This window comes from Nocardioides sp., from assembly GCF_041600255.1.
In the GTDB taxonomy this organism is placed as follows: Bacteria; Actinomycetota; Actinomycetes; order Propionibacteriales; family Nocardioidaceae; genus Nocardioides.
This window is the reverse complement of sequence record NZ_JBFIKK010000006.1, coordinates 1-47,274: the sequence shown is the minus strand read 5'-3', so window position 1 is coordinate 47,274 and position 47,274 is coordinate 1. Positions and strand designations below refer to the sequence as shown.

Genomic DNA, 47,274 nt, shown 5'->3' with positions numbered 1-47,274 from the left:
CCTGGTACTCCTACGGCGCCTCGTCCACCGAGAAGCGCGAGGTGCGCGGCTCCAACGGCGTCCAGTGGGCGATGATCCGCGCGGCCCTGGCGGCCGGTGCGGACGTCTACGACTTGCGCGGCATCACCGACACCCTGGCCACGGACGACCCGCACCTGGGCCTCATCCAGTTCAAGGTCGGCACCGGCGGCGAGGCCGTGGAGTACGTCGGCGAGTGGGACCTCCCGCTGAACCGGCCGCTCTACAAGGCGTTCGAGCTCTACCTCCGGCGCCGGGGCTGAGGGGCCCGCGATGAGCCTGACCCTCGCCGTCGACGGCGCCCGCTGGCGCAGCCACCTACGCGCGGTCGCCGACGAGACCCCCGGGCTGACCCCCGTGATCAAGGGCAACGGCTACGGCTTCGGCGTGGGCCGGTTGGCCCGCCGGGCCGCGTGGCTCGGCGTCGACACGATCGCCGTGGGCACCTACGACGAGCTGCCGGAGGTCGCCCAGCGGTTCTCCGGCGACCTGCTGGTCCTGACGCCGTGGCGCCCGTTCGGCCCGGCGCTCGAGGCGGACCCGGCGCTGGCCGACCGGGTGATCCACACCGTGGGCCGCGTCGAGGACCTCGAGCAGCTGCTGGCCCGCGAGCCCCGGGCGCGGTTCGTGCTCGAACAGGTCACCAGCATGCTGCGGCACGGCCTCTCCGGACGCGAGCTCTGGGCCTGCGCCCCGATCCTGGCCCAGCACCCCGGCGCCCGGCTCGAGGGGATCGCGCTGCACCTGCCGCTCGCCCAGGGCTCCCACCTCTCCGAGGTGCACCGGCTGCTGAACGACGTGGTCGCGGCCGGCCTGCGCACCCGGACGATCTGGGTCAGCCACCTGACCCGCGACGAGCTGTCCGCGCTGCGCGCGTCGTACGCCGACTTCACGATCCGGCCCCGGATCGGGACCGACCTGTGGCTCGGGGACCGCGGCGCCCTCCGCGTGCACGCGACCGTGCTGGACGTGCACCCGGTCGAGCGGGGCGACGTGTTCGGCTACCGCGGCCGCACGGCGCCCAAGTCTGGCCACATCCTGGTCGTCAGCGGCGGCACCGCCCACGGGATCGGGCTCGAGGCGCCGACCGGGGAGACCACGATCCGGGCCCGGGCCGCCACGCTGGCCCGCGGCGGCCTGGACGCGGTGGGCTTCGTGCGTTCGCCGTTCTCGATCCACGGCAAGCAGCGGCTCTTCGCCGAGCCCCCGCACATGCAGGCCTCCATGCTCTTCCTGCCGCACGGCCCCCGGGTGCCGGAGATCGGCGAGCAGGTCGACGTCCGGGTGCGCTTCACCGCGACCCGCTTCGACAGCGTCGTCGTCAGCGGCTGAGGGCCGGCTCCGGTAGCGGCGACGCCGCCTCCGGCTCCGGTTCGTCCTCGCCGGCACGCACCGGGTCGTGGTCGGGACGGAGCACGTCGCGGACCACCACGGCCACCAGGTACAGCTCCGCGACCATCCGGACGACGATCGCCACCCAGTAGGCACCGACGTCGCCCCCACCGCCGGGACTGAGGAAGCCGCCGAGGTACCACCACACGGCGGCGAAGTAGAAGAGCTCGCCGGCCTGCCAGACGATCTGGTCGCGCCACCGGGGCCGGGCCAGGACGGCCAGCGGGAGCAGCCAGAGCACGTACTGGGGTGAGTAGACCTTGTTCACCAGCAGGAAGCCGGCCACGACCAGGAAGCCGAGCTGGGCCAGCCGGGGGGTGCGCGGAGCGAACATGCCCAGGAGCAGCACCCCGAGGCACCAGCACCCGAAGAAGACCCAGGAGGCCTGGTTGATCGTGACCGGGTGGAACGAGAACGCCTCGCTGCCGTCGCGGACCTGCTGGATCACCAGCCAGATCGAGCCGAGGTCGGCGCCCCGGTCGGCGTTGAACCGCCAGAAGACGTCCCACTGCTCGCGTCCGGTCAGGTAGGCCGGCAGGTTGGTGACCACCCAGGCGCCGGCAGCCGCCACCGCGGCCGTCGCGAACCGCATCAACCGGCGGTCGCGGGCACAGATGACCAGCACCCCGCCGAGCAGGAACAGCGGGTAGAGCTTGATCGCCGCCCCCACCCCGATCAGCACCCCGGTCAGCACCGGCCGGTCCCGCGACCACGCCCACAGCGCGCCGGCCACCGTGACGACGGCGAGCAGGTCCCAGTTGACCAGCCCGGTCAGCGCGAGCATCGGCGAGAGCGCGAAGAGGGCGGCGTCCCAGGGGCGACGCCGGTGCACCCCGGCCAGGAACCAGGCGGCGAGCAGGGTCACCGCCGCGAGACCGATCGCGTTGACCGTGACGAACAGCCGCATCTCGCGCTGGATCGCCTTCTCCTCGGTGAGCTTGCCGACCGACCTCCCGTAGCGCGGGGAGAGGTCGGGCGAGCCGCTGAGCCAGTGCGTCACCCAGGCACTCCCCCACGCGAAGTAGGAGATGCCGGCCGGGTACTCCATCACGTCGTAGCGGGCCCGGACCTGCTCGTCGCCGGAGTAGGGCCAGTTCAGCTCGACGAACCCGCGACCGGTGTAGAGGTAGGGCAGGTCGGAGTAGCACATGTGCGAGTAGCGGGTGTCGCCGTTCTGCCAGGAGGCCTGGTAGCAGGTGTTCTTCTGCACCATCCCCAGCGCGAAGCAGACAGCCGTCAGGGCGAGCACCACCCGCAGCGGGGTCCACCAGGGGTGGCGCGTGCCGCGGCTCCCCATGGGTCCACCGACTCCCTCGCTGAGCGAGGCCACGACCGGGTCGTCGAGCGTGGGGTGGACCCGGTCGCTCATCGGCCGGTCACCACCACGCGTACCAGAAAGGCTCGCGGGCGGCCACCGCCCGCGGGCTGGCCTGCGGCCGGGGGGCAGCGGAGCCGGAGCCACCGGACGACGGGCTGTTGCTCGAGGGCGGCGGCGAGGAGGAGGACGGCGGCGAGCTCGAGGACGGCGGGGGCGAGCTGGACTCGCAGCCCAGCGGACCGCACGGCGGCGACGAGGTCGGCGGAGCCGAGCTGGACGGCGGCGCCGTGGGGGTCTTCGACGGCTTCGTGGTCGGCGACTCGGTGGTCTTCGTCGGCGACGGCTTGCGCGAGGGCGGCTTGGTCGGCGGGGTGTACGGCGCGTGGCCCTCCTCGGGCGCGTCGCCGTCGACGTTCGCCGGGGGCGGGAACTCCTCGACCTCCATGCCCTCCATGGCCCGCTTCATCACCGCGGTCCAGGTCTCGGTGGGGTAGCGCGACCCGAAGTACGACGGCAGCCAGTCACGGAGCTGGTCGTCACCGTCGCCGCGCACGTACATCACCGCGGTGGCCAGCTGCGGGGTGTAGCCGACGAACCAGGCAGACGAGACCTCGCCCTTGTCGTTGGTCGCGGTGCCGGTCTTGCCGGCGGCCGGGCGGTCCAGGCCCTGCGCAGCGCGGCCGGTGCCGTTCTTGACGACCTGCTGCATCGCGTACGACGTGTCGGCCGCGATGTCCTTCTCCATGGCCTCGTCGGTCGACTGCTTGTACGACCACAGCTCCTCGCCGTTGCGGTCGACGACCTTCTCCACCACGTGGACGTCGGCGCGCTCGCCCTCGTTGGCGAGGGTCGCGTAGGTGTTGGCCATGTTGACGGCGCTGATCCGGGCCTTGCCCAGGGTGAGCAGGGAGTCGGCCTCGAGGTCGCGGCTGGTGCCGGGGATGCCGGGGTACTTCTTGGCGTCCTTCTCGTAGTTGGGGTCCTCCTTGGCGGGCGGGATCCCCATCCGCTTGGCCATCGCGAGGATCTTCTTCGGCCCGTCCGGGATGCTGTCGGACATGTCGACGAAGGCGGTGTTGATCGACTGCTCGAGGGCGTACACGGCGTTGACCGAGGAGCCGTAGTCGTTGCCGGTGCCGGGGCCCTCGTTCTGGACGGTCAGGCCGTCGGGGAACTCGAAGGGCGAGTTGCCCTCGAAGGTGTCCTTGAGCGAGTAGCCGTTCTCCAGGGCGGTGGCCAGGGTGATCGGCTTGAACGTCGAGCCGACCATGCCGCCGGCGACGGCCCAGTTGATCTGCGAGTCGAGGTAGTCCTGGCCGGCGTAGAAGCCTCGCAGCGCGCCCGTCTCGGGCTCGACGCTGGCGACGCCGATGTGCAGCTCCTTGTCGCCGAAGCCCTCGGGCTTGGCCTCCTTGACGCCCTCCTCGGCAGCCTTCATCGCCTGCTGGGTGAAGGTGGTGGTGACCTGGAGGCCACCGCCGTCGATCTCCTCGTCGGAGTAGCCGAGCGCGTTGAGCTCCTTGCGGACCAGGGTGAGCATGTGGCCGCGCTGGCCGCCGAGCTGGCTCTGCGCCTCGATCTCGGGGAACTTCGGCAGCCGCTTCGCCGCCTTCTCGGCCTTCTGCTCGCTGACCGAGCCCAGCTCGGCCATCCCGTCGAGCACGTAGCGGTAGCGGGTCTTGAGGGCCTGCTTGTTCTCCTTGCCGTTGGCCGGGTCGAAGTTCGCGGGGTTGTTCAGCACGGTGGCCAGCACCGCGGCCTGGCGCAGCGACAGGTCCTTGGCCTTGACGTCGAAGAACGCGTGCGCGGCCGCCTCGATGCCGTAGGCGCCACGACCGAAGTAGATGGTGTTGAGGTATCCCTCGAGGATCTGCGACTTGCTGAGCTGGTTCTGGATCTTCAGCGACAGCACCGCCTCCTTGACCTTGCGCTTCAGGGAGCGCTCCTGGGTCAGGTAGAGGATCTTGACGTACTGCTGGGTGATCGTGGACGCCCCTTGGGTGGAGTTGCCGCGGGCGTTGCTGAAGGCGGCGCGCAGGATGCCCTTGGGGTCGATGCCCTTGTCGGTCCAGAAGGTGCGGTTCTCGGCCGCGACCACGGCGTCCTGGATGTTCTGCGGCATCTCCTTGAGGGAGATCGACACCCGGTTCTGCGTCGCGAAGCGGCCCAGCTCGTTCTCGCCGTCGGCGTAGTAGATGAACGAGGTCTGGGTCTGGAAGTCCTTGTTGGGGTCCGGGATGTCGGTCTTCTTGTAGACCACGACCAGGGCCAGGGCCCCGAGCAGCGCGCCGACCAGGCCGACGACCAGGCCCCACTTCAGGATGCGCTTGACCAGGGCGCCCCTGCCTGCCGGCTCGGCGGGCTTGCGGGCGGACTTCCTGGCGGCTCCGCCAGTCTTGCGCTTACCACTCAACTTCGGCACTCCGGGGGGACTCGACGGGCAGCGACTGGCGCCCGTAACGACGCGTGCAGGAACAGCGCGCCCAGCAGGCACACCGAACACAGGGTACGCAACGCGCGCGGCGACGCCGATTCACGCCATCTGGATATATCGGTACGATAGGTCGCATGGCACGTCGCGCAGAGACCATCGAGCTGGCAGTCCTCGGACTGCTGCACGAGGGACCCATGCACGGCTACGAGCTGCGCAAGCGCCTCAACCTGATGCTCGGCTGGGGTCGGGTGCTGTCCTACGGCTCGCTCTACCCCACGCTGAAGAAGATGCTGCGCGGCGCGCTGATCGAGGAGACCACGGCCACCGTCACCCCGGTGACCCGTCGTCCCCGGATCGTCTACCAGGTCACCGAGGCCGGACACCGCGAGTTCGAGCGGCTGATGTCCGAGGTCGGTCCGACCGCGTGGGAGGACGACACCTTCGACATCCGGTTCGCCTTCTTCGGGCGCACCGACATGGAGATCCGCCTGCGCGTCCTCGAGGGGCGTCGTACTCGACTCCAGGAGCGGCTCGAGCGGGTCCAGAACCAGCTCGCGCTGACCCAGAAGGAGGTCGACCAGTACGCCGCCGAGCTCCAGCGCCACGGCGTGGAATCGGTGGAGCGCGAAGTGCGTTGGCTCTCCGACCTGATCAACGCCGAGCGCACGCACGGCTCACCCGCACCACCCGCACCACCTGACGAGTCATCTCCCACCGCAACCGGCCCCTCGGCCGACCAGCACAAGTAGGACAGGAAGGAATCCCGATGGGTTCGGTACGAGTAGCAATCGTGGGGGTCGGCAACTGCGCCACCTCCCTCATCCAGGGCGTCGAGTACTACAAGGACGCTGACCCCGCCGGCTCCGTCCCGGGGCTCATGCACGTCATGTTCGGCGACTACCACGTCAAGGACGTGGAGTTCGTCGCAGCCTTCGACGTCGACGCCAAGAAGGTCGGCTTCGACCTCGCCGAGGCCACCCAGGCCTCGGAGAACAACACGATCAAGATCGCCGACGTGCCCCCGACCGGCGTCCTGGTCCAGCGCGGCCCGACCCTCGACGGGCTCGGCCGGTACTACCGCGAGACCATCGAGGAGTCCGACGACCAGGCCGTCGACGTCGTCCAGGTCCTCAAGGACACCCAGGCCGACGTCCTCGTCTCCTACCTCCCGGTGGGCTCCGAGGAGGCCGACAAGTTCTACGCCCAGTGCGCCATCGACGCCGGCGTCGGCTTCGTCAACGCGCTGCCCGTCTTCATCGCCTCGGACCCGGTCTGGGCCAAGAAGTTCGAGGACGCCGGCGTCCCGATCGTCGGTGACGACATCAAGTCCCAGGTCGGTGCCACCATCACGCACCGCGTGATGGCGAAGCTGTTCGAGGACCGCGGCGTCGTGCTGGACCGCACCTACCAGCTCAACGTCGGCGGCAACATGGACTTCAAGAACATGCTCGAGCGCGAGCGCCTGGAGTCCAAGAAGGTCTCCAAGACCCAGGCCGTCACCTCCAACATCGGCCACGACCTCGGTGCCCGCAACGTGCACATCGGTCCGTCGGACTACGTCCAGTGGCTCGACGACCGCAAGTGGGCCTACGTCCGCCTCGAGGCCCGCGCCTTCGGTGACGTCCCGCTCAACCTCGAGTACAAGCTCGAGGTGTGGGACTCCCCGAACTCGGCCGGCATCATCATCGACGCGATCCGCGCCTGCAAGATCGCCAAGGACCGCGGTCTCGGCGGCCCGATCATCTCGGCGTCGTCGTACCTGATGAAGTCCCCGCCGGTGCAGCTGCCCGACGACGAGGGCCGTCGCCGCGTGGAGGCGTTCATCCTCGGCGAGGAGTGACCCGGGGCGGTCGCGCCCGACCCGCCCCCGGGGCCGCGGTGACCGACCGCTCCACCCCGCAGCACCCCGGTGCCCCGGAAACCTCCTGGTTTCCGGGGCACTGGTGCGTCCGGGCCGGGTGGGACTGCTCGCGAGGTGTCCGCGTGCGCCACACCTCACGGCACCTTCGTAACCGCCTCCCCCCTCGACTCGTTGCACCGTCACCGCCATCGCGCGTTCGCGCGCGTGACCAACTCTCGAGGGATCCCCATGTCTCAGTCCCACCTGCGACGCCTGCGCACGACCGCGGTCACCACCGCCCTGGTCGCCGGGCTCAGCGCCGGTCTCGTCACCCTGCCGTTCACCACCGCCAACGCGACCGAGGCCACCAGCCCCGTCTCGACGGTGGGCAAGAAGCTCCTCACCGCCGACTTCGACCACCAGTCGAGGAGCATCCGGGTGGGCCAGCAGTTCAAGGTCTCCGGCACCATCGCCACGGTCACCCAGGGCGACGTCGGGCGCCCCGGCGACGGCGTGCCCGCGCGCTTCACGCTCGCGGTGAGCGACGCCACCGGCGAGGTGCTCGGCACCCAGGAGGTGACGGCGGCCGGCGACGGCACCTTCTCCACCATGGTCCCCGGCTCGGTCACCCGTGGCCTCGAGACGGGCGCGCGCGACCTCGTGATCGGCGTCCGTGCCGTCGACGCGACGTACGGCGACTTCGCCTCCGCCGACGCGGGCGCCACCGCGGTCACGGTGGGTGCCACCAGCACCACGCTGCAGATCGAGAACAGCTTCGTCTCCTCGGTCGGCTGGGTGAAGCCCGGCGAGAGCTACCCCTCGCGGATCATCGTGACCAACCCCACCGAGTCCCCGATCGCCGGCGCGACGGTGAAGGTCACCGCCCCGCGCGGCTCCCTGATCACGGCGGCCGGGTCCGGCGGCGTCATCACCAGTGCCGGCAAGACCGTCACCTGGGCCGTGCCGGTGATCGCCGCCAAGGGATCGCAGAGCATGGTCCTCGAGAGCCGGGCCGCGACCGTGGTGGCGGAGCCCACCATCGTGTGGCGTGACCTCTCCACCACCGCCGAGCTCACGCTGGGCGGCGTCGCGGCGGCGCCGGTGACCAGCCACGGCCCGAAGGTGATCCCGCCGAACGAGACCTACGACAGCGCGCGCTACGGCGACCGCCCGTTCCCGGTGGTGCCGATCCAGTACCTCGACCGGCCCTACCAGGCCGAGCACAGCGGCGACCAGCTCGAGCAGATCATCAACGACCCCACCTTCGACGGCTCGACGTTCAACCTCTTCCAGGAGATGTCGCTGGGTCAGCTGTTCCCGAACGGCACCGTGCCCTCGGCCGGCATCGCCACCGCGGACTTCACCTACGCCAAGGGCTTCCCGTTCACCAAGCGCGCAATGCCCGGCAACACCTGCCAGGGCTACACGCTCGCCGACGTCCCCGGCAGCATCCCGAACCCGGTCAACTACCCGGAGCGGATCACCGACGGCATCTACAACCTGCCCGGTGACACCGGCTACTACGGCTCGGACTCCAACGGCACCGCCATCACCGGCTCCGTCACGGGTGTCGGCACGCTCCAGGACATCGACTCCGGCTGCGGCCCCACGGGCAAGATGGTCTTCGACGCGGCCGCGCTGGCCGACCCGGAGATCGACTACTCCGACTACGACACCGACAAGGACGGCGTGGTCGACTTCTTCATGGCGGTCTTCGCCGGCTGCGGCGGCAACGGCTCCTCGCAGCTGACCGTCCTCGGCTGCGACTACCCGGACGCGCCCTACGACAACGTCTGGCCGCACTCCTCCTCGCTGGAGTACTACTACACCGACCCGGCCACCGGCCTGGCCGGCTTCACCACCGACGACCAGCTCAAGGACCTCGAGGGTCGGCTGCTCTTCTACACCGACGCCTCGCGCACCGACATGACCACGACCACCACGGAGTTCCCGGTCTTCGTTCGGGTGGGCCCCTACAACGTCAACCCCGAGACCGCCATCGACGCGGCCAGCGTCATCTCGCACGAGTACGGCCACTCGCTGGGCCTGCCGGACTTCTACTCCACCGGCAACCGTGACACCTACGGCGACTGGAACCTGATGGCGACCGACAAGTCGCAGAACATGGACGCCTTCTCCCGCCAGGAGCTCGGCTGGGTGGTGCCGCAGGTCCTCGAGCCGGGCGAGACCCGGACGGCGTCGGCGATCACCGACTCCAAGGAGGACACCGACACGATCGTCTGGCAGCGGCCCGACGGCACGCCGTACACGCTGACCGAAGGCGTGGACGGCCGCGTCCAGAACTCCGCGATGTACGTCGCGAAGCTCCCCGGTCGCCAGCTCCTGGACCCGGCGAAGTTCGACACCGGTGAGACCGCGACCAAGAAGCACGCCTGGTGGTCGGGGTCGGGCAACGACTTCGGCTGCACCCCGCAGGCCGGTCGCAACCTCGACTTCTCGATCCCCGGCCTGGCCACGCTGCCGGCCGGGACCACCGCGAGGCTCTCCATGAAGTCGCTGTGGGACATCGAGTGGGACTACGACTACGGCTACGTCCTGACCACGGTCGACAACGGGAAGAGCTACACCTCGCGTCCCTCCCTCAACGGCTACACCACGTCGAACACCGACCCGAGCGCCGGCAACCCGAACCAGAACGGCTGCCAGGCCACGTTCAACAACGGTCTGACCGGCTCGAGCGGCTCCTACGAGGCGGGCAGCGAGGCGCTCGACCGCAAGACGGGCGACGTGCCGGACCCGGTCTTCCTCTCCGACAGCTACGACATCACCAACCTGGTCGGGAAGCCGAACGGCGCCCTGCGGTTCAGCTACGCCACCGACCCGGGTCTGGCTCGTCCCGGCTGGTTCATCGACGACCTCAAGGTGACGGTCACCGAGCCGGGCAAGGCGCCGTACGACATCTTCGCCACGGACTTCGAGTCCGACGGCGGTCCCGACGACGGTCGTGTCTTCAACGGCGGCTGCCGCGAGGACCTGACCGTCGCCCAGAGCTGCACCCTGGGCTGGAAGTTCCTGGAGGCGGGTGCCGCCTCCGAGCAGGACCACGCCTACTACCTCGAGATGCGCGACCGTTCCGGCTTCGACTTCGACGGCCACGGCCAGGCCGACCGCGGTGGTGCGGCGTTCCAGGCGGGGCTCTACCTCGCCTACACCGACGAGGCGCACGGCTACGGCAACGCCGGCACCGACGACCCGCCGGCGCAGACCCCGCTGGACGCGACGCCGACCCCCGGCAGCTCCTCGCCGAACCTGAACGACGCGGCGTTCACCGCCGCGGCCGGACGCAAGGCCTTCTCCGACGCCGGTCAGGGTCACACCGACAACTACCGGAACCCGGCGAACACCGAGCGGGACAGCCGCTACCCGAGCGTGGCGAACCCGTGGCGGTTCCGCTACGACTGCCTCGGCTTCGAGGTGCTGGCCATGACCGGCAACGAGAACGGCCCCGGGCCGAGCTCGCCCGCCGGTGGCGACCTGACCGGCGACGTCCGGTTCACGATGGGTGCGGGCTGCGCCGAGTTCGACTACGGCTACGAGCCGAAGGTGGAGACGCCCAACACCGCGCCGGTGGCCGAGGCCGGCCCGGAGACGCTGGAGGCCAGCACCGGGGAGACGGTGACCTTCGACGGCACCGGCTCGACCGACGCCGAGGACCCGAACAGCCTCGACTACAGCTGGAACTTCGACGACGGTGCGCCCGCCAAGGACGCCTCGGGCGCCGTGGTCGAGCATGCCTTCGACACTGCCGGCGAGTACGCCGTCGAACTGCTGGTCACCGACCCGCAGGGGCTCACCGACACGGACACGATCGTCGTCACCGTGACCGAGGCCCCGAACACGGCCCCGGACGCGCGGATGAAGGTCTCGCCGAACTCGCCGTTCGTCAAGCAGCGGGTCAAGCTCGACGCTCGCGGCTCCAGCGACGCCGAGACCGACGGGCGAGACCTGACCTACTCCTGGAACTTCGGGGACGGCGGCAGCAAGGTCGACGCCACGACGCGGGTGGCCCGGGTGAGGTACCGCGAGGCCGGCAACCACCGGATCACGCTCACGGTCACCGACCCGAGGGGCGCGAAGGACGTCACCCGCCAGAAGATCCTGGTCCGGCGCTCGACGGGCTGCGGCGACCGCTCGGTCGCCTGGACCGGGAGCTGGCGGATGGTCCAGTCGGACTCGCGCGGCGGCAGCCACTGCGACAACAAGGGGCGCGGTCGCGGCCAGGACACCCTGACCACGACCATCACCGGACCCCGGGTCGACCTGTGGCACGGCCGGGCTCGTGACGGTGGCGCCGCCAAGGTGTTCATCGACGGCGTGAAGGTGGGGTCGCTGAGGTTCCGCAACAACTCGCGGACGCCGAAGATGAGGTACCACCGCACGTTCGCCGGCCTCGGCCGGGGCGAGCACGAGGTCCGCGTCGTCGTCACCCGCGGCGCTGCCTACATGGAGGGTTTCGTCACGATCCGCTGACGTCCCGCCCCGGGGCCCCCAAGGCAGAGCCGGCCCGTCGTCCTCGCAGGACGGCGGGCCGGTTCCGGGTGGGGCCGGGGCGGGGTCAGACGGCTTCGGCCTCCGCCTTGATCCGGCTGAGGGTCTGGCGCATGCCCTGGCGCAGCTCGCCACCGAAGCCACGCTGGCCACCGAAGACCAGGGCGGTCAGCTTGATCGAGATGTCCGAGATGCCGTTCGGGGCTTCGCGACGCTGGATGATCCGGGTGCCGGCGTCGGTGGGCTCGAGGGTGAACGACCAGACCGTGAAGTTGTCCTTCACCCGGAACGCCAGCTCGCGCTCGGGCTCGAAGCGGACCACCTTGGCCTGGGTCGGCCAGACGAGCAGGCCGCGCCGGTTGATGTTGAAGGTCCGGGTGCCCTGCTGGACCGGGCCGCCTCGTACGAACGTCTTGACGACCTGCGGGCTCCAGGCGCTCATCCGGCCCAGGTCGGAGACCAGGGACCAGACGGTGGCCGGGCTCGCGGCGACCTCGATGGTCTCCTCCAGCAGGGGGTCGATCTCTTCGGGCATGCGGCACTCCAGGGTTGGTGGGACGACGGCTACCCCGGCCAACGAACCTACCGGCGGTATGTCACGGCCGCAGGACTGTGATCAGCGTTGCGCGGCCCATTCGATCAGGGCGGCCCGGGCCTGCTCCTCGGACATCGGACCGCGATCCATCCGCAGCTCGAGCAGGTGCTGGTAGGCCTGGCCGACCTCGCGACCCGGGCCGATGCCCAGGATCTCCATGATCTGGTTGCCGTCGAGGTCGGGCCGGATCGAGGCGAGCTCCTCCTCCTCGGAGAGCCGCTCGATCCGCTCCTCGAGGTCGTCGTAGGTGCGGCGCAGCCGGTCCGCCTTGCGCTGGTTCCGGGTGGTGCAGTCGGCGCGGGTCAGGATGTGCAGCCGCTCGAGCTCCGGGCCGGCGTCGCGCACGTAGCGTCGTACCGCGGAGTCGGTCCACTCCCCGGAGCCGTAGCCGTGGAAGCGCAGGTGCAGCTCGACCAGCCGGGTCACCGCGTCGATCTCGTCGTTGGAGAAGCGCAGCGCCCGCATCCGCTTGCGGGTGATCTTGGCGCCGACCACGTCGTGGTGGTGGAAGGTGACCGTGCCGTCGCCGACGAAGCGACGGGTCTTGGGCTTGCCGACGTCGTGCATCAGTGCGGCGAAGCGCGAGACGAAGTCGGGTCCTCCGCCGGGCAACCGGTCCTCGAGCTCGATCGACTGCTCGAGCACGGTCAGGGTGTGCTCGTAGACGTCCTTGTGCCGGTGGTGCTCGTCGCGCTCGAGCGCCAGCGCGGGCAGCTCCGGGATCACCCGGGCGGCGAGACCGGTCTCCACCAGCAGGGTCAGCCCCAGGCGCGGGTACGGCGCACACACCAGCTTCACCAGCTCGTCGCGGACCCGCTCGGCGGAGATGATCTCGATCCGCTCGGACATCGCGGTCATCGCCGCCACGACCGCCGGGTCGACGGTGAACCCCAGCTGGGCGGCGAACCTGGCCGCCCGCATCATCCGCAGCGGGTCGTCGGAGAAGGAGTCCTCGGGCCGGCCCGGCGTCCGCAGCACCCGGTGCGCCAGGTCGACCACGCCGCCGTAGGGGTCCTCGAACTCACGGTCCGGGACGAGCACGGCCATCGCGTTGACGGTGAAGTCCCGGCGGCCGAGGTCGCCGGCCAGGGTGTCGCCGAACTGGACGTCGGGCTTGCGGGAGCTCGCGTCGTACGACTCGGAGCGGTAGGTGGTGATCTCGACCTGCCACTCGCCCTTGCGGCAGCCGATCGTGCCGAAGTCGCGACCCATGTCCCACATCGCGTCCGCCCAGCCCTTGAGCAGGGCCTCGGTCTGGTCGGGGTGCGCGGAGGTGGTGAAGTCGAGGTCGTTGTGGTGCCGACCGAGCATCGCGTCGCGTACCGGACCCCCCACCAGGGCCAGCTGGTGCCCGGCGTTGCGGAAGCGATGCCCGAGCTCGTCGATCACCGCGGAGATCCGGTCCAGCTCCTCGGCCGCCGACTGCTGGACGTCGGCGATCTGGAGCGGCGGGAGCGGGGCGTCGGACACGGGAGGCCACTTTAGTCCCCGGGACACCCGACCCGGACCAGCGCACCGTCCCTCGCCGACGGGGCACGGCGGATAGAGTCGGCGCGTGGTCCGCCCCCCGTCGTTGTTGCCTGCCCTCGCGGCCGTGGTGATCACTGTGACGGCGCCGCTGCTGACGGCGCCCTCGAGCGCGTCGTCCCGACCCGCCCCGGCCCGCAACGACGCCCCGCTGTCGGTCTCGATCGACGACCTGGCGCCGTCGGTGGTCCCGCGCAGCGGGCCGGTCCGGATGAGCGGTTCGGTGACCAACACCGACGACGAGACCTGGTACGGCATCAACGTCCACGCCTTCATCTCCGGCCAACCGATCACCACGCTCAGCGACCTCGAGGCCACCACGGACGTCGCCCCCGGCGCGCCGACCGGGGAGCGGATCACGGCGCCGGGGACCTTCGACACGATCAGCTCCCTGGAGCCCGGGGAGTCCGCCCAGTTCTCGGTGCGGGTGCCGCGTCGCGACCTCGAGGTCACCCTGCCCGGCGTCTACTGGTTCGGCGCCCACGCGATCGGCGAGGGTCCCGAGCCGCGCGACAGCACGGCCGACGGACGGGCGCGCACCTTCCTGCCGCTGGTGCCCGAGGCACGTCGCCGCCCGGTCGACACGGCCCTCGTCGTACCCGTCCGCCACCACGTCGACCATGCTCCGGACGGCAGCCTGGTCGACCTCGGACGTTGGGCCGCCACGTTCGGCTCCGAGGGGCGGTTGCGGCGACTGGTGGACTTCGGGGCCGCCGCCGGGTCGCGTCCGATCACCTGGCTGGTCGACCCGGCCGTCGTGGACGCCGCCCACGCGCTCGACCAGGGCAACCCGCCGCGATCACTGGCGTCCACGGTGGCCCCGACCGGTGCGCCGGAGCCGACCGGCAGTCCGTCCGCCGAGCCGGACGAGGGGGGCGAGGCGACGCCGCCGTCCGGGCTGGACCCGGACCTGCCCGCCGCCGCGGACGCAGCGGGCACCTGGCTCGCCCGCCTGCGCGAGGGGCTGCGCGGCAGCCAGGTCCTGTCCCTGCCGTACGGCGACCTCGACGTCGCTGCGGCGGCCGAGATCGCCCCGGACCTCTACTCACGCTCCCGGAACCGGACCAGCACCCAGCTCGCCGACTGGGGCGTGAGCACCAGCCCGGCCGTCGCTCCCCCGGGCGGGTTCCTGAGCACGGCGGCCCTCGAACTGGTGGGCGACGACGCCACCGTGCTGATCAGCGACGACGCCGTCCCCGGGCCCACCCCGTCGGTGGCCCGGGTCGACGGCGCCACCGTGGTGCCCACCTCCAGCGCCGCCGCCACCGGGGGGCCGGGACCGAACGACCCGCGCTCGCTGGTCGCGATGCGCCAGCGGATCGTCGCCGAGGCGGCCGTCCGGGCGCTCTCCGACCCGGCACAGCCCTTGGTCCTGGTGCTGCCCCGCAAGTTCGCGCCCGCCTCGAGCACCGGCTTCTTCGAAGGCCTCGACCTCGACTGGCTCCGGCTCACCACGCTCGCCGACATCGCCCAGCGACGCGGTCGGGCCGTGGACCCCGCCGAGATCGTCTACCCCCGGGCCGAGGCCCGTCGGCAGTTGGACGCCGCCAACTTCTCCTCCGCGAACGCCCTGATCGACTCCGGCGAGAGCCTCCAGCGGGTGCTCAGCGAGAACAAGCAGATCGCGGGCGAGGTCACCGGGGAGGCCCTCACCGACGTCTCGTACACGAGTCGCCGACGTCCGAACGCGGCCCGCTCGTCGGCCGACCGCTCGCGGTCGTGGATCGACGCCCAGCTCGCCTCGGTCCGCGTCGACGCCCCCCGGGCGGTGACCCTCTCCAGCGAGGAGGGACGCTTCGCCGCCACCCTCACCAACGGTCTCGACCATCCCGCGACCGTCCGGATCGAGGCGGTGACCGACGGACCGCTGACGATCTCCGGGCCGACCAGGGTCGAGATCGGGCCCGGCGCCCGCACCACCGTGCTGCTCAACGCGACCACGACCGCCCTCGGCGTGAACAACGTGACGCTGGTCGTCACCGACCTCGCCGGCAACCCGCTCGGCTCGACCGACACCGTCCCGATCCGCTCCGCCCAGGTCAGCCGGGCGATCTGGCTGATCCTCGGCACCGGGATCGGCCTGCTCTTCACCGCCATCGGCGTACGGCTGGTGCGACGGGTCCGCTCGCGCGCGGGAGCCGGCACCCGATGAGCGACTCCGACGACACCCGGGACTCCGAGCAGTCCTCGATCCTCGCGTCGAGTGCGGTGATGGCCGCCGGGACCGTGGTCTCCCGGTTCAGCGGCTTCCTCCGGTCCGCCCTGCTCGCCGCGGCGCTCGGCAACCTGCTGCACGCCGACCTGTTCACGATCGCCAACACGATCCCGAACATGCTCTACATCCTGCTGGCCGGCGGCGTCTTCAACGCCGTCCTGGTGCCGCAGCTGGTCCGGGCGATGCGCAACGACCCGGACGGCGGCGACGCCTACACCAACCGGATCATCACGCTGGCCGGACTCTTCCTCGGCGTCGTCACCGCCGTGCTGGTGCTGGCCGCGCCGGCGGTGATGTACCTCTACCTCGACCAGTCGTTCCAGTGCTCCGACCTGGTCCCGCAGCGCGAGTCGGTGATCGACTTCGCCCGCTACTGCCTGCCGCAGGTCTTCTTCTACGGCATGTTCGTGCTGGTCGGGCAGGTGCTCAACGCCCGCGGCCGCTTCGGCCCGATGATGTGGGCGCCGATCGCGAACAACGTGATCTCGGTCGGCGTGCTGCTCGTCTACCTGTTCGTCTTCGGTCCGGCGAAGGGTGCCGAGCTGACCGGTGGCTACACCCCCGGGCAGGAGGCGCTGCTCGGGCTGGGGTCCACGGTCGGCATCGCCGTGCAGTTCCTGATCCTGGTGCCCTACCTGCGCTCGGCCGGCTTCCGGTTCAAGCCGCGCTTCGACTTCCGCCACGCCGGGCTCGGGCACACCATGCGGCTGGGCATCTGGACCGTGCTGTTCGTGATCGTGAACCAGATCGCCTACCTGGTCGTCGTACGTCTCGCCTCCAGCGGTACGTCGGCCGGCGGCTGCGGGGCCACCCCGCCCAGCGACGGCACCGGCTACACGATCTACTCCTCGACCTTCCTGATCATGATGGTGCCGCACTCGATCATCACGGTCTCGCTGGCCACCGCGATCCTGCCGCGGCTCTCGGCTCGCGCGGCCGAGGGCGAGCTCGGCGAGCTGGCCCGCACGTTGACCTCGACCCTGCGCACCGCGCTGGCCGTCGTGGTCCCCTTCGCGCTGCTGCTGCCGCTGATCGCACCCGACGTGTCCCAGGTGATCTGGGGTCACGGCGCGGCGAGCGAGACGTACCGCAACTACGCGCCGTCGCTGGCACTCTTCGGGCCGGGCCTGGTCGTCTTCACGATCCACTACCTGATGCTGCGCGGCTTCTACGCCCTCGAACGCACCCGCACGGTCTTCTTCATCCAGTGCGCCGTGGCGGCCTCGAACATCGCGGTCGCGCTGGTGCTGGTCACGCTGGCCGACCCCGAGCAGACCTCGCCGGCCCTGGTGCTGGCCTACACCGCGTCGTACGCCGTGGGCTCGCTGGTCTCCTACCAGGTGCTCCGCCGTCGCCTGGGCGGCCTGGACACCCCGAGGCTGGTCCGCTTCGGGGTCCGTCTCCTCATCGCCGCCGGGCTGTCCACCACGGTCGCCCTGGTCGTCGCCCGGGTGATCGACCTGCTGGCCCCCAGCCCGAGCTGGCCGGTGGCGGCCCTGCAGGCGCTGGCGATCACGGTCGTGGACGTCGTCGTCTTCCTCGTCCTGGCCCGCGCCATGCGCTTGCGCGAGGTGACCCAGGTGATCGACACCCTCACCCGCCGCCTGCCGTCCGCAAGCCGACGTTGAGGCGCCCTACGATGGCCTCGTCCGTCCATGAACCACCCCCACCGGGGAGCAGAAGGGAGTCGCGTGCCGCATTCCGTCCGGCCCGGTGACGTCCTCGCCGACCGGTACCGCCTGATCGACCTGCTCACCGAGAGTGGCGGCGGCCGGTTCTGGCGGGCCCACGACCGTATCCTCGAGCGTCACGTGGCCCTGCACGTCATCTCCGAGTCCGACGAGCGCGCGTCCGGCCTGCTCGAGGCGGCTCGGCGCTCCGCCACCGTCCTGGACCGTCGCCTGCTGCGGGTCCTGGACGCCGACCAGGTTGACGGGCTCTGCTTCGTGGTCAACGAGTGGGGTCAGGGGCACTCCCTGGACGTGATGCTGGCCAAGACCGGTCCGTTGGCCCCCCGCCGGGCCGCCTGGCTGGTCTCGGAGGTCGCCGCGGCGATCGCCGTCGCGCACGACACCGGGGTGGCCCACGGTCGCCTCGTGCCGGAGAACGTCCTGGTCGACCGGACGGGGTCGGTCCGGGTGATCGGCTTCGCCGTGGACGCCGCCCTGCACGGGCTGCCGGCCGGTCGGATCGCCACCGACGTGGCCGACCTCGGCGGACTCCTCTACTGCGCCCTGACGGGGAAGTGGCCGGGGGTCTCCCGGTCGGACGTCGCTCCGGCGCCACACGAGCACGGCCAGGTGCTCCGCCCCCGCCAGGTGCGGGCCGGCATCCCGCGTCCCCTCGACGCGCTCTGCGACGCGGTCGTCAACCCGTACGCCGCCGCCACCCCGTCCCGGCTGGGCGAGGACTTCGACCTGAGCACCGCCCGCGGGATCAGCGGCTACCTCGCCGACTTCGTGGGCGACGCGACCGGGATGGCCGAGGCCGAGCTGCTTGGCGCCTCGACCCCGGGGCAGCCCGAGACCGTGGTGCTCACCCCGCTGTCGGAGCTGGAGGCCGCCGCCCAGGAGTCGAACGGCGAGGAGGATCCGGTCGAACCGGTCACCCCGGCGGGCCACGACCAGCCCACCCAGGCCGGGATGCCGATCTTCGACGACGAGGCCGACGAGGTCTCGTGGCTGCGGGCCCGCTCCGAGCCCGCCCCGCCTCCGCCCCCCTTCGAGGACCCGCCCGAGCGGCCGCTCTTCGCGCCCGAGCCGACCAACGGCGAGCCGGTGCGCCGGCCGCGTCCCGGGGTCGCCGCGACCGGGTCCCAGGACTACTGGCCCTGGGGTGACACCGGCACCGGAACCGGTACGGGCACCGGTGCGGTGGTGAACACCGGCACCGGCGCCTTCGGGATCGTCGACCCGCCGGCCGACGAGGTCCCGGGGCGCAACTGGCTGCGCCTGGCCGCCGCGGTCGCCGGAGGGCTGCTGCTGCTGGTGGCGATCGTCGTCGCCTACAACCTCGGCCGTGGCAAGACGCCGATGGGGGCCGAGCCCACCGGCCCGGGCGTCTCCGGCTCGCCGAGCACCTCTGCGGTCGCGACGGCGATCGATGGGGTCACCGCCTCCGACTTCGACCCCCAGGGCGACCCACCGACCGAGAACCCCGAGCTCGCACCGCTGGCGGTCGACGACGACCCGTCGACCGCGTGGCGCTCGCTGACCTACAAGCAAAACTTCGGGCCCGGCGGCCTCAAGACCGGGCTCGGCCTGACCCTGGACCTCGGTGACGCCTACGAGGTCTCCCAGGTCGACCTGGCGCTGGTCGGCGAGGACACCGAGGTGGCCGTCTACGTGACCGACGAGGCGCCCACCACCGTCGAGGGGCTGTCGCCGGCGGCGACCGCGACGCTCGGCACCACCGGTGAGATCGCCCTCGACGAGGCGGTCGAGGGTCGCTTCGTGACCGTCTGGCTCACCTCGGTGCCGGCGGTCGACGGAGGCTTCCGCGGCGAGATCGCCGACGTGGTGGTCCGCGGCTCATGACCTCCACGTCCCCGGACGCGTCCTCGAGCGACGTGGTCCTGCTGCAGGCCCACGTGGACGGCGACCCCGACGCGTTCGGGCTGCTCTTCGCCCGGCACCGTGACCGGTTGTGGGCGGTCGCGCTGCGCACGATGGGCAACCCCGAGGACGCCGCGGACGGTCTCCAGGACGGACTGGTCGCGGCGTACCGGCGGGCCGGCTCCTTCCGGGGGGAGGCAGCGGTGACCACCTGGCTGCACCGGGTCGTGGTGAACGCCTGCCTCGACCGGATCCGGGCCGCCCGGGTACGCCGCACCGAGCCGTTGCCCGACGACCTCGAGGAGTACGGCAACCGCGGCTCCACGACGACGTCCACCGTCGCCGACGACACCGCCGACCCGGCCGACCTGTCGGTGCGCGACGAGCGCCGGCAGGCGGTGCTGGCGGCGCTGGCGACGCTGCCGGAGGAACAGCGCGCCGCCCTGGTGCTGGTCGACATGGAGGGCTACCCCGTCGCGGACGTCGCCCGGATGCTCGACTGCGCGGTCGGGACGGTCAAGTCACGCTGCTCGCGTGGCCGCGCCCGGCTGGCAGTGCTGCTGGCGCCGCTGGAGGGCTCCGGTGACGAGCCCCACCCGTCCGCAGGGAACCCCGAGGCGGGCCGGGCCGTCCCACCCACCAGGGACGAGCGCGGACCCCCGGCCACGGCCTGACCCTGACCGTGCCCCGATCGACCCGCCCGCGAGACTGACCAGGAAGGAGGCGCTCCCCCGTGGCCCAGCACGACCCGAAGCTCACCAAGCAGCAGGACCAGGCTGTCCGCCGCCTCCTCGCCGAAGCCCGGCACACCGAACCCATGCCCGACGACGTCGCCGCCCGACTCGAGCGGGTGCTGTCCGACCTCGCCGACAGCCCCGAGGGGCCCGGCGAGACCGGGAACCTGGTGGAGCTCGCCTCCCGGCGCCGGCGTCGAGTGGCCTCCCTGCTGGTGGCGGCCGCCGCCGTCGTCGTGCTCGGGGTCGGCCTGGGCCAGCTGATGGACATCGGCCAGGGCGACGCGATCAGCGCCTCGACGGCCGACCGCTCGACCCCGGAGGACGCCGACAGCGCGGCTGGGAGCGCGGCCGGGAGCGGCGAGACGAACAGCGAGCTGGGGGCGGCCCTCGACTCCTTCGGCAGCTTCGAGACGCTGGCGCCGGTCGAGATCCGCCCGGACGACTTCTCCACCGACGTGGCCCGGACCCGACGCCAGCTCGAGAGCGGTCGGCTGGCCGATCGCACCTCCCCGACCGACAAGTCCCCGACCAGCTCGTCGGCCGAGTCCGCGCCGGCGGAGTCGGCGGGCAGCTCGGCGTACGACTGTGTCCGCCCGGAGTGGGGCGAGGGCAGCTACGTGCCGGTCCTGTACGGCGCCGATCTCGGGGTCCTGGTCTTCCGCGAGGTGACCGGGGACAGCCAGGTCGTCGACCTGTTCAGCTGTGGCAGTCCCGAGGTCCTGCGCTCGATCACCCTGCCCGTGCCCTGAGCCGGGGAATGCCTCTCGCCTACGATCGGTTGACCTGACGTCCCATCCGATCGAGGAGAGCACCCCCGACATGACCGAATCCACGGATTCTGCCCCCCGCAACGTGATCGTCATCGGCTCCGGGCCGTCCGGCTACACCGCAGCGGTCTACGCCGCTCGTGCCAGCCTCGCCCCGCTGGTCTTCGAGGGCTCGGTGACCGCCGGTGGTGCGCTGATGAACACCACCGAGGTGGAGAACTTCCCCGGCTTCCGCGACGGCATCATGGGCCCGGCCCTGATGGACGAGATGCGTGCCCAGGCCGAGCGCTTCGGCGCCGAGATGATCGCCGACGACGTGGTCGAGGTCGACCTCACCGGCGACGTCAAGGTCGTCAAGACCGCCACCGACACCTACACCGCCCGCGCGGTCGTCCTGGCCACGGGCTCGGGCTACCGCAAGCTGGGCCTGCCCAACGAGGAGGAGCTCTCCGGGCGTGGCGTCTCGTGGTGCGCGACCTGCGACGGCTTCTTCTTCCGCGACCAGCACATCGCGGTCGTGGGTGGTGGCGACTCGGCCGTCGAGGAGGCGACGTTCCTGACCCGCTTCGCCTCGAAGGTCTCGCTGGTGGTGCGCCGCGACGAGCTGCGCGCGTCGAAGATCATGCAGGAGCGCGCCTTCGCCGACCCGAAGCTGGAGATCCTGTGGAACTCCGCCGTCGACGAGATCCACGGTGAGGACCGGCTGGAGTCGGTGACCTTGCGCGACACCGTGACCGACGAGACCCGTCCGCTGGACGTGACCGGCCTGTTCATCGCCGTCGGCCACGACCCCCGCTCGGAGCTGCTCGGCGGCCAGGTCGACCTGGACGAGAACGGCTACGTGCTGGTGCAGCACCCCTCGACGGCCACCAACCTCGCGGGCGTGTTCGCCGCGGGCGACCTGGTGGACCACCACTACCGGCAGGCGATCACCGCTGCCGGGACCGGCTGCGCGGCGGCTCTGGACGCCGAGCGGTACCTGGCCACCCTCGACCACGCGGCTGCGACCGCCGACGAGGCGCAGGCGGCCGTGGCCCACGAGGCGCAGACGAACATCACCGAAACCGCTGGTCTGTGAGGTGTCGGGATCCCCGGATCTCCGGGGATTCCTGCGCTTCCAGGCCGTTGCAACCCCCGATAAGCGCCAACTTCCCCGGAGATCCGGGGATCCCTGCACCACCCACCCGGGAACAAGCACCCCCACCCGTGGTGTTCACTGATCACTGACTTCATCTGACGAAAGGTAGTTCCGTGGCGAACATTGCTGCCGTGACCGACGCCGAGTTCGAGGCGCAGGTCCTCAAGTCCGACAAGCCCGTCCTCGTGGACTTCTGGGCCGAGTGGTGCGGACCGTGCCGTCAGGTCGCCCCGATCCTCGACGAGATCGCCACCGCCCACGGCGACAAGATCACCTTCTTCAAGATGAACGTCGACGAGAACCCGGTCACGCCCTCGTCGTACCGCGTCACCGGCATCCCCACGATCAACGTCTACCAGGGCGGCGAGGTCGTGAAGTCCATCGTCGGCGCCCGCCCGAAGGCCGCGCTGCTCAACGAGCTGCAGGACTTCATCGCCTGAGCACCCTGGAGGCACCTCTGGTTGCCTTCGACGCCGGGCGCACGGCACCCCACAGGCGCTCCCACGCCGCTTCCACGTCGGTCCGCCACGTGATCGCGGACCGGAGCTCCATCCGCATCCGCGGGTGGGTGCCGTGCGCTCGCTGCGTCTTGAAGCCCACCCCGGACAGGAAGTCCGCGGGCACCACGCAGCACCCACCACCCCGGTGGTCCCCGAACGCCTCGACCGCCCGGATCCCCCGCTCGGTCAGGTCGCGCGCCATCCCCTGCACGAGCATCCGCCCCAGCCCGCCCTTCGCGTACGCCGGATCGACGTACGCCGTCGTCAGCAGCACCGCGTCCGGTGACACCGGAGCCGTCGGGAAGCCGGCCGCCCCGGGCACGAACCTCTCCGGCGCGTAGACCAGGTAGCCGGTCGGCTCCCCGTCCACCAGCGCCACCCGTCCGCACGAGCCCCACTCGCGCAGCACCTCGGAGATCCAGGCCTCCTTCTCGGCGGCCGGGTCCGCCACCTGGCTGCGACGCACCGGGTCGAGCTCCCAGAAGAGGCAGGACCGACACGGCGAGGGCAGGGCGTCGAGGTGGTCCAGGGTGAGCCGGACGATCTTGCGAGACATGGCACCTCCGCGGCCGGAGTGGACGAACTCCGTGCCCAACCACCGGGCTGGTGGTGCGCACGCTTGCTCCATCGTTCATGCTAGACGCGTCATGGAGCAGACTCCCGCGCGCAGCGAATCCCACCCGGCCAGCACCCGCCTCGACTCGTACGTCGATCGGTACGCCGCGCGCACGGCCGGCATGACCGCCTCCGAGATCCGGGCTCTGTTCGCCGTCGCCTCCCGCCCCGAGGTCGTCTCGCTGGCCGGCGGGATGCCCAACATCTCCGGCCTCCCGCTCGACCTCGTCGGCAGCGTGATCAGCGATCTGGTGGCCGACCACGGCACCACCGCCCTGCAGTACGGCTCCGGTCAGGGCGACCCGGTCCTGCGCGAGCAGATCTGCGACGTGATGCGCCTCGAGGGCATCGAGGCCCACCCCGACGACGTCGTGGTCACGGTCGGCTCCCAGCAGGCGGTCGACCTGGTCACCCGGATCTTCTGCGACCCCGGCGACGTGGTGCTCTGCGAGGCCCCGTCGTACGTCGGGGCGCTGGGCGTCTTCAAGTCCTTCCAGGCCGACGTGGTGCACGTGGAGATGGACGCCGACGGTCTGGTGCCCGAGGCGCTGCGCCAGGCGATCACGGCGGTCAAGGCGGCCGGCAAGACGATCAAGTTCCTCTACACGATCCCGAACTTCCACAACCCCGCCGGCGTCACGCTGACCGCGGAGCGCCGCCCGGAGATCCTCGCGATCTGTCGCGAGCACGACATCCTGGTCCTGGAGGACAACCCCTACGGCCTGCTCGGCTTCGAGGGCGAGCCGATGCGGGCGCTGCGCGCCGACGAGGCCGAGGGCGTCATCTACCTGGGCTCGTTCTCGAAGACCTTCTCCCCCGGCATCCGGGTCGGCTGGGCGCTCGCGCCGCACGCGGTGCGCGAGAAGCTGGTGCTGGCCCAGGAGTCCGCGACCCTGTGTCCGCCGTCGTTCAGCCAGATGGCGGTCTCGGCGTACCTCACCGCGCACGACTGGCAAGGCCAGATCAAGCAGATGCGCGAGATGTACCGCGAGCGCCGGGACGCGATGATGCAGGCGCTGGACGACTTCATGCCGGCTGCCTGCTCGTGGAACACCCCGGACGGTGGCTTCTTCGTCTGGGTGACGCTGCCCCCGGGCATCGATGCCAAGGCGATGCTGCCGCGGGCCGTGACGGCTCGGGTGGCCTACGTGCCCGGCACCGCCTTCTTCGCCGACGGCTACGGCTCGAGCTCGATGCGGCTCTCCTTCTGCTTCCCGACCCCGGAGCGGATCCGGGAGGGCGTGCGCAGGCTGGCCGGCGTGCTGGACGACGAGATGGAGCTGCGTGCGACCTTCGGGGCCGGAGCTCCCGTGCACGGCCTCGAGGCCCGCAGCGGGTACGACGCCCCCAGCACCGATCTGAGCTGACGAACCCCGATGAGTGGAGACGACGTGGCCGCACAAGGCGCTGACAGCAAGCCGGGACAGGTCCTGGTCCTCGCAGGCGGGCTCTCCCACGAGCGCGACGTGTCCCTGCGCTCGGGCCGACGGGTGGCCGAGGCGCTGCGCGGCACGGGCCTGGAGGTCGTCGAACGCGATGTCGACTCGGCGCTGCTCGGGGTGCTGCGCCGCGATCGGCCCGCGTGTGTCGTCCCGATGCTGCACGGCGAGACCGGCGAGGACGGCGCGGTGCGCGAGGTCCTCGAGCTCCTCGACGTGCCGTACGTCGGAGCGCCGCCGTCCTCGTGCCGGACCGCGTTCGACAAGCCGGTCGCCAAGGAGGTGGCCCGTCGGGCCGGGATCCTGACGCCGGACTCGGTCTGCCTGCCGCACGAGACCTTCCGCGAGCTGGGGGCGGCCGACGTGATGGCCGCCCTGGTGGAGCGGCTGGGCCTGCCGTTGATGGTGAAGCCCGCCAAGAGCGGCTCGGCCCTGGGCTGCTCGGTGGTCCGTACGGCCGAGGAGCTGCCCTCGGCGATGGTCAACGCCTTCGCGTACGGCGACGTGGCGCTGCTGGAGCAGTTCGTGGTGGGCCTGGAGGTGGCGGTCCCGGTGATCGACGACGGCTCGGGTCCCCGCGTCCTTCCCGCGGTCGCGATCCTGCCCGACGGTGGCGTCTACGACTACACGGCGCGGTACACGGCCGGCTCCACGGAGTTCGTCACGCCGGCCCCGGTCAGCTCGGCCGTCGCCACCGAGATCGCCCGGGTCGCGCTGCGCGCCCACGAGGCGCTGGGCCTGCGGGACGTCTCGCGCTCGGACCTGATCGTGGACGAGCAGGACCGCGTCTGGTTCCTCGAGGTGAACGTGGCGCCGGGCTTCACCGAGACCTCCACCGTGCCCCTGTCGATCCAGGCCGCCGGCCTGGACCTCGGCCAGGTGTGCGCCTCCCTCGTCGACGCCGCGATCGCTCGCGGCACCCAGGAGTCCCGTCATGCGTGACCTGACCTACCCGCCGATCATCCTTGCCGCGAAGACCGCCTTCCGGGCGCTGGGGCAACGCATCCGGCTCTCCGGCACCGAGCACGTGCCCCGCTCCGGCGGCGTACTGCTCGCCTACAACCACATCGGGTACGTCGACTTCGTCTACGGCGGCCTCGCGGCGAACCCGTCCGGGCGCAAGGTCCGGTTCATGGCGAAACGTGAGCTCTTCGACCACACCTGGACGGGACCGCTGATGCGGTCGCTGCACCACATCGAGGTCGACCGCGGCGAGGGCCAGTCCTCGCTCCGTACGGCGGTGGAGTACCTGCGGGCCGGTGAGGCGGTGGGCATCTTCCCCGAGGCGACGATCTCCCGCTCGATGGAGCTCAAGGAGTTCAAGTCCGGGACGATGCGGATCGCGGCGGAGGCCGGCGTCCCGGTGGTCCCGGTGATCCTCTGGGGCACCCAGCGAATGATGACCAAGGACCACCCCAAGGACTTCAGCCGGGGCAAGACGATCCAGATCTCCGTGGGCGCTCCCCTGCACCCGACCGGTGCGGACCCGGCCGCGGAGACGGCCCAGCTGCGCTCGGTGATGGCGGAGATGCTCGAGCAGGCGATCGCGTCGTACCCGGCCGAGGAGCAGCCGCCCGGATCCTGGTGGCTGCCGGCCTCGTACGGCGGCTCCGCGCCCACGCCGGAGCAGGCGCTGGAGCTCGATGCGGCCGAGAAGCGTGAGCGGGCCGCCCGCCGTGCCGCTCGCGCGAAGCCGACGAAATGATGAGTGTCTAACTCGCTTTATCGATAGGTCGCTTTGTCGACATATTGCTTCGCCGACTGAAGTCCGCGCCTGGAATCAGGGGTTCGGGCCCATCCCCGCCGGTGGAGCGCCGCTGTCCGGAGCGCTCCAGGCTTCAGATCGGGCGGTCGTCCCGGTTGCGGGGGTCCATCACGTCGACGATGCGCCGCAGGTCCTCCATCGAGGCGAACTCCACGGTGATCTTGCCCTTGCGAGCGCCGAGGTCGACCTTGACCCGGGTCTCCAGCCGGTCCGACAGCCGGTCGGCCAGGTCGCCCAGGCCCGGGGCGGTCGGCTTGCGACGTACGGTCCGTGGTGCGGGGCCACCGGTCTCGCCGACGGCGACGATCTCCTCGAGACCACGCACGCTGATGCCCTCGGCGACCACGCGCTGCGCGAGCCGGTCCTGCAGGTCGGCGTTCTCCACCGCGAGCAGGCAGCGGGCGTGACCGGCCGAGAGCACGCCGGCGGCCACCCGACGCTGGACGGCCGGGCTCAGCCGCAGCAGACGCAGCGTGTTGCTGATCTGCGGGCGCGACCGGCCGATCCGCGACGCCAGCTCGTCATGCGTGCAGCCGAAGTCCTCGAGCATCTGGGCGTAGGCCGAGGCCTCTTCGAGCGGGTTGAGCTGCGAGCGGTGCAGGTTCTCCAGGAGCGCGTCCCGGAGCATGTCGTTGTCCTCGGTCTCGCGGACGATCGCGGGGATCGCCTGGAGACCGGCCTCCTGGGAGGCGCGCCAACGGCGCTCACCCATGACCAGCTCGAACTCCTCCGCCCCGAGGCGGCGTACGACGATCGGCTGGAGCAGCCCGACCTCGCGGATCGAGTGGACCAGCTCCGCCATCGCCTCCTCGTCGAAGACCTGGCGCGGCTGGACCCGGTTCGGCGTGATCTGACCGACCGGGATCTCGGAGAAGTAGGCGCCGGCGATGGCCATCGGCTGCGCCTGCCCCAGCGATCCGCCCGCCGAACCGCCCGCGGCAGGAGCGCTGGGCGTGCCCACCGAGGGGTCACCGACGACGACCCCGTCGTCCTCGGCCTCCACGGAGGCCGGTCCGGTCGGGATCAGCGAGCCGAGGCCGCGCCCGAGGCCCCGACGCTGCGCGGGACGAGCGGGGTTGGTGCTGGCGTTCATGCGGGTGCTCCCTTGGTGGCGATCTCGCGTGCTGCCTCGAGGTAGCACAGGGCCCCCGGCGATCCGGGGTCGTAGGTCATCACGGTCTGGCCGTAGGACGGTGCCTCCGAGACCCGCACCGAGCGCGGGATGTTGGTGCGTACGACGGCGTCGCCGAAGTGCTCCCGGACCTCGTCGGCCACGCCCGAGGCCAGGCGGGTGCGCCCGTCGTACATGGTCACCAGGATGGTGGAGACGGCCAGACGCGGGTTCAGGTGCGCCTTCACCATCTCCACGGTCTCCAGCAGTTGGCCCAGGCCCTCGAGAGCGTAGTACTCCGCCTGGATCGGGATCATCATCTCCGCGCCCGCCACCAGGGCGTTCAGCGTGAGCAGGCCGAGCGACGGCGGGCAGTCGATGAGGACGTAGTCGTAGCGCTCCTCGCCCACCTCGTCGAGCGTCCCGACCAGCGGGTGGCCCTGGATCGCCTTGTGCAGGCGAGTCTCCCGTGCCACCACGCTGACCAGCTCGATCTCGGCTCCGGCCAGGTCGATCGTGGCCGGCACCACGAAGAGGTTCGGCACCTCGGGGCACGCGGTCACGACCTCCTCGAGGGGTACGCCGTCCACCAGGGCGTCGTACGTCGAGGGCACGCCGCGACGGTGGTCGACCGAAAGAGCGGTGGAGGCGTTGCCCTGGGGGTCCAGATCGATCACCAGGACCCGCTGGCCGAGCTGCGCCAGGGCGGCCCCGACGTTGACCGTGCTGGTGGTCTTGCCGACGCCACCCTTCTGGTTCGCCACGACGAAGACCCGGGTCCGCTCCGGTCGGGGGAGCGGTGGCCGCATCCTCGCGCCGTGCCGAACCATCACCGAGTGCTCGGCAGCCCGGGCCAACGGGGTGGCCAGGTCCTCGTAGGTCGGCGTCGTGTCGGCCAAATCGGCTGCCGTCCGAACCTTGTAGGGGCTGGCTGTCGATGTTTCACGTGAAACCACGGGGTGATCGCTCTCCGGGTCGACTTGTGGATGACTGGGGTCAACCTGTGGATAACTACGCTCAGGGAGGCTCACCTGACCGGTGGAAAACTCTGGGGTTGCTCGCCGGGAGGGGGCTCCGGTAGCGGGTTCGTCGGATCCCGAGGTCTCGGTCACCTTCGCCGCCTTCGCGTAGAACTCGTGCGGCCAGGGCCGCGCTTCCTCGACCCCGGACTCGTGGGCGCCGGCGGCCAAGATACCTCCCCGGGATCGGCCCAGGCCACCCGTAGCGCCGAGGTGGGAGAGTCGAGCAAGGATTCGCCGAGCAGCGACACCTCGGGAGTCGCACACCTCAGGGCACGGAGCGTCTTCTGAGCCGCCTCGATCTCGTCGTGCACACTCGCGCCCTTCATCGCCACGAGAGCTCCCACCGGTGCCACCAACGGCATCGACCACTGCAGCAGGCGCTCCAGCGGAGCCACCGCACGGGACGTGACCACGTCGAACACCTGAATGCCGTGCAGGGCATCCGCGCGACCCCGGACCACCGTCACGTTGTCGAGCTCGAGCTCGGCGACGACCTCCTCGAGGAAGGTCGTACGGCGCAGCAGCGGCTCCACGAGGGTCACCTGCAGATCAGGCCGGGCGATCGCGACGACCAGCCCGGGCAGACCCGCACCGGAGCCGATGTCACAGACCGTGGCGTCCTGGGGGAGCAGCTCGCCCAGGACGGCGCAGTTGAGCAGGTGGCGGTCCCACAGTCGCGGCGCCTCCCGCGGACCGATCAGGCCGCGCACCACGCCTTCGGTCGCGAGCAGCCCCGCGTAGCGCTCGGCCAGCGGCAGTCGCTCATGCGGAAACACCCTCCGCGCCACGTCCGGGGCGGAGGGTGTTTCACGTGAAACGTCGTTCATCGCTCAGTCCGCAAGGACCACCACGTACCGGCGCGGCTCCACGCCCTCCGAGGCGGACGACAGCCCGGCCGCGGCCACGGCGTCGTGCACGACCTTGCGCTCGAACGGCGTCATCGGGTCGAGGGAGACGGGCTTGCCCGACTCCTTGACCTCAGCGATGGTCGCCTCGGCCAGCTTCACCAGCGAGGCGCGCTTCTCGGCGCGGAAGCCGGAGATGTCGAGCATCAGGCGCGAGCGCTCGCCGGTCTCGCGGTAGACCGCCAGACGGGTCAGTTCCTGCAGGGCATCCAGCACCTCGCCGTTCTTGCCGACGAGCTGGCTCAGGTCGGCGCCCACGATCGAGACGGCTGCTCGATCGCCCTCGACGTCCATGTCCAGGTCGCCGTCCAGGTCGGCGATGTCCAGCAGCTCCTCGAGGTAGTCGGCGGCGATGTCGCCCTCCGCCTCCAGCTCCTTGATGCGGGCAGCGCGGCCACCACCGGTCGACGCCGACGACGCCTCGTCGCCGGCACCGCTGTCGGTGGATCCCTCGGCGGTCTCCACGGTCTCGGTGGACTCGGGGGCCTCCGGGGCCTCGGTCGTGGTGGTCTCGTCGCTCACTGACTCGCTCACTTCTGGTCCCCCTCGTGGGTGTTCGTGGTGTCCGCGGGCTTGCCGGCGGACTTCTTGCGCTGCTGTCGGGTCTGCTTCTTCGGCTGCTGCCGCACGGCGGGACGACGCTCGGGCTCCGGCTCCACCAGCTCGGCGGGCAGGGGCTCACCGCGCTTGGCGGCCTTGGCGGCGGCGCGCTCCTGCTTCGCCTTCTCGGCGGGCGTGCCGGGCGCCGGGTTGTTCCGGATCACGTAGAACTGCTGGCCCATCGTCCACAGGTTCGACGTCGTCCAGTAGAGGAGCACACCGATCGGGAAGGCGATGCCACCCACCGCGAAGACGACGGGGAGGATGTAGAGCAGCATCTTCTGCTGCTGGGCGTACGGGCCGGTCAGGGCGTCGGCCGGCATGTTCTTGCTCATCAGCTGGCGCTGGGTGAGGAAGGTCGTGGCGGTCATCCCGAGCACCAGGAGGGCGGCGAACAGCATGACGCCGACGTCGCCGCCGGCCTTGATGAAGGTCTGCGAGATCGGGATGTGCCCGAAGAGCTGCGCGTTCCCGAAGAGCTCGGCCAGGTCGTCGTCGAGGACCCCGTGGCCCTTCTTGTTCTTGGCGGCCTGGTCGAGCAGGCGGAACAGTGCCAGGAAGATCGGCATCTGCAGGAGGATCGGCAGGCACGAGGCGAACGGGTTGGTCCCGCTGTCCTTGTACAGCTTCATCGTCTCCTGGGCGAGCTTCTCCCGGTCGTGGCCGTACTTCTTCTGCAGCTCCTTCACCCGGGGCTGGATCAGCTGCATGTTCCGGCTGGACTTGATCTGCTTCACGAACAGCGGGATCAGCGCGGTCCGGATCACCAGCGTCAGCCCGATGATCGACAGGGCCCAGGCGGCGCCGCCGGCCGGGTCGAGGAACGTGCTGAAGAGCTTGTGGAACCCCACCAGCACGACCGAGATGACGTAGTACAGCGGCGTCATGATGAAGCTGCCGATGTCGCCGAAGATTCCCACGGGTCAGGCTCCTTGCTGGGGGGACGGAGTCGAGGAAGCTCCCGTGTCGCCACGGGGAGGAACGGGGTCGTAGCCGCCGGCGGCCCACGGGTGACAGCGCGCCACCCGGCGTACGGCGAGCCAGCTGCCCTTCACGCTGTTGTGCTCACGCACGGCCTCGAGGGCGTAGGCGGAGCACGAGGGGTGGTAGCGGCACACCTGCCCGTAGAGCGGGCTGATCAGGGCACGGTACGCCCGGAGCAGACCGATCAGCAGGTACTTCACCGGACGACTCGATCGAGCAGGCGGTGCAGATCGGCGTCCAGCTGGTCGATGTCGGCCTTCGCGGCCGGCGGGAGCGCTCGCACCACGAGAACAGCAGAGCCCGGAAGCCCTGGCACGGACTTCCGGGTGAGCTCGCGCAGTCGGCGCTTCACGCGGTTGCGGACCACGGCGTTCCCCACGGCCTTGGAGACCACGAAGCCGACGCGAGCTGGCCGCTGGGACTCCGGGGAGGCGTCAGTGGCACCGGCGTCGGTCTCGAGATGGACCACGAGGGTGCGCGAACCCGCCCGTCGACCGCGGCGAACCGCGGAACGAAAGGACTCGCTGTCCCGGAGCCGATGGGCCGCGGGCAACACAGTGTGCTGCTGGCCTGGAGGACGCTGGCCGTCAGACGGCCAGGCTCTTGCGACCCTTACGACGGCGCGTCGCCAGGATGGCGCGACCGGCGCGGGTCCGCATGCGCAGACGGAATCCGTGCACCTTGTGACGGCGGCGGTTGTTCGGCTGGTACGTACGCTTGCTCACGAGCTTCTCTCCATGGTGTGTCAGGGACAGTCACGTCGGCGGTTCGGCAGTGCCGTGCCATGTGTTTCGGCTGGCACCGCCCACCCACGGTCGTGACATTCCCGTGGACATGCGGCACCCGTCGACACCGGGTGACCGGCCAACGGTACGCGCTGGCGTCGAACAGGGTCAAACCCCGGCTCTCCACCCGTGGTCTGGCCTGTGGATGAAGTATTGCCCCGCGGGCCAAGACCTTGTTACGTTCGACCTCACCGAGCATCCCATCACCGCTGGATATCCCCAACTTCGGCGTCGGTGTGAGCCCCACCACATGAGGCCCGGAAACCCCATCTGACCTGCACAAACAGGTGGGCGCTCGTGGGTTCTGAGCCTTTCGGAACGGCGCTCTCCACCACGAGGGTCTCGGGTTCACAGCTTGTGGACAAAGCTGTGTAAACAAAACCGGCCACGGCCGGGTCGCGGGTTCGGCTGCGACACGCAAGCGGCTCGACGACCATTGGCCATCATCGGCTCAGAACGACCCAGCAGAAGGCGGTAACCCGTGGAGCAGAGCACCTCGGACCTGGACACGGCGTGGCGTGGTGTCGTCGACGACCTCCAACCCAACCAGCGCGCCTGGCTGCGCGCGAGCGAGCCGGTCACCCTGCACGAGAGCACTGCCATCATCGCCGTGCCCAACGACTTCACCCGCAGCCAGCTCGAGGGCCGGCTGCGCGGTCAGCTCGAGGACGCCCTGACCATCGCCTTCGGTCGGGAGATCCGGATCGCGGTCACCGTGAATCCGCAGCTGGAGGACAGTGTGCTCGCCCCTCCGGTCCACGAGGTCGATAAGTCGACAAGTGGACATAGTGACGTATCCCTGGCTCCGGCGCCGGAGGCGACCAACGCCCCCGCGGCCCCCCTGACCGAGATCCCGGAGTCGGTCTCCCGCACGAGCTCGCTGGAGACCCGGCTCAACCCCAAGTACACGTTCGAGACCTTCGTCATCGGCTCGTCCAACCGCTTCCCGCACGCAGCCGCGGTCGCGGTGGCGGAGGCGCCGGGCAAGGCCTACAACCCGCTGCTCGTCTACGGCGACTCCGGGCTGGGCAAGACCCACCTGCTGCACGCGATCGGCCACTACGTGCGCAGCCTCTACAGCGGGGCGAAGGTGCGTTACGTCTCCAGCGAGGAGTTCACGAACGAGTTCATCAACGCGATCCGTGACGACCGCCAGGACCGGTTCAAGCGCCGCTACCGCGACGTCGACGTGCTGCTGATCGACGACATCCAGTTCCTGGAGGGCAAGACCCAGACCCAGGAGGAGTTCTTCCACACGTTCAACACGCTGCACAACGCCAACAAGCAGATCGTGCTGACCTCCGACCGGGCGCCCAAGCGGCTCGAGGCGCTGGAGGACCGGCTGCGCAACCGCTTCGAGTGGGGCCTGATCACCGACGTGCAGCCGCCGGACCTCGAGACCCGGATCGCGATCCTCCGGAAGAAGGCCGCGACCGAGCGGATGACCGCGCCGCCGGACGTGCTGGAGTTCATCGCCAGCAAGATCCAGACCAACATCCGCGAACTCGAGGGTGCGCTGATCCGGGTGACGGCGTTCGCCAACCTGAACCGCCAGGAGGTCGACATGACCCTGGCCGAGATCGTGCTCAAGGACCTGATCCCCGAGGGTGGCGAGCCGGAGATCACCGCTGCGCTGATCATCGCCCAGACGGCTGCCTACTTCGGGCTCTCCATCGAGGAGCTCACCGGACCCAGCCGTGGCCGGCACCTGGTGATGGCCCGCCAGATCGCCATGTACCTGTGCCGTGAGCTGACCGACCTCTCGCTGCCCAAGATCGGCGCCCAGTTCGGCAACCGCGACCACACGACGGTGATGTACGCCGACCGGAAGATCAACCAGCTCCTCGCCGAGCGTCGGGCGGTCTTCAACCAGGTCAGCGAGCTCACCAACCGGGTGAAGATGCAGGCCCGGCAAAACTGATCCAGCGCGGGCGCCAGCCTGTGGACGACTTGTGGGCCAGACGTGTCACCCTCGCCGAAGCCTGTGCACAACCGGTCGACGAGTCAGGGACGACCCCGCGAACTACACAGGCACCCACGAGTCGGCCCGTCCGTCCTCCACAGCCCCTGTGCACCGGAAGTTCCCCGACTGACCTGCGCAAACGGAGTTCATCCACAGTTTCCACCGTTGCTATGACTCCCACTCACCTGCATCCAGAGAGATCCTCCGTGAACTTCTGTCCGGGCCCCAACCTGGGGACAACTCCCGGAACGTGTCATTCGCCGGACCGGACAAACCACACCGAACCTCCCGCCGTGGCAGCCCGCATGGCAGGATTCACGGACCACCCCGCAGCACCGTTCGACTCACCGACTCCGGAGGACCATCCACAGTGAAGTTCCGTGTCGACCGCGACGTGCTCGCAGACGCCGTCGCCTGGGCTGCCCGCAGCCTCCCGGTTCGTCCGAGTGTCCCGGTCCTGGCTGGTCTGCTGATCGACGCCAGCGACGAGGGCCTGGTGCTCTCCACCTTCGACTACGAGACCTCGGCCCGCGCCACCCTCCAGGCGGACGTCGCCGACGAGGGGCGCGCCCTGGTCAGCGGCCGGCTGCTCGCCGACATCTGCCGCAGCCTGCCCGCCAAGCCGGTCGAGATGACGCTCGACGGCGCCCGCGTCTCGCTGACCTGCGGTTCCGCGCGATTCACGCTGCAGACCATGCCGGTCGAGGACTACCCCGCGCTGCCCGACATGCCCGCCGCGACCGGCACCGTGCAGAGCGACGAGTTCGCCCACGCCGTCCAGCAGGCGGTCACCGCAGCCGGCCGCGACGACATGCTTCCCGTCCTGACCGGTGTCCGGATCGAGATCGACGGCTCGACGATCTCGCTGCTCGCCACCGACCGGTTCCGCCTCTCGCACCGCGAACTGAGCTGGAGCCCCCACACCCCCGACGCCTCGATGGCCGCCCTGGTCCCGGCGAAGGTGCTCGGCGACACCGCCAAGTCGCTGACCTCGGGCAGCACGGTCACGATCGCGCTGGCGGCGACCGGCTCCGGCGAGGGCATCATCGGCTTCGAGGGTGCGGCCCCCGGCGGCGTACGTCGTACGACGACCCGCCTGCTCGACGGCGAGTTCCCCAAGGTCCGCAGCCTGTTCCCGAGCGAGCACCAGACCGTGGCCACCGTCGACAAGGCGGCGCTGATCGAGTCGGTCAAGCGCGTCGCCCTGGTGGCGGAGCGGAACACCGCCGTCCAGCTCGCGTTCAGCGACGGCACCCTGACCCTGGACGCCGGCTCCGGCGACGAGGCCCAGGCGTCGGAGTCGATCGAGGCGAACATCGACGGCGAGGACATCACCACCGGGTTCAACCCGCAGTTCCTGCTCGACGGCCTGACCGTGATCGACCAGCCCGTCATCGAGCTGGCGTTCACCCAGGCCTCCAAGCCGGTGGTGATCAGCGGTTCGGTCGGCGAGGGTGGCGAGGCCTCCCCGTTCCGGTACCTGCTGATGCCGCGTCGCCTGCTGTCCTGACCGACCGCACGACGCACGACCAGACCTGACCAGCAATCTCGAGGGAGCGATTCGCATGGACATCGGACTCGTCGGACTCGGCAAGATGGGCGGCAACATGCGCACCCGTCTGCGCAACGCCGGCCACACGGTCGTGGGCTACGACGTGAACCCCGACCTCGCCGACGTCGCCAGTCTCGAGGAGCTCGTCGCGAAGCTCCCCTCCCCCAAGGTCGTGTGGGTGATGGTGCCCGCCGGCGACCCCACCCGAGCCACCGTCCGGGAGCTGGGCGAGCTGCTCGGCGAGGGCGACCTGGTCGTCGACGGCGGCAACTCGCGGTGGACCGACGACGAGGTGAACGCCGCCCTGCTCGCCGAGCGGGGTGTCGGCTTCGTCGACTGTGGCGTCTCCGGCGGCGTCTGGGGCCTGAAGAACGGCTACGCCCTGATGTGCGGCGGCTCGGACGAGGACGTCGCCAAGGTCCAGCCCGCCTTCGACGCGCTCAAGCCGGAGGGGGACTCCGGCTTCGTGCACGCCGGGCGCAAGCCGGGCGCCGGCCACTTCGCGAAGATGGTGCACAACGGCATCGAGTACGCGGTGATGCAGGCCTACGCCGAGGGGTTCGAGCTGCTGGAGAAGGTCGACCTCGTCGAGAACGTCACCGACGTCTTCGACTCCTGGCGCGAGGGCACCGTGATCCGTTCCTGGCTGCTCGACCTGCTGGTCGCGGCGCTCAAGGAGGACGCGCACCTCGACCAGATCGCCGGGTACGCCGAGGACTCCGGCGAGGGCCGGTGGACCGTCGAGGCCGCGATCGACCATGCCGTACCGCTGCACGCGATCACGGCTGCGCTCTTCGCCCGGTTCACCTCGCGCCAGGAGGAGAGCCCCGGCATGAAGGCGATCGCCGCGATGCGCAACCAGTTCGGTGGCCACGCGGTGAAGACGCCGCCGCCGCCGGGCGGTGACGTCAACCCCGACGCCGCCGAGTCACCGAAGGGCTAAGCCCGCTTGTACGTCTCCCACCTCAGCCTGCACGACTTCCGCTCGTACGCCACCGCGGACGTCCCGCTCGAGCCGGGCGTCACCGCCTTCATCGGGCGCAACGGCCAGGGCAAGACCAACCTGGTGGAGGCGATCGACTACCTCTCCCGGCTCTCCTCGCACCGGGTGGCGACCGACGCTCCGCTGGTCCGGGCCGGCGCCGACCAGGCCGTGGTCCGGGCCGCGGTGGTGCGGGACGGCCGGACCGCCGTGCTGGAGATCGAGCTCAACCCCGGTCGCGCCAACCGGGCCCGGGTGAACAAGTCCCCGCTCCCCCGGGCCCGCGACCTGGTCGGGCTGGTGCGCACGGTGGTCTTCTCCCCCGAGGACCTGACCCTGGTCAAGGGCGACCCCTCGGACCGGCGCCGCTTCCTCGACGACCTGCTCGTGCTGCGCACGCCCCGGTTGGCCGGGGTCCGGGCCGACTACGACCGGGTGCTGCGCCAGCGCAACTCGCTGCTCAAGACGATGGGGGCCGCGCGGCGTGGGGGCCGCGGTCAGCAGGAGTCGGCGATGGCCACGCTCGCGGTCTGGGACGACCACCTGGCCGGCACCGGCGCGGAGCTGCTCGCCGAGCGGTTGCAGCTGGTCGACGACCTGCGGCCCTACCTGGGCAAGGCTTACGAGACCGTCGCGCGCGGGGCCTCCCGCGACGACGCCGAGATCACCTACAAGCCGTCGTTCGAGCTGCCGGCCGGTGCCGGTCGGGCCGAACTGACCGAGGCGCTGCTCGCCGAGGTCGAACGGCGCCGCAACGACGAGATCGACCGCGGGATCTCGCTGGTGGGACCGCACCGCGACGAGCTGCTGCTCACCCTGGGCCACGGCCCCGGCGACAGCACGAGCGAGGGACCGCGGCTGCCGGTGAAGGGCTACGCCTCGCACGGTGAGTCCTGGTCGTTCGCGCTGGCGCTGCGGCTGGCGTCGTACGACCTGCTCCGGGCCGACGGCGACGACCCGATCCTGATCCTGGACGACGTCTTCGCCGAGCTCGACACCGAACGCCGCGGGCAGTTGGCCGCCCTGGTGGCCGGGGCCGAGCAGGTGCTGGTGACCGCGGCGGTCGCGGCCGACGTGCCCGAGGTGCTGGCCGGCACGCGCTACCTGGTCGGCAATGGCGAGGTGCGCCGTGAGTCCTGACGACACCGGGGAGGACCAGATTCCCGACTGCCCCGACTCCCCCGACGTGTCGACCCCGATCCCGGAGCCGCCCGAGGAGCCCGAGCACCGCAACGACGGGCTCGACCTGGCCAAGGCGTTGACCCGAGCCATGTCGAAGTCGACGCCGGCGGCGCGCAGGAAGCGCCCGTTCCGCAGATCGACCCCGGGCCGGGTCTCCGGGTCGCACCCCGACGAGCGCGACCCCCAGCTGCTGGACACCACGGTCGGCCGGCTGGTCGACGCCCACGGCTGGGAGGTCGACCTGCGGGTGCACGGCGTCTTCGGCCGCTGGGCCGAGCTGGTCGGCAGCGACATCGCCCAGCACTGCACGCCGGAGTCGTTCGCCGAGGGCAAGCTGACCGTGCGCACCGACTCCACCGCCTGGGCCACCCAGCTGCGGATGCTCGCGCCCACCGTCGTACGCCGGTTGAACCAGGAGCTGGGCGACGGCACGGTCGCGCTGATCGAGGTCCTCGGACCGCACGGACCGACCTGGAAGAAGGGTCCGCGCTCGGTCCGCGACGGCCGCGGTCCGCGCGACACCTACGGCTGAGACTGACGATCTGCGGGCCTCGCGGACGTATGGGGACCTGTCCGACCCCCTGATCGTGCGCCGAAACGGCCCTCAGGAGCGGCTCAGGGGCACATTTGTCCCCAGATGACCCCAACTTCCCAGCCCGGCGCGTGTCACACGGCCTCCTGACCGGTATCATGGCCCGCAGGCCGCTCGCGTCATGTCGATGCGGCCATCCTTGTGCCAGGCGAGGCTTGCCCGTGCCCCGCGACGACGTGTCGTGGAGCCCTTCGTGAAGAGGTGTGTGTGTCCGAAGAACCTGCTGTCGAGAGTTCGCAACAGCCGGCACTGCGGGGCACCGCCCCCGACGCAGGCACGTCGTACGACGCCTCGGCGATCCAGGTTCTCGAGGGCCTCGAAGCCGTCCGCAAACGCCCCGGCATGTACATCGGCTCGACCGGTGAGCGCGGCCTGCACCACCTGATCTGGGAGATCGTGGACAACGCGGTCGACGAGGCGCTCGCCGGCCACTGCGACCGGATCGTGGTCACCCTGCAGGCCGACGGCGCGATCCGGGTCGAGGACAACGGTCGCGGCATCCCGACCGACACCGCGCCGGGCCAGGAGATGCCCGCCGTCACGATGGCGCTCACCATGCTCCACGCCGGCGGCAAGTTCGGCGGCGGCGGCTACAAGGTCTCCGGTGGTCTGCACGGCGTCGGCGTCTCGGTGGTGAACGCGCTCTCGAGCCATCTGATCGTCGAGGTGAAGAACCGCGGCCACCTGTGGCGCCAGTCGTTCTCGATCGGTGTGCCGGACGGTCCGCTGGAGCAGGTCCGGCCGATGGAGCCCGGCGAGCGCACCGGCACCACGGTCACCTACTGGGCCTCGGAGGAGATCTTCGAGACCACCACCTACTCGCTCGAGACGATCACCAGCCGGTTCCGCGAGATGGCCTTCCTGAACAAGGGCCTGGAGATCGTCGTCCACGACGAGCGTCCGGCGGCCGCCGAGCTGCTCGAGGCGATCGAGGACGACACCGTCGCCGGCGACATCGACCAGGCGGGCTCCGACGCGATCCGCCCCGGCGAGGGCGGCGGCATCGAGCGCGTCTTCAAGTACGACCGCGGCCTGGTCGACTACGTCGAGCACCTCAACCGGCGCAAGGACAAGGCCAACCCGACAATCATCTCGTTCGAGGCCGAGACGCCCGACAGCGTCGAGAACCACATGAGCCTCGAGGTGGCGATGCAGTGGAACACCTCGTTCACCGAGTCGGTCCACACCTTCGCCAACACGATCAACACCCACGAGGGCGGCACCCACGAAGAGGGCTTCCGCGCCGCGCTCACCGGCCTGGTCAACCACTGGGGCGAGGAGTGGGGCCTGATCAAGAAGCGCGAGGACCGGGTCTCGGGTGACGACATCCGCGAGGGTCTGACCGCGATCATCTCGATCAAGATGGGCGAGCCCCAGTTCGAGGGCCAGACGAAGACCAAGCTCGGCAACACCGAGGCCAAGGGCTTCGTCCAGCGGATCATGAACGACCAGCTCGGCGACTGGTTCGAGAAGAACCCGGCCGAGGGCCGCGACATCGTCCGCAAGTCCCAGGCCGCGGCGTCGGCCCGGATCGCTGCCCGCAAGGCCCGCGACCTGGCCCGCAGCCGCAAGGGCCTGCTCGGCGGCGGCGGCCTGCCCGGCAAGCTCTCGGACTGCCAGTCGACCAACCCGGCCGAGTGCGAGGTCTTCATCGTCGAGGGTGACTCGGCCGGTGGCTCGGCCCGTCAGGGTCGCGACCCGCGGGTCCAGGCGATCCTGCCGATCCGCGGCAAGATCCTGAACGTCGAGAAGGCGCGCATCGACAAGGTGCTCGCCAACACCGAGGTCCAGGCGATCATCTCCGCGCTCGGCACCGGCATCCACGAGGAGTTCAACCTCGACAAGCTGCGCTACCACAAGGTGGTGCTGATGGCCGACGCCGACGTCGACGGCCACCACATCAACACGCTGCTGCTCACCCTGCTGTTCCGGTTCATGAAGCCGCTGATCGAGCACGGTTTCGTCTACATGGCCCAGCCCCCGCTCTACCGGATCCGGTGGAACAAGCCGGCCGAGCACGAGTTCGTCTACTCCGACGCCGAGCGCGAGGCGATGACCCGCGCCGGTCTCGAGGCGGGCAAGAAGCTGCCCAAGGAGAACCCGGTCCAGCGGTACAAGGGCCTCGGTGAGATGAACGCCGACGAGCTGTGGGAGACCACGATGAACCCCGACCAGCGGCTGATGCTGCAGGTCACGCTCGACGACGCGGCCCAGGCCGACGAGGTCTTCTCCACCCTGATGGGCGAGGACGTCGAGCAACGTCGCTCCTTCATCCAGCGCAATGCCAAGGACGTCCGCTTCCTCGATATCTAGGGATCTAACCAAGTCCTTAGACAGTCGTAGACGCAACGAGAGAGACGAAGACACGTGACTGAGACCCCCACCAACCTGGGTAGCGGCACCGGCGGCGACGGGCCCGGCGGTCGGATCGAGCCGATCGAGCTGCAGACCTCGATGCAGCGCGCCTACATCGACTACGCGATGGCGGTCATCGTCGGTCGCGCGCTGCCCGACGTACGCGACGGGCTCAAGCCGGTGCACCGGCGCGTGCTCTACGCGATGTACGACGGGGGCTACCGGCCCGACCGCGGCTTCTCCAAGTGCTCGCGGGTCGTCGGTGACGTGATGGGTCAGTACCACCCGCACGGTGACTCGGCGATCTACGACACCCTGGTCCGGCTCGCCCAGCCCTGGGTGATGCGCGCGCCGCTGATCCACGGCCAGGGCAACTTCGGCTCGCCGGGCAACGACTCGGCGGCCGCCATGCGGTACACCGAGTGCCGGATGGCGCCGCTGGCGCTCGAGATGGTCCGCGACATCGACCAGGACACGGTCAACTTCCAGCCGAACTACGACGGTCGCGGCCAGGAGCCGACGGTCCTGCCGTCGCGCTACCCGAACCTGCTGGTCAACGGCTCGGCCGGCATCGCGGTCGGGATGGCGACCAACATCCCGCCGCACAACCTGCGCGAGATCGCCGAGGGCGCCCAGTGGGCCCTCGACCACCCCGACGCCACCCGCGAGGAGCTGCAGGACGCGCTCATCGAGCGGATCAAGGGCCCCGACTTCCCCAACGGCGCCCTGATCGTCGGCCGCGAGGGCATCGAGCAGGCCTACCGGACCGGTCGCGGCTCGGTCACCCAGCGTGCGGTCATCGAGATCGACGAGGACAACCGCGGCCGCACCTGCCTGTCCATCACCGAGCTGCCCTACATGGTCAACCCGGACAACCTCGCGCTGAAGATCGCCGAGCTCGCCGACTCCGGCAAGGTCCAGGGCATCTCGGACGTCCGCGACGACTCCTCGGGCCGCACCGGCCAGCGCCTGGTCGTCGTGCTCAAGCGCGACGCGGTCGCCCGGGTGGTGCTGAACAACCTGCTCAAGCACACCGAGCTGCAGACCAACTTCAGCGCCAACATGCTGGCCCTGGTCGACGGCGTGCCGCGCACGCTGACCATCGACCAGTTCATCAGCAACTGGGTGACCCACCAGATCGAGGTCATCCAGCGGCGTACCCGCTTCCGCCTCGCGGAGGCCGAGCGCCAGGCCCACATCTACCGCGGACTCGTGAAGGCACTCGACGCCCTCGACGAGGTGATCGCGCTGATCCGCCGCTCCCCCGACGTCGAGGAGGCCCGCACCGGCCTGATGACGCTGCTGGAGATCGACGAGGTGCAGGCCCAGGCGATCCTCGACATGCAGCTGCGACGGCTGGCGGCCCTGGAGCGCCAGAAGATCATGGACCGGCTCGCCGAGCTCGAGGCGCTCATCGCCGACCTCGAGGACATCCTGGCCAGCGAGCCTCGGCAGCGGCAGATCATCGGCGAGGAGCTCGCCGAGATCGTCGAGAAGTACGGTAACGACCGGCGTACCCAGATCATCGCGGCCGACGGCGACCTGTCCATGGAGGACCTGATCCCCGACGAGGACCTCGTCGTCTCGATCACCCGCGGCGGGTACGCCAAGCGCACCCGCGCCGACCAGTACCGGACCCAGAAGCGCGGCGGCAAGGGCGTGCGGGGCGCGAGCCTGCGCGGCGACGACGTCGTGCAGCACTTCATCTCCACGACCAACCACCACTGGCTGCTCTTCTTCACCACCGCCGGCCGGGTCTACCGGACCAAGGCCTACAACCTGCCCGAGGCGTCGCGCGACGCGAAGGGCGGACACGTGGCCGGGCTGCTGAGCTTCCAGCCGGACGAGAACATCGCCCAGGTGCTCGCGATCCGCGACTACGAGCAGGCGCCGTACCTGGTGCTCGCCACCCGCAACGGGCTGGTCAAGAAGACCCGGCTGGCCGACTACAACAGCCCGCGCCAGGCCGGCGTCATCGCGATCAACTTCCGTGAGGACGACGACGAGCTGATCGGCGCCGAGCTGGTCAACGCCGAGGACAACATCCTGCTGGTCTCTCGCAAGGGTCAGGCGATCCGGTTCCGCGCCGACGACACCCAGCTGCGGCCGATGGGGCGCGCCACGTCCGGCGTCTCGGGGATGAAGTTCCGCGACGGCGACTCGCTGCTGTCGATGTCGGTGATCCGCGCGACCCAGATGGCCGCCGAGGTGGCGGCCGGGCTGAGCGAGGACAACGAGGACGCGCCCAGCGACGCCGTCGAGGCGCCCAGCGACCTCGCCGAGGTCAAGCCGCAGTACGTCTTCACGATCACCGACGGTGGGTTCGCCAAGCGCACCCGGATCTCGGAGTACCGCCTGCAGTCGCGTGGCGGCCTCGGGATCAAGGCGATGTCGCTGGCCAACACCGAGCGCGGCAGCCTGGTCGGCGCCTTCATCGTCGAGGAGGGTGACGAGATCCTGTCGATCACCCAGAACGGCCAGGTCGTGCGCAGCCCCGTCAACGACCAGTTCCGGGCGACCGGACGCTCCACGATGGGCGTGAAGTTCGTGACGCCGAAGTCCGGCGACGCGGTCGCCGTCGTGGCCCGCTCGGTCGAGGCCAAGGACGAGGAGGAGCCCGAGGTCGAGGCCGGTGCGGAGGCCGGTGCCGAGGGTGCTGCTCCGGTCGAGTCCGGTGCCCCCGACGCGGCTGTGACCGACGAGACCTCGGCCGAGGCGGTGCCGGATGAGACAATCGCCGAGTCCGACCCCTCAGCAGAGAGTGATGCCTGATGACGGAACGCCCCGTCAAGCAGTCCGCCCCCTCCCGGGCAGGTGCTGACAGTGACGCCGCCACCCGCCCGCCCCTGGCGGAGCGGATCCAGGCCCGGCTGAACAACGCCGCCAAGGAGCACAAGGCCAACGCCAACCGAGACTCCAAGCCGGCGTCGAAGCCGAAGCTGGACGGGCGTCCGACCCGCCGGGCCCGGCTGCGGATGTCGCGGATCGACCCCTGGTCGGTGATGAAGACGTCGTTCCTGCTCTCGATCGCCTTCGGCGTCGTCACCGTGGTGTCGGTGCTGATGGTCTGGTCGGTGCTCGGCGCGGCCGGCGTGTGGGAGTCGATCAACCAGACCGTGCAGGACGTGCTCGGTGGTCAGCAGTCCACGACGTTCGACATCCAGAACTACGTCGGCACGTCGCGGGTGCTCGGTTTCACCATGCTGGTGGCCGTGATCGACGTGGTGCTGCTCACCGCGATCGCGACCCTGGGAGCCTTCCTCTACAACATGGCGGCGGCGCTCCTCGGCGGCATCGAGGTCACCCTGACCGAGGACGACCGCTGAGGGTCGATCTCGTTTTGTCGGGCCGCTCGGGCGTGGGGTAGTGTCCGGTTCGTTCGCTGCGGCGATCACCCCTGGCTGATGCCAGAACGGGCCTATAGCTCAGACGGTTAGAGCGCTTCCCTGATAAGGAAGAGGTCAGAGGTTCAAGTCCTCTTAGGCCCACCACCCGTGTCGCACCCGAGTCCTTGGGAGTCACCATGAAGAAGATCCTTCTGGTCCTGCTGGCCGCCGCCGGCGCCGCGTTCGCCAAGAAGAAGATCGACGAGGGTCGCGCCGAGCAGGCTCTCTGGGCCGAGGCCACCGACAACGTCACCAAGGCCTGACCAGCAGCTCGTCCGCAGCACCACCCGCTGGACCATCTCCACCGGGGGCCTTGGCGCAATTGGTAGCGCACCTGCTTTGCAAGCAGGGGGTTAGGGGTTCGAGTCCCCTAGGCTCCACCACCCATGGACGACGTCGTCATCCACCATCCCCCCCGGCATCCCGGCCTGGGCCCGACTTGCGGCGCCCGGTCTTCTTCGTCGTCACGAACTCCGACGGATCGGGCGGTGCCGTGTCGGCCGTCTCGATGCCCAGCTGCCACCACCTCATGCTTGCCTCCTCCAGACCCGGGGGCAGGCTGTCGCCCTGCGAGAGCCCGTCCGCCTGCCGAGGGGGCAGGGGAGGCGGCCCGATGTCGGCGGCATCGGCCGGAAGATCGAACTCCAACTCCTCCAGACCGGGCGGCGCGAGGGCGACGTCGGGAACAGATCCCTCGGCGAGAGGTGCGGAATCCAGTTCTGCCTCCCACTCATCGGGCGGCAACGGGACCCACGCGCTTCCGGCCGGCTCCTCGGCTGCCTCCGAAGCCACCTGAGCGGTAGCGGAGCCGGTCGCTGTCGTACCACCCTCTGCCGGCACGTTGACGGTGATGTGGATGTCCATCACGTCAGCACCGCTCGGGTCACGCTGTCGCCGTCGAGGTAGACGTTCACCTTGCGGTTGTTGGAGTTGGCCGCCGACAGCAGGGTCACCATGTTGGCGACACCGTCATTGGAGTCCTTCGAGATCGACTTCCAGCCGCTCAGGCCATCGAAGAGGGCGTAGGCCGACTTCGACGAGCTGGACGAGTAGACGTAGCGCACGTGCTTGCTGTTGACCCACATGAGGATCGTCCTTCCTAGGCTTGCATGATCGCGTAGATGTACCGGTCGTCCATCAAGACGTTGACCTGGCCGGCCGTGGACTGCTGGTTGCAGCAGACGGTGAACATGTTGGAGATGCCGTCAGCCGTGCCGCTGTGCAGTCGTCGCCACCCGATGTCCTTGACGAAGGCCCAGGCGCCCTGGCTCGTGGTCAGGCAGTAGCAGTAGGACAGCGTCCGTCCCCACACCCACTGCTTCAGCGCCGCCGGAATGAGCTGCTTCAGTGAGGGGCGGTTCCCGATTCGTTGCGAGGACGGGCGACCCGTCGCGGACTGCTGGGGCGACCCCGTCTGTCGCAGCAGGGTCCGGGCCCGGGGCGAGGTCATCAACGGCATTCCCTTGGCCTTCAGCACCCCCTGCGTGACCGCCAGTGCCCCGGTCACGATCGGGGACGCGCTCGAGGTGCCCGAGAAGGTGTCGGTGTACAGCTGGTCGTGCGCGCCGTTCTGCAGGTCCCCGTAGCCGGTGGTGGTCACCTCCCATCCCCAACCCTGAGCGTCGACCCGTTCCCCCCAGTTCGAGAAACCGCACCGGGCACGGTCGACGTAGGGCTGGTTCCACGGGCTGATCGTCCGGTCGTGCGTGCCGGACGGGGGGTCTCCTGCCCCGACGACCACTGCTCCGGAGGAGGGGTTTGCCAACCGGAACGGGTTCTTCCATCCCGTGGGAAAGCCCGAACCGGGCGTGTTGTAGACAGCGGCGTCCAGGTTCTCCCAGCCGTTGCCCGCCGCCTCGACGACGATGATGCCCTTCGCCACTGCGTACGTGATCGCGGTGAAGTCATCCGGCCACCACTCGATCGCGATGTAGCCCTGCTGGCCACCACCGCCGCCGTTGGGGCCCCGGCGATGGATCTCGAGCAGGATGATGTCGCCTGCAGTCAGGCTGTCAGCGGCCTTCTTGATGGCTCCCGCCGTGCTCTGTCCAACGAACGACGACGCCCCGAGTGCCGAGTCGGGGGAGATCCCCTTGATCCCGATCCCGTTGTCATCGCCGCCGATCTCGCCCCACACGGCAGTTCCGTGGTGGTCATTGGCGCTCGAGCTGCCCCCCACAAGACCGATGTTGTTCGCCTTGAGGTCCTCGTGAGTCGAGTTCCAGCCCCATTCGCAGTCGATCACCTTGACGCCGGCGCCCCTGCCGCCGGGAAGGCTCCAGGCATAGTCGGCGTCGATCCCGACCGGTGCCGCGTCGAGATAGTGCTGACGGCTGCGGAAGTTCGCGGTGGTCGACGCGCTCTGATCGGTCGGCCTCGTGTCCAGGACCGTGGCCGGCTCCGCAGGCGGCTTGACGTAGGCGCCTTCGACCGCCGGGCTCTCGTTGAGTCGCCGGGCGAGCTCCTCCATCCGGCCGGGATCGACGTCCACGACGAAGTAGCGTTGAAGGTCATCTGGGGCATCACCGTTGGTGCTCGTGGACGGAGGACCGCTGGCTGCGTCGACGGGTGGTCCGTCGAACAGCGGTGCGATGGTGGCTGACGCCTCCCGGAGGATCGAGGCGACATCGTTCGCCTCTCCTCCAGCGGCCCCCGGTGCAGAGGTGAGGCTTGCCGCCTCTCCAGCAGCGGCAACGACCACCAGTTCGGGCTGGCCCGCCACCTCTGGCTGACTGCCGTCGTTCAATCGGACGGACATGGGCTTCTCCTCACGCTCGTGACTCGGATTCGTGCCGTACTGACAAGGAGGGCGCAGGAGCGGGGCCCTGATACATGGACCGGGCCCGGGTTGGGGTGACCTCAACTCCCCTGGGCTCCACCACCACTGTGACCAGCCCCATCCCCTGACCTCGCTCGTTGACTCGCCTCGTCCGAGCCCGGTCGAGGACAATGGGTCGGCGATGTCGAAGCGAATCCTGGCTGCCCTCCTCCTTTGCGCAGGTCTCGCGACCGGCTGCTCGGACGTCCCGCCCCCGCAGGTCTCACCCCCCGAGCCGACCCCCACCGTCCCCGGCACCCCGGAGTACGACGCGACGGCGGAGCCGGCGACCGCCGTCCTGCCGTTCGTGCCGGAAGAGGCGACGATCCTGACCGTCACCGACTTCGACCAGGTCCGCGCCCAGCTCGGCGTGCCTGAGATGACCAGCAACGACCCGCTGACCGACCGGATCGCCTTCTGGCGCCGGGCCGAGGTCGAGACGCCGATGCTGACCGACGGCATGCTGCGCGCCGACAACTCCGAGCTGATGCTGGACTTCGGCTTCACCCAGGACGACGTCGACTGGGAGGCGCACTTCGTCACCCCCGACGGCAACGGCTTCGTGCTCGCCTTCCGTGACGACCTCGACATGCACGGCGTCACCCGGGCCGTTGCCCACCAGGTCGGGCCCCTGGCCGGCGCGACGGTCCTGCCGCGCGAACACCTGGTGGTCT

General features: G+C 70.3%; 41 protein-coding genes and 2 tRNA genes. 27 read left to right on the top strand and 16 right to left on the bottom strand.

What is annotated here, in order from left to right; all coding sequences use genetic code 11:
• Both ABZE72_RS01565 and ABZE72_RS01560 read left to right on the top strand, forming a co-directional pair.
• A partial coding sequence (locus ABZE72_RS01565; RefSeq protein WP_372727253.1) for a lipid II:glycine glycyltransferase FemX occupies nucleotides 1-281 on the top strand: 281 nt, incomplete at its 5' end.
• A 10-nt stretch (nucleotides 282-291) separates the two neighbouring features.
• Nucleotides 292-1,350 carry an alanine racemase gene (locus ABZE72_RS01560; protein WP_372727252.1) on the top strand — a complete coding sequence of 353 codons (1,059 nt, stop codon included), beginning with the start codon at nucleotides 292-294 and terminating at the stop codon, nucleotides 1,348-1,350.
• On the opposite strand, the gene ABZE72_RS01555 is transcribed toward ABZE72_RS01560, so the two are convergent.
• Both ABZE72_RS01555 and ABZE72_RS01550 read right to left on the bottom strand, forming a co-directional pair.
• Complete coding sequence (locus ABZE72_RS01555) at nucleotides 1,340-2,779, bottom strand: glycosyltransferase family 87 protein (RefSeq protein WP_372727251.1); 1,440 nt, start codon at nucleotides 2,777-2,779, stop codon at nucleotides 1,340-1,342. The genes ABZE72_RS01560 and ABZE72_RS01555 overlap by 11 nt on opposite strands.
• Nucleotides 2,780-2,786: 7 nt before the next feature.
• A complete protein-coding gene (locus ABZE72_RS01550; RefSeq protein ID WP_372727250.1) occupies nucleotides 2,787-5,141 on the bottom strand; it encodes a transglycosylase domain-containing protein in 2,355 nt (784 codons plus the stop codon).
• Between the two features lie 155 nt (nucleotides 5,142-5,296).
• Between ABZE72_RS01550 and ABZE72_RS01545 the strand changes: the two genes are divergently transcribed.
• From ABZE72_RS01545 to ABZE72_RS01535, 3 genes are all read left to right on the top strand, one after another.
• Nucleotides 5,297-5,911, top strand: coding sequence for a helix-turn-helix transcriptional regulator (locus tag ABZE72_RS01545; RefSeq protein ID WP_372727249.1), 615 nt, complete (start codon nucleotides 5,297-5,299; stop codon nucleotides 5,909-5,911).
• Nucleotides 5,912-5,928: 17 nt separating this feature from the next.
• The gene (locus ABZE72_RS01540; protein WP_372727248.1) at nucleotides 5,929-7,002 is read left to right on the top strand and encodes an inositol-3-phosphate synthase; all 1,074 of its coding nucleotides are present in this window, start codon (nucleotides 5,929-5,931) and stop codon (nucleotides 7,000-7,002) included.
• A gap of 249 nt (nucleotides 7,003-7,251) precedes the next feature.
• Complete coding sequence (locus ABZE72_RS01535) at nucleotides 7,252-11,493, top strand: PKD domain-containing protein (protein WP_372727247.1); 4,242 nt, start codon at nucleotides 7,252-7,254, stop codon at nucleotides 11,491-11,493.
• An 85-nt stretch (nucleotides 11,494-11,578) separates the two neighbouring features.
• Here ABZE72_RS01535 and ABZE72_RS01530 read toward each other — a convergent pair whose 3' ends face one another.
• Together ABZE72_RS01530 and ABZE72_RS01525 are read right to left on the bottom strand one after the other, a co-directional pair.
• On the bottom strand, nucleotides 11,579-12,046 hold the full coding sequence (locus ABZE72_RS01530; protein WP_372727246.1) for an SRPBCC family protein: 468 nt from the start codon (nucleotides 12,044-12,046) through the stop codon (nucleotides 11,579-11,581).
• Nucleotides 12,047-12,127: 81 nt separating this feature from the next.
• On the bottom strand, nucleotides 12,128-13,576 hold the full coding sequence (locus ABZE72_RS01525; RefSeq protein WP_372727245.1) for a CCA tRNA nucleotidyltransferase: 1,449 nt from the start codon (nucleotides 13,574-13,576) through the stop codon (nucleotides 12,128-12,130).
• An 85-nt stretch (nucleotides 13,577-13,661) separates the two neighbouring features.
• Here ABZE72_RS01525 and ABZE72_RS01520 point away from each other — a divergent pair, with 85 nt between their 5' ends.
• From ABZE72_RS01520 to trxA, 7 genes are all read left to right on the top strand, one after another.
• Nucleotides 13,662-15,785 (top strand): DUF6049 family protein, encoded by a 2,124-nt coding sequence (locus ABZE72_RS01520; RefSeq protein ID WP_372727244.1) that lies wholly within the window; start codon nucleotides 13,662-13,664, stop codon nucleotides 15,783-15,785.
• A complete protein-coding gene (murJ, locus tag ABZE72_RS01515) occupies nucleotides 15,782-17,476 on the top strand; it encodes a murein biosynthesis integral membrane protein MurJ (protein WP_372727243.1) in 1,695 nt (564 codons plus the stop codon). The genes ABZE72_RS01520 and murJ overlap by 4 nt, the downstream gene beginning before the upstream one ends.
• 63 nt (nucleotides 17,477-17,539) lie before the next feature.
• A complete protein-coding gene (locus tag ABZE72_RS01510; protein WP_372727242.1) occupies nucleotides 17,540-19,384 on the top strand; it encodes a protein kinase family protein in 1,845 nt (614 codons plus the stop codon).
• The gene (gene sigM, locus ABZE72_RS01505) at nucleotides 19,381-20,076 is read left to right on the top strand and encodes an RNA polymerase sigma factor SigM (RefSeq protein ID WP_372727241.1); all 696 of its coding nucleotides are present in this window, start codon (nucleotides 19,381-19,383) and stop codon (nucleotides 20,074-20,076) included. The genes ABZE72_RS01510 and sigM overlap by 4 nt, the downstream gene beginning before the upstream one ends.
• Nucleotides 20,077-20,135: 59 nt before the next feature.
• Entirely contained in the window at nucleotides 20,136-20,888 is a 753-nt protein-coding gene (locus ABZE72_RS01500) for a hypothetical protein (protein ID WP_372727240.1), read from the top strand.
• Between the two features lie 70 nt (nucleotides 20,889-20,958).
• The gene (gene trxB, locus ABZE72_RS01495) at nucleotides 20,959-21,984 is read left to right on the top strand and encodes a thioredoxin-disulfide reductase (RefSeq protein ID WP_372727239.1); all 1,026 of its coding nucleotides are present in this window, start codon (nucleotides 20,959-20,961) and stop codon (nucleotides 21,982-21,984) included.
• A 173-nt stretch (nucleotides 21,985-22,157) separates the two neighbouring features.
• Nucleotides 22,158-22,484 (top strand): thioredoxin, encoded by a 327-nt coding sequence (trxA, locus tag ABZE72_RS01490; protein ID WP_372727238.1) that lies wholly within the window; start codon nucleotides 22,158-22,160, stop codon nucleotides 22,482-22,484.
• On the opposite strand, the gene ABZE72_RS01485 is transcribed toward trxA, so the two are convergent.
• Nucleotides 22,474-23,100: an N-acetyltransferase family protein gene (locus ABZE72_RS01485; RefSeq protein ID WP_372727237.1), complete on the bottom strand. Its 627-nt coding sequence runs from the start codon at nucleotides 23,098-23,100 to the stop codon at nucleotides 22,474-22,476. The two genes, trxA and ABZE72_RS01485, sit on opposite strands and share 11 nt — an antisense overlap.
• Before the next feature lie 91 nt (nucleotides 23,101-23,191).
• On the opposite strand from ABZE72_RS01485, the gene ABZE72_RS01480 reads away from it, so the two are divergent.
• From ABZE72_RS01480 to ABZE72_RS01470, 3 genes are read left to right on the top strand one after another with little or no spacing between them, the layout of a single operon-like run.
• On the top strand, nucleotides 23,192-24,526 hold the full coding sequence (locus ABZE72_RS01480; protein WP_372727236.1) for a PLP-dependent aminotransferase family protein: 1,335 nt from the start codon (nucleotides 23,192-23,194) through the stop codon (nucleotides 24,524-24,526).
• Nucleotides 24,527-24,535: 9 nt separating this feature from the next.
• The gene (locus ABZE72_RS01475) at nucleotides 24,536-25,540 is read left to right on the top strand and encodes a D-alanine--D-alanine ligase (RefSeq protein WP_372727235.1); all 1,005 of its coding nucleotides are present in this window, start codon (nucleotides 24,536-24,538) and stop codon (nucleotides 25,538-25,540) included.
• Nucleotides 25,533-26,303, top strand: coding sequence for a lysophospholipid acyltransferase family protein (locus ABZE72_RS01470; RefSeq protein ID WP_372727234.1), 771 nt, complete (start codon nucleotides 25,533-25,535; stop codon nucleotides 26,301-26,303). Before ABZE72_RS01475 ends, ABZE72_RS01470 begins: the two co-directional genes overlap by 8 nt.
• A gap of 133 nt (nucleotides 26,304-26,436) precedes the next feature.
• Here the strand turns inward: ABZE72_RS01470 and ABZE72_RS01465 are convergent, their stop codons facing one another.
• The 8 genes from ABZE72_RS01465 to rpmH all read right to left on the bottom strand — a co-directional run bounded on the left by ABZE72_RS01465 (nucleotide 26,437) and on the right by rpmH (nucleotide 31,710).
• Nucleotides 26,437-27,456, bottom strand: a complete 1,020-nt coding sequence (locus ABZE72_RS01465; protein WP_372727233.1) for a ParB/RepB/Spo0J family partition protein — start codon at nucleotides 27,454-27,456, stop codon at nucleotides 26,437-26,439.
• Nucleotides 27,453-28,373: a ParA family protein gene (locus tag ABZE72_RS01460; protein WP_372727232.1), complete on the bottom strand. Its 921-nt coding sequence runs from the start codon at nucleotides 28,371-28,373 to the stop codon at nucleotides 27,453-27,455. Before ABZE72_RS01460 ends, ABZE72_RS01465 begins: the two co-directional genes overlap by 4 nt.
• A 209-nt stretch (nucleotides 28,374-28,582) precedes the next feature.
• Nucleotides 28,583-29,272 (bottom strand): 16S rRNA (guanine(527)-N(7))-methyltransferase RsmG, encoded by a 690-nt coding sequence (rsmG, locus tag ABZE72_RS01455; RefSeq protein ID WP_372727231.1) that lies wholly within the window; start codon nucleotides 29,270-29,272, stop codon nucleotides 28,583-28,585.
• Between the two features lie 54 nt (nucleotides 29,273-29,326).
• Nucleotides 29,327-29,935 carry a protein jag gene (locus ABZE72_RS01450; RefSeq protein WP_372727230.1) on the bottom strand — a complete coding sequence of 203 codons (609 nt, stop codon included), beginning with the start codon at nucleotides 29,933-29,935 and terminating at the stop codon, nucleotides 29,327-29,329.
• Nucleotides 29,932-30,888, bottom strand: coding sequence for a membrane protein insertase YidC (gene yidC, locus ABZE72_RS01445; protein WP_372727254.1), 957 nt, complete (start codon nucleotides 30,886-30,888; stop codon nucleotides 29,932-29,934). Before yidC ends, ABZE72_RS01450 begins: the two co-directional genes overlap by 4 nt.
• Before the next feature lie 36 nt (nucleotides 30,889-30,924).
• On the bottom strand, nucleotides 30,925-31,185 hold the full coding sequence (yidD, locus tag ABZE72_RS01440) for a membrane protein insertion efficiency factor YidD (protein WP_372727229.1): 261 nt from the start codon (nucleotides 31,183-31,185) through the stop codon (nucleotides 30,925-30,927).
• Nucleotides 31,182-31,541 carry a ribonuclease P protein component gene (gene rnpA, locus ABZE72_RS01435; protein ID WP_372727228.1) on the bottom strand — a complete coding sequence of 120 codons (360 nt, stop codon included), beginning with the start codon at nucleotides 31,539-31,541 and terminating at the stop codon, nucleotides 31,182-31,184. Before rnpA ends, yidD begins: the two co-directional genes overlap by 4 nt.
• A gap of 31 nt (nucleotides 31,542-31,572) precedes the next feature.
• Entirely contained in the window at nucleotides 31,573-31,710 is a 138-nt protein-coding gene (gene rpmH / locus ABZE72_RS01430) for a 50S ribosomal protein L34 (RefSeq protein ID WP_372727227.1), read from the bottom strand.
• A gap of 541 nt (nucleotides 31,711-32,251) precedes the next feature.
• On the opposite strand from rpmH, the gene dnaA reads away from it, so the two are divergent.
• The 11 genes from dnaA to ABZE72_RS01375 all read left to right on the top strand — a co-directional run bounded on the left by dnaA (nucleotide 32,252) and on the right by ABZE72_RS01375 (nucleotide 44,165).
• On the top strand, nucleotides 32,252-33,691 hold the full coding sequence (dnaA, locus tag ABZE72_RS01425) for a chromosomal replication initiator protein DnaA (protein WP_372727226.1): 1,440 nt from the start codon (nucleotides 32,252-32,254) through the stop codon (nucleotides 33,689-33,691).
• Between the two features lie 412 nt (nucleotides 33,692-34,103).
• Nucleotides 34,104-35,243: a DNA polymerase III subunit beta gene (gene dnaN, locus ABZE72_RS01420; RefSeq protein ID WP_372727225.1), complete on the top strand. Its 1,140-nt coding sequence runs from the start codon at nucleotides 34,104-34,106 to the stop codon at nucleotides 35,241-35,243.
• A 55-nt stretch (nucleotides 35,244-35,298) separates the two neighbouring features.
• Complete coding sequence (gnd, locus tag ABZE72_RS01415; protein WP_372727224.1) at nucleotides 35,299-36,228, top strand: phosphogluconate dehydrogenase (NAD(+)-dependent, decarboxylating); 930 nt, start codon at nucleotides 35,299-35,301, stop codon at nucleotides 36,226-36,228.
• A gap of 6 nt (nucleotides 36,229-36,234) precedes the next feature.
• Nucleotides 36,235-37,407 carry a DNA replication/repair protein RecF gene (gene recF / locus ABZE72_RS01410; RefSeq protein WP_372727223.1) on the top strand — a complete coding sequence of 391 codons (1,173 nt, stop codon included), beginning with the start codon at nucleotides 36,235-36,237 and terminating at the stop codon, nucleotides 37,405-37,407.
• Entirely contained in the window at nucleotides 37,397-37,981 is a 585-nt protein-coding gene (locus tag ABZE72_RS01405; RefSeq protein ID WP_372727222.1) for a DUF721 domain-containing protein, read from the top strand. Before recF ends, ABZE72_RS01405 begins: the two co-directional genes overlap by 11 nt.
• A 267-nt stretch (nucleotides 37,982-38,248) precedes the next feature.
• Nucleotides 38,249-40,354: a DNA topoisomerase (ATP-hydrolyzing) subunit B gene (gyrB, locus tag ABZE72_RS01400; protein WP_372727221.1), complete on the top strand. Its 2,106-nt coding sequence runs from the start codon at nucleotides 38,249-38,251 to the stop codon at nucleotides 40,352-40,354.
• A gap of 54 nt (nucleotides 40,355-40,408) precedes the next feature.
• Nucleotides 40,409-43,168, top strand: a complete 2,760-nt coding sequence (gene gyrA / locus ABZE72_RS01395) for a DNA gyrase subunit A (RefSeq protein ID WP_372727220.1) — start codon at nucleotides 40,409-40,411, stop codon at nucleotides 43,166-43,168.
• Nucleotides 43,168-43,722, top strand: coding sequence for a DUF3566 domain-containing protein (locus ABZE72_RS01390; protein ID WP_372727219.1), 555 nt, complete (start codon nucleotides 43,168-43,170; stop codon nucleotides 43,720-43,722). The genes gyrA and ABZE72_RS01390 overlap by 1 nt, the downstream gene beginning before the upstream one ends.
• An 88-nt stretch (nucleotides 43,723-43,810) precedes the next feature.
• Nucleotides 43,811-43,887 (top strand) — tRNA-Ile (locus ABZE72_RS01385).
• A 32-nt stretch (nucleotides 43,888-43,919) separates the two neighbouring features.
• Complete coding sequence (locus ABZE72_RS01380; RefSeq protein WP_372727218.1) at nucleotides 43,920-44,045, top strand: DLW-39 family protein; 126 nt, start codon at nucleotides 43,920-43,922, stop codon at nucleotides 44,043-44,045.
• A gap of 44 nt (nucleotides 44,046-44,089) precedes the next feature.
• A tRNA-Ala gene (locus tag ABZE72_RS01375) sits at nucleotides 44,090-44,165 on the top strand.
• Nucleotides 44,166-44,181: 16 nt separating this feature from the next.
• Here the strand turns inward: ABZE72_RS01375 and ABZE72_RS01370 are convergent.
• The 3 genes from ABZE72_RS01370 to ABZE72_RS01360 are packed head-to-tail and all read right to left on the bottom strand — an operon-like array spanning nucleotide 44,182 to nucleotide 46,273.
• On the bottom strand, nucleotides 44,182-44,649 hold the full coding sequence (locus ABZE72_RS01370) for a hypothetical protein (protein ID WP_372727217.1): 468 nt from the start codon (nucleotides 44,647-44,649) through the stop codon (nucleotides 44,182-44,184).
• Nucleotides 44,646-44,867 (bottom strand): hypothetical protein, encoded by a 222-nt coding sequence (locus ABZE72_RS01365; protein ID WP_372727216.1) that lies wholly within the window; start codon nucleotides 44,865-44,867, stop codon nucleotides 44,646-44,648. The genes ABZE72_RS01370 and ABZE72_RS01365 overlap by 4 nt, the downstream gene beginning before the upstream one ends.
• Before the next feature lie 14 nt (nucleotides 44,868-44,881).
• Nucleotides 44,882-46,273 (bottom strand): S8 family serine peptidase, encoded by a 1,392-nt coding sequence (locus ABZE72_RS01360; protein ID WP_372727215.1) that lies wholly within the window; start codon nucleotides 46,271-46,273, stop codon nucleotides 44,882-44,884.
• Between the two features lie 469 nt (nucleotides 46,274-46,742).
• Here ABZE72_RS01360 and ABZE72_RS01355 point away from each other — a divergent pair.
• Nucleotides 46,743-47,274, top strand: a 532-nt coding sequence (locus ABZE72_RS01355; RefSeq protein ID WP_372727214.1) for a hypothetical protein, incomplete at its 3' end; no start/stop codon positions are given.

Coding starts and splice junctions, on each gene's coding strand:
- ABZE72_RS01560 (WP_372727252.1), top strand. CDS start 292: ATGAGCCTGACCCTCGCCGTCGACGGCGCCCGCTGGCGCAGCCACCTA.
- ABZE72_RS01555 (WP_372727251.1), bottom strand. CDS start 2,779: ATGAGCGACCGGGTCCACCCCACGCTCGACGACCCGGTCGTGGCCTCG.
- ABZE72_RS01545 (WP_372727249.1), top strand. CDS start 5,297: ATGGCACGTCGCGCAGAGACCATCGAGCTGGCAGTCCTCGGACTGCTG.
- ABZE72_RS01540 (WP_372727248.1), top strand. CDS start 5,929: ATGGGTTCGGTACGAGTAGCAATCGTGGGGGTCGGCAACTGCGCCACC.
- ABZE72_RS01535 (WP_372727247.1), top strand. CDS start 7,252: ATGTCTCAGTCCCACCTGCGACGCCTGCGCACGACCGCGGTCACCACC.
- ABZE72_RS01530 (WP_372727246.1), bottom strand. CDS start 12,046: ATGCCCGAAGAGATCGACCCCCTGCTGGAGGAGACCATCGAGGTCGCC.
- murJ (WP_372727243.1), top strand. CDS start 15,782: ATGAGCGACTCCGACGACACCCGGGACTCCGAGCAGTCCTCGATCCTC.
- sigM (WP_372727241.1), top strand. CDS start 19,381: ATGACCTCCACGTCCCCGGACGCGTCCTCGAGCGACGTGGTCCTGCTG.
- trxB (WP_372727239.1), top strand. CDS start 20,959: ATGACCGAATCCACGGATTCTGCCCCCCGCAACGTGATCGTCATCGGC.
- ABZE72_RS01485 (WP_372727237.1), bottom strand. CDS start 23,100: ATGTCTCGCAAGATCGTCCGGCTCACCCTGGACCACCTCGACGCCCTG.
- ABZE72_RS01480 (WP_372727236.1), top strand. CDS start 23,192: ATGGAGCAGACTCCCGCGCGCAGCGAATCCCACCCGGCCAGCACCCGC.
- ABZE72_RS01475 (WP_372727235.1), top strand. CDS start 24,536: ATGAGTGGAGACGACGTGGCCGCACAAGGCGCTGACAGCAAGCCGGGA.
- ABZE72_RS01470 (WP_372727234.1), top strand. CDS start 25,533: ATGCGTGACCTGACCTACCCGCCGATCATCCTTGCCGCGAAGACCGCC.
- ABZE72_RS01465 (WP_372727233.1), bottom strand. CDS start 27,456: ATGAACGCCAGCACCAACCCCGCTCGTCCCGCGCAGCGTCGGGGCCTC.
- yidC (WP_372727254.1), bottom strand. CDS start 30,888: ATGACGCCGCTGTACTACGTCATCTCGGTCGTGCTGGTGGGGTTCCAC.
- gnd (WP_372727224.1), top strand. CDS start 35,299: ATGGACATCGGACTCGTCGGACTCGGCAAGATGGGCGGCAACATGCGC.
- ABZE72_RS01390 (WP_372727219.1), top strand. CDS start 43,168: ATGACGGAACGCCCCGTCAAGCAGTCCGCCCCCTCCCGGGCAGGTGCT.
- ABZE72_RS01380 (WP_372727218.1), top strand. CDS start 43,920: ATGAAGAAGATCCTTCTGGTCCTGCTGGCCGCCGCCGGCGCCGCGTTC.
- ABZE72_RS01365 (WP_372727216.1), bottom strand. CDS start 44,867: ATGTGGGTCAACAGCAAGCACGTGCGCTACGTCTACTCGTCCAGCTCG.